Origin of the sequence: Lentzea sp. NPDC058450, from assembly GCF_042721395.1 — a bacterium.
GTDB lineage: Bacteria > Actinomycetota > Actinomycetes > Mycobacteriales > Pseudonocardiaceae > Lentzea.
Window position 1 is genome coordinate 395,281 of the sequence record NZ_JBHXLO010000001.1, and the last position, 55,074, is coordinate 450,354.

Below are 55,074 nucleotides of genomic sequence, written 5' to 3' on the forward strand. Positions count from 1 at the left end.
ATCCCCAAGTTCGAAAGCCGACCAGCACGCTCAGCAGAACCCGAAGCCGTCAACTCCGCAGCACTCTCAAGCACCCCAATAGCACGATCCAAATCACCAGGGTCATGTGAGTACTCGAATCGAGCACGAAGCGCGATCCCCAAGTTCGAAAGCCGACCAGCACGCTCAGCAGAACCCGAAGCCGTCAACTCCGCAGCACTCTCAAGCACCCCAATAGCACGATCCAAATCCGGCTGAAGCCCGGCGTCGAAGTATCGCTCAAGGAGGCTGGATCCCACTCTCGCAGCCTCGTCTGGGTCCATTCTGCCCAAAGACCCAAAGGCATCTATCGAGCTCGACGACGCAAGTGTTCCGTCGAATTCTACCCCGATCAGCGAGAGCCGGCCATTGAATGCACAGCCTTCAAACGACGCGCTGGCGATAAAAGCCGCGGCATCGAATATCGCATCCCGACTGAAGTTGGAACCATCAAAGATAACATCAGAGACGAACCTGACGCGAAGGAAGAACGCGTCCCAACTGAAGTTGACGCCGCGGAGACTTACCTCACTGAAGAAAGCGCCATCGGAGAAGTCTGCATTTTGCGCGAAATTGGCACCGTCGAATACAACGAGGCCTCCGGCGCGCATGTCACTGAAGGATGCGAGGCGAGCGAAGTTTGCATCCAAGAAGGTGCAGGCACCCTCAAAACTGCATGAATCAAAGTACGCGGAGTTTTCGAAACGACAACCTTCGAAAGATGCATTACCTGCGATGGAGATATGTTCAAACCGTGCCGAACCGACAAAAGTGGCCCTCGCGAAGTCAACAGACCGAAATTCGCAGTCCGAAAAATCTATATCAACCAGGAACGCGCCGGTTAGATCCAGATCGATACCAAGCCAGGCCTCACTGCCTGCGATACCAGAAGATTTTCTTAGATGCCTCGCCAAAACCCTCTGCACTGTCAGCCGAACGGATAGCTCATTCCGCTGCGGAGAGTCGACCTCAGGAAGCTGACTTGGAGTTTCGCGCGTGAATGGCATTCGCAGGTACGCACACAGAACGTTAACTATGACCTGTCGCATATCCGGCACTTCCAGCGCAAGCCGTTCTAGTGCGTACACCCCGGCCAGTCGCACCGCAGCTACTTCATTGCCCAGCTGACCAGTAGCACCTGCGTACAGTTCATTGAGTCGACGTTCTCGTGCGTCTATCCGCTCGTGCTCAGCCTGGGCTTCGACGAATCGCTGACGTAGGATAAAGAGCCGCAGACTGTAGATGCCCACGGCAACACCAATGGCGACACTTGCCGCTAGTACGACCTCGGCCCAAAGCCGGATCTGCTCGCTCATCGCGTCGATCGCCTCCCTGCGTCCGCGGACGTCAATATTGAAGTCTCACGGACCTGAAGGCCAAGGCTGTCCTGCCTGTGCATCCTGTTGCATGAACCCATCTGAGTGGCTCGTGACAACCTGCCTGCAACGCTCAGAACGTCCGGTCCTAGCAGGCCTCCAACGAACAGGCACACAACGTCGTCGTGCCCATCGGTTCGATGTCGATTTGGTCCGTCGAAGTGATCTCCAGTGCACTGCGCGCCATCACCTGCCATGGCTCCGTGATCGAGCACGGCTGCTGGCGCGTTACAGAGCGCGAGGGCGTCCAAAGACTGTGCGCTCCCGCCTCATGGCGCGGCTGTCTCGCGGTACCGCCACTCCCCCGGTCTCCCTACGTCGGCCCGAAGGTCTCCAGGACAGCTGATCTACGAGGTGCCCTGGCGTCCCGAAACAAGTCTTCGCAGCTCACAGGCTCAGCGGCACCAGAGCAAGGCCCGTCCCTCACGGCTGTCGCGGGACGGGCCTTGGTGGCCATATCGCTCCGTTGCTTCTACTCAGGACCGGGAAGCGATAGGTGGGTGAATAGTGTGCGACTTCGTCCTCGGACATTCTCTTACCCCACGGGATTCATCAGAATCCCGTGGGGTAATTTATATTTCGGCCACTTCTACGTCAGCGCGCCAACCCAACGCAAGCACTGGCTGAACTGGGCGACGAGCAGGTTCCGAAGTTTTCAACGTTAGTTGTGCGGGGCGAATTTCAAGGCACCGGTCGTCATAGTGAATCTGCAGACGCTGCTCGCGGACGTGATCGGCCAACTCCTCACCCGCGCCTTCTTCCACGGGTCCAGCGGCCCGCTCAAGTAGGTACGGCAGTGCCCTGAGCAGGTGGTCTTCTCGGACGTAGAGGTTCCGCGGTGCGCCGTCGGAACGTCGCTTGGCGCTCGTGAAGCCATGCCTGCACCGATAGCCCGCTCGCCCATGAACCCAGTGCCCGTCCATCCGACGGCCACACAACCCACATACGACGAGCCCCGCCAGCAGGTAACGCCGTACCACGCCGCCCTCGGCAGGCTTCACCACCCGCATCCCCTGCACCGCGACAAACGTCTCGTCATCGACGAGTGGCTCGTGCGCGATCCGCTCGGACACCTCCCACTCGCTAACTGGGTTGTATCGCAGTGCCCCCGAGCCGCGGCCACCAGCACGGCCACCCGGCCCGTGACCGGTTGTGCTGCTTCGGTTCCACACCTGCCGGCCGGTATACCGCGGATTCTCCAGAATCATCGCCACCGTCCGGACGATCCACCGCTCCCCCGACCTGTGCGCGTTCCGCTCGCGATCCGCGCCCGACGGGCACACCACGCCACGCTCGTTGAGCTCGCGCGCCAGCGACGCCACCGTCCGCCCGCGAGCACGCTCGGCAAACATCCACCGCGCCCACGGCGCGGTCACCGGATCCGGCGCCAACACCTGCACCCGCCGACCCCACCGCCCATGCACCGGATTCGGATGTCGACCACCATCAACAAGCCGATAGCCGTACGGCGGCCGACCACCCAGAAAGCGACCCTGCAACCGCGTCTGCGCCCGCATCGCTGCCAGCACTCGCTGACGGGCCCGCGCCACCTCACGCTGCGCCTGCGCACCCAACAACACCATCAACGCCTCATGCACAGGGCTCCCGAGTTCCAGCGGGCCACCCGCTTCCGGCAGCCACACCTCGACACCCAGTGCGTTCAGCCGAACCACGACCTGCCGAAACTGATCACCGTGGAACGCCCGCTCGTACTCCCCCACCACGACCGCGTCGAAGTCACGATCAGGATCTGCAGCGGCGGCCAGCAACGCCGCAGCCGCCGGACGGTCCAGCCACGACCACCGTCGCGACACACCCACATCGAAGAACTCCGCGACGACAGAGCCGATGCCCTCGATCAACTCATCCGACACGGCGCGCTGCCACGCACGTGATGTCTGGACGTCCTGAAACGTGCTCGTCGACATCCGGCCGTAGAACGCGAAGCGCAGGCCAGGCTCCTCAGACGGTGCCGCTGGACGGCGACGTCCCGTCAACTCGGCAACCAGCTCGGCATTCGTCAACGTGGCCACAGTCAGCTCCCTCGGTCAAAACCGAGACCCAGCTGTCAAAGTCGTCGTGACGACGTCCTGTCCATCTCCACCCAAACAGACCAAGAGCAAGCCACACCAGACACCAGGCCAGCTCACCCCTAGCACGGAGTTCTCCCACGCGGGCCACCCAAACCAGGCTCGACGTACTCGCCTGGATCAACCTCCCTCAAGGCCCGCATGACGTATCGATACCGAGGACCATCCGTCCGCGGCTTCCGTGCCACGACGAGGACACGCTTCCCGAGGCCGCAAGAAGCATCCACCCCCACGGCGGCGTGGGTCAGGCAGTCGTGACGTCGTAGGTATGGCCGGCGAGCCGCAGGCGATCGATCAGAGGCCGGCCCATCGCCGTCGCAGGCGTGAGCGAGCCGGACCGCTGCGGAAGGTCGTCGTCGAGGGCCAGGCAGAGGGCGCTCTGCCCGAGCATGACGGCCGTGGCGGCGTAGCCGGGATCGCCTGGTCCGGCGACTGTGGCCCGGTAGCGGCGCCCCGAGCTGGTGGTGGCGTGCAGCACCGAACGGAACCAGCCCTTCGCACGAGCCTGTTCGCTGGGCCCGGTACCGGGCGCGGGCAGCACGCGGTCGAGCAGGCCGCGGACCGGCTTGACCGACATCGCGCCGACCAGCCCGGCAAGCCCTCCGGTGATACCGGCCGCCACGAGCGCTCCGGTGACGCCCTGCCCCGCGCCCATTACCTCCCCGTAGCGCAGCTCCGGCCCGTAGGCCCAATCGAGCAGAGCGTTGCTGCGCCGCACGATGCGGGTGTTGAACGGGGCCATCACGAACGGCGCCTGCCACGTTCCGTCGGCGGCGCGGGAGGGCATCCCCGCGTCGCGGGGCTGGGCGGGCGTCGGTTCTGCTGCGCGGTCGGGGCTGAGCGCATGCGGATCGGCGGCGACGCGGCGCAGGCCGGGGTTGCTCTCGTAGGCCTCGATCTGCGCCCGCAGCGAGTCGATCGTGCCGCCGCTGAAACCGCCGCGGACCGTAGCCACCAGCCGCACGTCGGTGAGCGGACCCGCGCCGTCGGCCACGGCCCTCTCGTGCAGCAACAGCATGCCCAGGTCGGACGGGATCGAGTCGTAGCCGCAGGCATGCACGATCCGGGCTCCGGACTCCAGGGCCAGCTCGTGCACGGCGTCGATCGCGGCGCGGACGAACAACACCTCGCCGGTCAGATCCGCATAGTGCGTGTCGGCCCGTGCGCACGCCTCGACGACCGGGAGCCCGTAACGCGCATACGGGCCGACGGTGGTGGCGAGCACCCGCGTCGACGCGGCCAGCGCCGCCAGCCCGACCGGGTCCCCCGAGTCGACGACGACCAGCGGCCACTCCCGCGCCGCCGCAGGCAGCCCGGCCCTGGTGGCGGCGAGCTTGTCCGCGGACCGCCCGGCCAGCGCGAACCGCACGCCCTCGGGGGCGTGCCGGGCCAGGTATGCGGCAGTTAGCGACCCCACGAACCCGGTGGCGCCGAAGACGACGACGTCGTGCTCACGATTCATGAACGTCAGCATGCCCCCAAGACTCCGGCCACCGCGCCGGTCGGGCGGCTTGGGCGCGGTGCGGGAGGAATGCGGTCGCGCTCCTACACACCGCCCCGCCCATCGCAGGCCGTGTTTCACGCGCCATACGCTCGATCAACGCCACTATGGTCTCGTCGACCCGCGGGCGACCGCTCCGATTCGGGTAGGTCCACTTCTTGGCGACCAGGCGCCGACGCCACCGCAACACCGTGCGCGGCGACACCAACCAGTGCTCCCGGAGCCAGCGAGGTAGCCGCCGCACCAACGCGGCCAGCACAGCGCGGTCAGCCCAGTCCAACCGCAGACGACCACGAGTACGGCGCACCACCGCGACCTCATGCCGCAACACAAGGTCATCGCTCTATCGCACGCATTGGCTCCAGAATGATCGGCTGCGCTCGACGGCCGGTGAGCAGGTTCCAGCTCCATTGGGTGAGCACGGCGGCGCGGTTGCGCCACCCGACCAGGAACGCGATGTGAACGACCGCCCAGGCCGTCTTGCCGATGACTCCTTTGAGCCGAAGCTTCTTGATGTCCGCGACGGCGTCCGCGGGTGAGATGGTGGCCATCGTGCCGAGGTCGAGGTACCGGAACGGCTTCGCGCGTTGTCCTTTGAGGCGGGCCTTGATCACGCGGGCAACGTGATGGCCCTCCTGGAGGGCAGGCTCGGCGATGCCCGGCAGGTCCTTCAGGTTCACCATGTCGCCGATTGCGAAGATGTCGTCGGTGACGGAGCAGTCCACGGGGTTCACCAGGATCCGGCCCTTGCGGTCCAGCTCCGTCGCGGTCGCCTCGGCGAGCTTGCGCGCCAATGGTGAGGCCTGCACACCGGCCGCCCAGATGATCGTCCGCGCCTCGACCCTGTCGCCTTCCTTGGTGGTGAGGCCTTCGGCGTCGATGGACTCGACCATGGCGTTGGTCATCACCTTGACGCCGAGCCGCTCCAGCTTCGCCCGTGCGTGCTCGCGCAGCGGCGGGGAGAACGGCGGCAGGACGTGCGGTACGGCGTCCAGCAGCGTGATCTGGACGTCGCGCGGGTCGATCTCCCGGAACTGCCCCTTCAACGCCCGGCGTGCCAGGTCGGCGATCTGACCCGCGAGCTCGACGCCGGTCGGCCCCGCTCCCACGACGGCGAACGAGAGCCACTGCTTCGGATCGTCTGCCACCACCGCCGTCTCGAACGCCCGCAGCAGCTTCGAACGCAGATCGACGGCCTGTTCGAGGGTCTTCATCGGGGGCGCCGGCTCAGCCCAGTCGTCGTGGCCGAAGTAGCTGTCGCGAGACCCGGCGGCCACGACCAGCGTGTCGTACCCGACGGTGTGCGAACGGCCGTCCGGGAGGTCGGCGTGCACCACCTTGCGGCTCGTGTCGAATCCGGTCACCTCGCCCAGCAGGACGTGCGCGTTGCGTTGCCCGCGCAGGATCGCCCGGAACGAGGGCGCGATGTCTCCCGCGGGCAGCAACGCCGTCGCCACCTGGTAGAGCAACGGCTGGAACAGGTGGTGATTGGTTCGGTCGATCAACGTGACCTCGACGTCCGCGCGCTTGAGACCGCGCACGACGCTCAAACCGCCGAACCCACCTCCGACAACGACCACCCTGTGCTTTCCCATGCAGATGACATACCCGCTGAGAGGTACAGGTATCCGGCGCGACCGGAGTGGTGTCGCTGCGGATGCACGCCACAAGAAGGAAGGGCGACCAGCTCAAGGGCCACCCGAAGGAGGCCGCCGAGAAGGTCAAGGACGCCTTCAAGAAGGACTGAGTCGCACTCGGCGTTCATGCCTCTTTCGATGTCGGCCAGGGAAAGAAGAACGCCACGCGGTTCTGGTAGTCGCGATATCCCGGCCGATCCTGCATTCGCTGCTCGGTGCGCTTCGCCCCGGTCGCGAACATCAGCAGGTAGGTCATCAGAGCCGGTGCCGGCAGCGTCCACCCGCCCGGCGTCGACGCGGCCGCTGTGAGCCAGGCACCGTCCCAGACGAGTGAGTCGCCGAGGTAGTTCGGGTGTCGCGACCAGCCCCACAGGCCGGTGTCGAGCACATCCGGGCGATCGTCGCGATCCTGCTTCGAGTACTCGGTCTTCTGCCGGTCGGCCAACGCCTCGATCAACGCTCCTACCGCCATGACAGCCACGCCGGTGGGAGCGAGCCACCTGCGGGCGGTGCGCGGCAGGGCGCTAGCCCCGGCGATCTGGATCGGCAGGGAGACCAGCAACTGGCAGAGCCCCTGCGTGATGAAGACCTTGCCGACCACCGCGACCGTCCGGTCGCCTTCGAGGAACTCCGTGTAGCGAGGGTCTTCCTCCTCGCTGCGGCGCACCCGGTTCAGCATCTGGTGTTCCAGCCGCGCCGCCCACGCCGTCACAGCGGCCGCCAGCGCCCACCGCCTGCGCGCGTCACCGCCGCCGGCCAGCGCTCCGGTGAGCGCGACAGCGGCCAAGCCCGGTCCCCAGGCAACGTCGGCGTAGTCACGACGTCCTTTGCGCAGCGCGACCACCGCAGTGGTGGCTTGGATCGCTGTCACCGCGGCGGCGGACAGCGCTGCCACGCGCCGCAGGTTGGGGACGTTGACTCCGCGCGGCCACCGCACTAGCGCGTCAGTCCGTTGAGGACCTCGGTCAGCTGTTTCTCGGTGTCGTTGCCCAGCTTCTCGAACACCACCTTGCCCAGCGGGGCCGCGAGCTTGGCGGCGCCCTTGAACTCCAGGTCGTTGGTGTAGGTGACGGTCGAGCCCGCTCCGCTGGGGGTGACCTCGATGGTCTCCGTGGAGGTCGCGGTGTCGTTGCGGCCCACCAGCACGATGCGGTCGCCGGCCAGCTGTTCGAGGGTGTAGGTCAGTTCGGTGGTGATGCCGGCGATCTTGGAGGTGTTGTGCCAGTTCGCGCCGACCTGGACGGGTCCGGCGTCGTTGCGGGTGCAGGCCTCGGTGCCGGGATCCCACTGCACGGCGTTGCCGAAGTCGGCCAGGTACGGCACGACGACCTCGGGTGAGGCCTGGACGGTGAACGTGCGGGACACGGTGGTCATGGAACGAACCTTTCGCCGGGTACGGGATCGGAGTACCCGGCGAACGCGGCCCGACACGTCAGGGGTGCGTGTCCGCGGCGGCACTGCGCCTCTGGCGGTCGCGCTTGAGCTGCTTCTCGAGCCCGTGCCGCTGCCCACCGGCGAGATCGTCCCGTGCGGCGCGTTCGACATCGCGGAACACGTCGTAGTAGATGTCGTCGTACTCTTCGACGATCTGGAACGTCCACCGTCCCGGTAGGACGTTGCGGCCCGTCAGTTCTCGTTGCACGCGGTTCGCGTGTTCGGCGTGGCCTGCCTCGCGCAGTGCCGCTATCGCGTCGTCGAGTTCGAAGTCGGCGGTGCCGGTGAGCTGGTGGAACGAGTAGAGGTGGCCGCGGGCGCGTTCCGTGGTCTCCAGCGCCTTGCGGAGCTTGCCCAGCGCTTCGATCGTCTTGTCGTCCATGCCGACCCGCATACCCACCAGGATTCGCGGGTATTCGCAGGTCGCAACGTCCTGGAAGAGCGGAGACGGTCACTTGGCAGACACGTGCGCCGACACCGTGGGTGTGGAAGAAGAGTTTCTGCTCGTCGATCCGGCCTCCGGGCGCACGGTAATGCGCGCCGAGGCGGTGCTCGCCCGGCTGCAGGACACGGATCTCACCAAGTTCCACGCGGAGTTCGCGGGAACCCAGGTGGAGGCCGCGACCGGACCGTGCACCAGCGTCGCCGTTCTCGCCGATGCACTTGCTCACGCCCGCGCGATGGTGGCCGATGCCGCTCGCGAAGAAGGCTTGGACGTGCTGTCCCGAGGCACGCCGGTCAAACCTGCACCGCACCCGGTCGCCGCAGAAGGCGCCCGGTACCACCGCATCCTCGACACGTATGCCGGCGTGATCGACACTTACGAGGCGTGCGGATGTCACGTGCACGTCGGTGTGCCAGACCGTGAGACGGCGGTGGCGGTGTTGAACCGCGTCCGGCCGTGGTTGCCCACCTTGCTCGCCCTGTCCGCCAACTCCCCTGGCCGCGGCTATGCGAGCTGGCGAGCCGTGCAGCAGTCGAGGTTTCCCGGGTCGGGCATTCCCCCGCGGTTCGCCGGAGCGCACGAGTACGACGCCCACGTCGACAGGATGGTGACCTGCGGGACGCTCGTGGACCGGGCGCAGTCGTTCTGGCTGGTGCGCCTGGCCACGACGCTGCCGACCATCGAGTTCCGGGTCGCCGACGCCGCCGCCGGGGTGGACGACGCGGTTCTGCAGGCTGTTCTGTCCCGGGCTCTCGTACACGCCGCGCACGCGGACATCAGCGCCGGCGTGGAGCCTCCCGCGGTGCGGGACGACGTGCTCGCGGCGGCTCTGTGGACGGCCTCCCGGTACGGCATCGATGGCGCCGGTGTTGACCCGTGGCGGGAGTGCCGCGTGCCCGCGACCGCGTTGGTGGACGACCTGCTCAAGCACGTGCAGTCCGCTTTGGAGGAACGCGGCGAACTGGCGCTGGCGCTTGGGCTGGTCGCGGCGCGGGTATGACTCAGGGGTGAAACTTCCTTCGCCACGCGGCCCGCTGTCCGAGCAGGTCGTCACCGCGCTCAACGGCGCACCGGACGGGCGCGAGATTCCGTTCATCCGCGCGGAGCCGTACGGCGAGGACCTCGCCATCGCCCTGCACACGGTGTACGAACTGCATTACGGCGGCTTCGACGGCGTGGACCCCGCCTGGGAGTGGGATCCGGAGCTGTTGCGCCTGCGCGCCCAGATGGAACACGTCTTCCTCGGACAGCTGCGCTCCGATGTGGACGGAGGCGATGACCTCGACTCCGCGCTGGAGGCGTTGCTGGTCGAGGAGATCCCGGGCAACGGTGTGTCGCACCACCTGCGTGACCACGGGACCTGGGACCACATGCGTGAGTTCTTCGCCCACCGGTCGGTCTACCACCACAAGGAGGCGGACCCGCACGCGTGGGTCATCCCCCGGCTGCGCGGCAGGGCGAAGGCGGCCCTGGTCGCCGTCGAGTTCGACGAGTACGGCGGTGGTCGTGCCGAGCGGATGCACTCGCGGTTGTTCGCGGACCTGCTCGACGGCGCCGGCATGCGCTCGGAGTACCTGCACTACCTCGACGACGTACCGGCGCCGGCCATCGCGATCGTCAACATGATGACGATGTTCGGCCTGCACAGGACGCTGCGCGGCGCGTTGGTCGGTCATTTCGCCGCCGCCGAGATCACGACCGGGCCGAGCGCGTACCGCATGACCCAGGCGCTGGCCGGGCTGAACGCGGACCCGCGCTGCGTCGAGTTCTACATCGAGCACATCGAGGCCGACGCGGTGCACGAGCAGATCATGCGCCGTGACGTCATCGGTTCACTGCTGGAGCAGGAACCGTCGCTCAAGGCCGATGTCGTGTTCGGCGTGCAGGCCACCGAACTGCTCGAGGAGCGGCTCTCCAGTCACCTCTTGTCGTCGTGGGAATCGGGTGAGTCGTCCTTGCGGACCCGCTTGCGGTGGCTGGTGTCGCAGAACGGATAACGCTTGCTGCGCCGGCACGCGCACACCGCGACCACGAACCGATCGCTGGTGTGCGTCGTCCCGTCGTCGGTGACCAGTTCGACCGGTCCTTCCACGAGCATCGGGCCGTTCGGCACCATGGTCACCTTGCGCGAACGTCGCTCTGTCACTGGAGATCACCACTTTCGACGTCGTCCCACTCCACTTCGCGGGTGCCGTGGTGCAACCAGCGCACGAGCTTCTCCAGCACCCACGGCGGCTGGAAGCCGGGCCGTTCGAATCCCAGCAGTCGTCCTCGCCACCGAGGTGCGACGAGCACGCGCACCACGCGCTGGCGTCCGGCCTCGTCGGTTTCGGTCAGCAGGTCGGCCACGCGACCGAGCACGCGGCCGTCGCGGTCACGTATGGTGCGTCCGAGCAGGTCAATGGCCAACATCAGCAGCTCCCGGGATCCGTCCGATCACCTTGTCCCGCAACCACAACTCCAACGCGGGTGTGTCGAGCAGCTCGTGCCGCACGTCGAGCCGGATCGCGCTGCCGACCTCCGCGACGCGGTCGAACGGAATCCGCAACGGCTGCGGGTCGCCGGTGGTGTGCAGCCTCCGCGCCACCGCCGCCATCCACCGGCCGAGCACTCCGCCGATGCGCACGCCGAGCGCGTGGTGGCCCACCAGGATCGCGGCCACCACCAGCCGCCCGTCCTCGGCGACGCTGAGCTCGACGTCGTCCGCTTTGCCCACGAAGTAGCCGTCCAGGTCGAGGATCTGGCGGTCCAGCAGGTGGAAGTCGATCCGCAACGGATCGGGTAGTTCAGCGCTCATCCGCCCATCCCCGTCAGCACCATCAGCGGCACGGCCGCGACCGCCGCGACCAGAATGATCACCAGGTAGGTCACGCCCAGCACGTTCGCGACGCGGCCGTTGACCTGGTCGCCGAGGTAGTCGCGGTCGTTGGCCACGATCAGGATCGGCAGGAACGTCAACGGCAACGCGATCGCGCTGAACACCAGCGAGTACTCGGTGATCTGGATCGGGTCCGCGGTCGTGAGCAGCATCGCGACGCCGAGCAGGATGCTGACGAGCACGACCGTGTGGAACCGCGCCGCCTCCCTGGGGCGCACGAGCTTGCCCCACTGCCAGCCGAAGTACTGCGCCACGGTGTAGCCGGCGGACAGGCCCGTCTCCAGCGCCGCGCCGAACGTGGCCGCGAAGAACCCGAGGATCACCACCGCGAGCCCGACCTTGCCCAGCGCCATCGCCACCGGCAGGGCGGTCTGGCCGAGCGAGTCCACCTGGATCCCGGCCGGCTGGTAGACGATCGCGGCACAGCCCATGATCGCCAGTGACAGCAGGCCACCGAGCGGGAAGCCGACGAAGACGTTCACGCGTTCCAACGCGAGGTCGCGGCGCGTCCACTTCTCCTCCACGGCACCGGACGAGAAGAAGAACACCTCGTAGGGCGTCATCGCGGCGGCGAACAACGCGACCGCGAAGAACCCATACGCGCCCCAGTCCTCGGTGGACGGCGGGCCGAGGCTCGTCACCTGCTCCCCCAGCCCGTGCCACGGCGGGTCGAGCGCGAAGAACGCCACGACGAACACCACGAGCGCGAGCCCGGCAAGTCCGAAGACCCGTTCCATCGGCTCGAACTTCACCCGCCACAGCACCACCCACAGCACGAACGCTGCGATCGGCACCCACAGCAGGTAGTGCACGCTGGTCGCCAGTTCGATCGCCAGTGCGACACCGCCGATCTCCGCGCTCAGCGTCAGCAGCGTGACCAGGAACGACCCGGCCAGGTTCGCCAGCGCCACGCGCGGCCCGAGCCGTTCGCGGATGAGGTCGAACACCGGCCGGCCGCTCACCGCCGCCACCCGTCCGGCCATCTCGGCGTAGACGCAGATGCCGATCACGCCGACCACCACGACCCACGCGAGCCGCATGCCGAAGCGGGCACCGGTCTCCGAGTTGGCGACGAGGTCGCCGATGTCGACGAAACCGCCGATCGCGGTGAGGATGCCGAGCGTGATCGCCAGGAGCCGCTTCACCGCAGTCCCTCCAGCAAAGCGGCGAGCCGCTCCCTCACCGAGCCGAGCGCGTCGACCGATCGCGTCGCTGACGTCCGATCGTCCTCGGCCAGGCTCCGATCGAGGTCGTCGACCAGGCGCACGGACTCCTGCAGCAACGGCAGCACCTCGTCCCGAAGCCTCCCGCTGCCGGCATCCGGTACGGCCAGTTCACTCACATCGGAGAACGCAGTCGTCACACTGCTTCGAGCGTCATCGAGCACTGTGGACTCGTAAGCGCGGAACGTGTTGCCCTCCAACGCCGTCCGTCCGGCCGCTCGTGCGGTGCCGGTCGCCGAAACGGCGTCCTGCACGCTCGACTCCACAGTGGACCGGTAGCCGCCGGCGCTCTGCGGCCAGACGCCCAGCAGCACGAGGGCGAGCAGCACCGCCCCCAGGCCGATCACGAACGACCACCGACGCTTCCGCACCAAGACCGCATACCCGGTCGACGCACGATTACACCTGGCTCACCTGGCCGAGCTCGCCGGGAGCTCCTTGCCCGCCGCGACCCCGTCCACGAGCGCCCTCAACGCCTCGAGGGCGTCGTGACGCGGTTCCCAGCCGAGCTCCGTCCGCGCCCGGGAGGAGTCCAGCAGGGGCGACTTCAGCGCCAGGTCCACCCATCCCGCCGGGGTGGGCTGAAGCCTCAGTCGCCACGTCGCGTCGGCCAGCAAGCGCAACGCCTTCGCCGGCACCGCGACGTGCCGTCCGCCGAGCACCTCCGCGAGTGCCCTGGGCGTGACGACCGGTTCGGCCGCGAGGTTCACCGCGCCGGGCGGCCGTTGCTTGAGGATGCGGACGAGTCCGTCCGCGACGTCGTCCGCGTGCACGAACTGGATGACCAGGTCGCGCGGCACCGGCACGACCGGAATTCGTTGCCGGAAGAGGGACTTCGGCACCAACGAGCCGAGGAAGTAGTCGCGGATCTCCGAACCCGCCTCGGACTGCAGGATCAGACCGGGCCGCGGCCGCGAGATCAGCAGCTGCGACTCGAACTTGTTCAGCATGTGCTCCACAGCGGCCTTGTGCCTGCTGTAGGTGGACGTTGACACGCCGTCCACCGGCCACGACTCGTCGACCCGGCGGTCCTTGCTGCCCGGCGAGTAGGCGCCGACCGACGACATGTGCACCAGATGCGGCACACCTGCTCCCACAGCGGCAGCGAACACCTGCGCCGACCCGGCCACGTTCGTGCGGTACAGCAGACGTTCGTCGCGGGCGGGCTGGATGAGCCACGCCAGGTGCACCACGGCGTCAGCCTGGTCGAACACGCCCTTGAGCACCTCTTCCGCACCCGGCCTGCCGAGTTCGACCGGTGTCCACGGCACGCCGCTGTACGGCGGCACGTTCGCGGGCGCGCGGCGGGAGATGCCGTGCGCCTCGATGTCCGGTTCCTCGGCGAGTCTGCGCAGCAGCGCCGTACCCACGTTCCCCGTCGCGCCGGTGACGACGACCTTCATGACCGCTCCCTGTGGGTTGTCCGCCTTCTGAACGGAGGCGACGAACTCGCTCTTGCGGCAGGTACCCGCGTGATCCGGCCAAGAACCTCATCGGAGCGGCGACCGCACGTTTGCCCGCAATCCTCAAGGGCACCCGCCCGACATCTGCGATTTCCCCTGATGAGGAGCAGCGATGAAGGCGGTCACCTGGCACGGCAAGCGCGACGTGCGCGTGGAGGAGGTGCCCGATCCCCGGATCCTGCAGCCGACGGACGCGGTCGTCCGCGTCACCTCCACCGGTGTCTGCGGCTCGGACCTGCACCTCTACGAGGTCCTCGGCCCGTTCATGACCGAGGGTGACGTGCTCGGGCACGAGCCGATGGGCGTGGTCGAGGAGGTCGGTGCCGAGGTGACCCGGCTCAAACCCGGCGATCGGGTGGTCGTGCCGTTCAACATCTCATGCGGCAGCTGTTTCATGTGCGATCGCGGCCTGCAGTCGCAGTGCGAGACCACCCAGGTGACCGCGCAGGGCAAGGGCGCGGCGTTGCTCGGCTACACCAAGCTCTACGGCCAGGTGCCCGGCGGGCAGGCGGAGTACCTGCGGGTGCCGCGCGCGCAGTACGGGCCGGTCAAGGTCCCGGACGGGCCGCCGGACGACCGGTTCGTCTACCTCTCCGACGTGCTGCCGACCGCGTGGCAGGCCGTCGAGTACGCCGAGATCCCGCCGGGCGGTTCCGTGGCGGTGTTCGGGCTCGGCCCGGTCGGGCAGATGGCCGCGCGCGTCGCCCGGCACGGTGCCACGGCCGTCCGGTTCGCCCACAACCTCGTGTCCGCGCTTCCCCGCCAGGCAGGCGCGTTGCTCACCGAGAAGGCCGGCATCGACCGGCTCAGCGTGCTCTACGCGGCCATCGACTCGGTGCGCCGCGGCGGCACCATCTCGCTGTCCGGTGTTTACGGCGGCATGATCGACCCGATCCCCATGATGGAGCTGTTCGACAAGCAGATCCGGCTCCACATGGGACAGGCGAACGTCCGCCGCTGGGTCGACGACATCCTGCCGCTGCTCAGCGGCACCGACGATCCGCTCGGCGTCGACGACTTCGCCACTCACAGGTTGCCGCTCGACGAAGCGCCCCGTGCTTACGAGATGTTCCAGAAGAAGCTTTACGGCGCACAGAAAGTGTTGCTGTTGCCCACGATCTGAGGAGTGCCTGCATGAGCACGATCACCGAGTCGGTCGACGTCGACGTGGACGTCCGGACCGCCTACAACCAGTGGACGCAGTTCGAGAGCTTCCCGCACTTCATGGAGGGCGTGGACGAGATCAGGCAGATCGACTCCTCCCGCACGCACTGGCGCCTCGACATCGGCGGCGTCAAGCGCGAGTTCGACGCCACGATCGTCGACCAGACGCCGGACCAGCGGGTCTCGTGGCGGTCGGAGTCCGGCCCGAACCACGCCGGAGTCGTGACGTTCCAGCGAATCGACACCGACCGGACCAGGGTCACCGCCGAGATGGACATCGACCCCGAGGGGTTCGTCGAGAACGTCGCCGACAAGCTCGGCATCCTCGACCGCCGGGTGAAGGGCGACATGAAGCGTTTCAAGGAGTTCATCGAGGAGCGCGGCGGCCACGAGACCGGTGCGTGGCGCGGTGACGTCGACCGTCCCGGCACGGTCTGACCCGGATTTCCCTTTCTCAGGAGACGATTCCCATGCGCGCTGTCGTGCTCAACTGCACGCTCAAGAAGTCGCCGGAGCAGTCCAACACGGACCTCCTGGCCCAGGTCGTCATCGACGAACTGGCCAAGAAGGACGTCGAGGTCGCCACGTTCCGGCTCGCTGACCACGACATCCCGCCCGGCGTCGTCACCGATCTCGGCGGCGGCGACGAGTGGCCGCAGATCCACGACGCGTTGCTGGCGGCCGAGATCCTCGTCGTGGCCACCCCGACGTGGGTCGGCCGGCCGTCCTCGATCGCCCAGCGGGCGCTGGAGCGGATGGACGCGATGATCTCCGAGACCGACGACGAGGACCGCCCCGTCGCCTACAACCGGGTCGCCGGCGTCGTGGTGACCGGCAACGAGGACGGTGCCCACCACGTGATCAGCGAGATCTCCGGCGGACTCGGCGACATCGGCTACACCATCCCCGGCCAGGCCTGGACCTACTGGAACCGCGGCCCTGGTCCCGGCAAGGACTACTCCGAGACCGACGAGGGTCACGACTGGTCGGAGAACACCGGCCGGACGATGGCGGCCAACCTGCACGCGGTGGCGTCGGCGCTGGCCGAACGTCCCATCCCGGCCTGACGTGGAGGGCAAGGGCAGCAAGTTCACCGTGCTCGTCGCGCTCGCGGCGAACCTCGGTGTGGCGATCCTCAAGCTGATCGCGGGCGTGCTGTCCGGCTCGGGCGCGTTGCTGTCGGAGGCCGCACACTCGGTGGGCGACACGTCCACGCAGATCCTGCTGCTCACGGCCGTTCGCCGATCGGAACGCCCGGCCGACGCCGAGCATCCGTTCGGCTACGGCAAGGAACGCTACTTCTGGTCGCTGCTCGCCGCGTTCGGGATCCTCGTCTCGGGCGCGGCGTTCTCCGTCTACGAAGGCGTCCGCACTATCGTGGAGCAGCCGGAGCAGAACAGCTACGTGTGGGTGAACTACCTGGTGCTCGGCATCGCGTTCCTGATGGAGGGGACGTCGCTGGTGCAGGCCACCAAGCAGGTGCGGGACGAGGCCGCCGAGCACGACCGGTCCGTGGCGCGGCAGCTGAGCCGGACCGACGACCCCGCGCCGCGTGCGGTGTTCACCGAGGACTTCGCGGCCGTCATCGGCATCGGGCTGGCCGCGGCGGGAGTGGGTCTGCACCAGCTGACCGGCTCCGCGGTCTGGGACGGCGTCGCCTCGATCGCCATCGGGGTGTTGCTGGCCGTGGTCGCGGTGCTGCTGGGCCGGGCGTGCAGGGGCCTGCTGGATCGGACGGCAGGCGGACCCGCGGCTCGTGCGGGCGATCTGGGCGTTCTTGGAACGGCAACCCGAGATCGACGACCTCGTCGATCTGCAGACCATGCTCACCGGCACCGACAAGGTGCTCGTGTGCGCGCGGGTCGATCTCGTCGACACCTACACCGCCGGCGAGATCGAGCACGCGTGCCTGCGCATCGACAACTCGCTGCGCGAGGAGTTCCACGACGTCGACGAGGTCTTCCTGCAACCGGTGCCGCGCACGGATCCCGAACTGCGGCAACGGGTTCTGCGACGGTACGGCCGGATCCTCACCGACTGACCCTCACAACGCGGCCAGAGTGTCGCGGCAGATCTGCAGGTTCTCCCGCGGCTCCACGACGTACACCGGCACCGCGCCGTCCTGGCTGACCAGGCCGTCGGTCTCGCGGTTGCCGGACAGGCCGCCGCTGATGCCCAGCACGCCGAGCCCGGAGCAGACCGCCTCGCGGACCTCGGGCTGGTCCCAGCCGATCTCGCCGGTGAAGACCACCGCGTCCACCCTCTCCAGGGAAGCGGCCATGGCCGCCAGTTCGCGCCGGATCCGGTGGGCGAACACGTCGAGCGCGAACGCCGCCTTCGGGTCGTCGGACGCCACCAGTTCACGGGTGTCGGAGGACAGGCCGCCGGAGAGGCCGAGCAGCCCGGACTCGCGGTACAGCCCGTCCCGGACCTCGTCGAGGCTCAGCCCCTGCTCGATCAGCCACAGGACCAGACCGGGGTCGATGCTGCCAGAGCGTTTGGTCATCGGCACGCCGTCCAACGGCGTGAACCCCATCGAGGTGTCGACGCTGCGGCCGTCTTTGATGGCGCACACCGAACTTCCGCCGCCGAGGTGTGCGGCGAGCACGTTCTGTTCGCCGACGCGGCTCGTGACCCACTTGTACGACAGACCGTGGAACCCGTAGCGGCGCAGGCGAAATCTCGCGCGCCACGACTCGGGCAACGCCCACGTCGCCGCCACCTCCGGTAGATCGCGGTGGAAGGCAGTGTCGGGGCACACGACGTGCGGAACGTCAGGAAGCCTCTCCCGCAAAGCGATGAGCAGCTTCAGGCTCACCGGCACGTGCAGCGGCGCGAGCGAGCAGGCGTCGCGTACGAGTTCGACGACGCTGTCGTCCACCACTGTCGGTGTGAGGAGTTCGGCTCCGCCGTGCACGAGCCGGTGCCCGACGGCGTCGATGTCGTGTTCGAGCAGGCTGTACAGCTCGGACTCGCTCTCCGCACGGTCGAGCACGGGCTCACCGTCCACCAGTTCGGCCTGCAGGCTGCTGGAGCCGGGGTTGATCGCGAGCACCGTGGTCATCAGCTCACCTCCGGCGGGTCCTGGCCGTCGCGGTACGCGCGGGCGAGCAGCTCGTCCCGTTCGGCCATCAGGTCGTCGGCGATGTTCAGCCCGGCGCGGCGGGCGGCGTCGGCGGCGAGGTCGTAGCGGCTCATCTCGTTGCTCGCCAACAGGTCGAACGGCGTCGTCGTGGTGCCTTCCTCGCGGTAGCCGTGCACGTGGAAACGATCCGGGGACGGCCTGCCGTGCAACGTGATGTGCACGGCGGACGGATAGCCGTGGAAGCCGAACACCACCGGGACGTCCTCGCCGCCGAAGCAGCGTTCGAAGTCGTCCTCAGCAAGGCCGTTGCGGCCGAGGCAGAGCAGGTCGACGACGTTGGTGAGGCGCACCTTCAGCTCTGGGGCACGTTCGCGGAGAAGTCGCGCGGCCGCGACGGTCTCGACCGTGGGCACGCCGCCGGCGCACGCCAGCACGACGTCCGGCTGCTCGGTGTCCTGCCAGACGCCCGCGCCGGCCGCGCAGTGGCTCCGGGCAGCGTCGAGGTCCAGCCATTGCGGGCCTTCGTGCTTGCTCGCCACGACCACGTTGATCCGGTCGGTCGAGGCGAGGCATTCCTCCAGCGTCACCAGCAACGTGTTCGCGTCCGGCGGCAGGAAGATCCGGGCCACCGCTGCCTTCTTGGTGAGCATGTTGTTGATGAATCCCGGACCCTGGTGGCTGTAGCCGTTGTGCTCTTGCCGCCAGCCCTCGCTGGTCAGCAGATAGTTCAAGCTCGCGACCGGTTCGCGCCACTCCACGTCGCGCGCCATCGTGAGGAACTTGGCGTACTGGTTCACCATTCCATCCACAATGGACACGAACGCCTCGTAGCACGGGAACAGCCCGTGCCGCCCGGTCAGCAGATAGCCTTCCAACACGCCCTGGCAGAAGTGCTCGGACAGCATCTCGAAGACCCGGCCGTCCGGCGCGAGGTTCTCGCTGTAGCCCTTGAAGTCACGGGTGAACGCCCTGCCCGTCACGGTCAGGACCTCGTCGAGCTTGTTCGACGCCAGCTCGTCCGGGCACACGATCCGGAAGTCGCGCCGGTCCTCGGTCGCCTTCATCAACGCCGTCAGCCACCGCCCCGCGGTCTTCGTGGGACTGGCCGGCTCGTCGGTCCCCACGGCGAACTCGGCGAGGTCCGGCAACGGCAGATCCCGCCGGACCGCGCCGCCGTTGGCCTGCGGCACCCGGCCCAGCCGCAGCTCTTCGGCCGGCAGCTGGTCGAGCAGGTCGTCGTGCGGAACGCCGTCGGTGAACAGCTCCTCCGGCCGGTAGGAGCGCAGCCAGCGTTCGATCACGTCGATCTGGTCGTGCTCGACCGGGACCTGGTGGGCGTTGAACGTGCCTTCGAGCGGCAGTCCGTCGCCGTCCTCGGCCGGGAGTCCCCAGCCTTTCGGGCTGCGCAGCAGGATCATCGGCCACCGGTCCCCCGCCGCCTGCGCGAACGCCAGCGCCGAGTCGAGCGCGGCGTCCGGGTTCGGCACCGACTCGACGTTCACGAGCTGTGGCGACCAGCCGAGCGCGCGGAAGTGGGCGATCAGGTCCTCGTCGGCCATCGACGCGTACACCGTCGGCGAGGAGATCTTGTAGCCGTTGAGGTGCAGGATCGGCAGCACCTGGCCGTGCGCGGGATCGTCGAAGAACGTCCTGCCGTGCCACGAGGTCGCGGTCGGCCCGGTCGCCGCCTCGCCGTCGCCGATGATGCACGCGACGAGAAGTTCAGGGTCGTCGGCCGCAGCGCCGAACGCGGTCGAGAGCGCGTAGCCGAGCTCGCCGCCCTCGTTGATCACGCCCGGCACCTGCGGTGACAGGTGGCTCGGGAACCCGCCCGGCCACGAGAACCGCCGGACCAGCTCCGTCAGGCCCGCGCGGTCCCGGCCCAGTTCCGGGTCGTACAGCTCGTGCGTGCCTTCCAGCCACAGGTTGGCGTGCACCGCCGGGGCGCCGTGCCCCGGTCCGGTCACCAGCAACGTGCGGCGGCCGGTGTCGCGGACGAGCTTGTTGAGGCCGCGGTAGACGAACGTGATGCCGGGGCAGGTCCCCCAGTGGCCGAGCAGCCTGGGCTTGAGGTGCTCGGGCCGCAGCGGTTCCTCGAGCAGGACGTTGTCCTTGAGGTAGATCATCGCGGCCGCGAGGTAGTCGCAGGCGCGGCGGTACCGCTGGGCGGTCACGCGACTTCGAGAACGGTCTTGAGCCAGCCGTCCTCGCGCAGGTCGAACGACTTGTACGCCTCGATCGCCGCGGTCGGCTGCTCGTGCTGGGTGATCAGCGGAATCGGGTCGACCACCCCGGTGAGCACCAGGTCCAGCAACCGAGGCAGGTACCGCCGGTGGTTGCAGTTGCCCATGCGCAGAGTGAGGTTCTTGTTCATCGCCGCGCCGATGGGGAACCGGTCGAACCCCGGTGGGAAGACGCCGATGATGCCGATGGACCCGGCCTTCGCCACCATCTCGACCGCCCACCGCAACGTGAGGCTTGGCGCCGACCCCGGCTTCCACAGCTCTCCGCTCGGTGAGGCGGCCTGCTCGCCTTCCTTCGCCGCCGGTCCCGACGACGGGTGCTCCGCGTCGATCCCCACCGCCTCGATGACGCGGTCCGGGCCGATACCGCCGGTCAGGTCTTTCACAACCGCGACCGGGTCCTCGGAGTTGAAGTCGACGGTCTCGGCGTTCTGCGCCCGCGCTGTGTCCAAACGGGACCTGTTGCCGTCGACCACGATCACCCGTCCGGCGCCCTGACGTTTCGCCGACGTGATCGCGAGCTGGCCCACGATGCCCGCGCCCAGCACCACCACGGTGTCTCCGGTGCCGACCTCGGCGAGCCGGGCGCCGAACCACGACGTCGGGAAGATGTCGGACAGCAGGATCGCCTGGTCGTCGCTGACCTCGTCCGGGATCCGCACCAGAGTCGTTGCCGCGTAAGGAATTCGGGCGAACTCCGCTTGCAGCCCGTCCACCGGCCCGGTCGCCTGCGGGCCACCGAAGAAGCACGTGCCCGAAGCCGGCCCATTCGGGTTGGCGGTGTCGCACTGCGCGTAATAGCCGGCACGGCAGTAGGAGCACGTCCCGCATCCGACCGTCGAGGGCACGACCACGCGGTCACCGACGGAGAAGCCGCGCACCGCGTCACCGACCTCCAGCACGACGCCGACAGCTTCGTGTCCGAGGACGGTGCCCTCGACCATGCCCGGCATCGTGCCCCGCACCATGTGCAGGTCGGTACCGCAGATCGCGCTGCGGGTGATGCGGATGATCGCGTCGGTCGGCTCCTGGATCTTCGGATCCGGCACGTCGTCCAGCCGGATGTCGCCCGTGCCGTGCCACACAACAGCCTTCACGTCGTTGCTCCTCTCGGGTCGGCTGCCCTCTGAGAGGCGTTCCCTTGAGACACCTGCCGAAACACGGCACGTCGGCACGCGCGAGTTTCCGTTTCGGCCGCGTGACCTCGGGTAGACCACCCGAATGAGCGACATCCAGGAGTCCGAGTCGCGGCGGTTGGCCCGCAACGTCAACGAGCTCCTCCAGGAGCTGCGGGTGGCCCAGGCAGGCGTGCAGATCCTGTTCGGATTCCTGCTCTCCATCGCGTTCACCGAGAAGTACGCCACGGCCTCAACGTTCGTCCGTGTCACTCACATGGTGACGGTGTTGTGTGCGGCCGCAGCCGTGGCACTGCTCACCGCGCCCGCCGCCTGGCACCGCATGCTGTTCCGGCAAGGGCGCCGCGAGGACGTCGTCGCGGCCGGCAACACGTTCTTGCTGGCCGGGCTGGGTTTCCTCGCCGTCGCGATGACCGGCACCGTCCTGCTGCTCAGCGAGGTGGTCCTCGGTGGCTGGCTCGCCGGGTTGATCGGTGTCCTCGCGCTGCTGGTCTACGGCACGCTCTGGTTCGTCATGCCGGTGCTGACTCGTGACACCAGCTCCAAGCTCGGCGACGACATCACCGACGTCTGAGGATGTCGGGCAGACGGTCAGGGACCTACGGAAGGACACGGGGACGCGATGACCAAGCGCGGGGCATCCGACGACGAGCTGTCAGCCCAGGTGGGTGACGCGGGGCTGGTGCGGCACGTGTTCGACCAGATGCCCTCGATCCTGGCCGCCGTGGAAGGCCCCGAGCTGAGAATCGTCGCCGCCACCGGGCTCTACCGGTCGTGGACGGGCCGCCCGGACGTGGTCGGCACGCTGGTGCGCGACGCGTTCGCCGAGGTGATCGGTCAGCAGCTCTTCCAGGTGTTCGAGCGGGTGTACGCGACCGGGGAGTCCGAGTCGCAGCGCGACTTCCGGTTGCAGTTCGACCTGCCGGAGACCGGCGAGCAGGCGGAGTTCTTCGTCGACTTCAGCGTCACGCCGCTGGCGGGCACGGGCGAGGAACGGACGGGCGTGATCGTGTCCGTCGCCGACGTGACCGAGCGGGTGCGCGAACGGCAGGCGGCACAACAGCGGGCCAGTGCGGCCGAGCAGCGCTACGCCCAGGCCCGGGACATGATCGACTCGCTGCAACGCGAACTGCTGCCGCCAGGAGTCCCCGTGCTGCCACGGGTGCAGGTCGCCGCCAGCTACCTGCTCGCCAACGCCGAGGACTCGGCCGGCGGCGACTGGTTCGACTCCCTCGTCCTGCCCGACGGACGTGTGGCGCTGGTGGTCGGTGACGTCGTCGGGCACGGCGTCACCGCCTCGGCCACGATGGGGCAGCTGCGCGTCCTGCTGCACGAGCGGCTGGCGACCGAGCCGGACATCGCGGCCGCGCTGAACGGCCTGAACGCTGCCGCACACCGCCTTCGTGGCGCCCAGGCCACCACGGTCTGCGTCGTGACGCTCGATCCACGCACGGGCGCGCTGGAGTACTGCACGGCCGGTCATCCCCCGCCGCTGGTGCTGTCTCCGTCCACTGGAAACGGTCGATACCTGGTGCCGTCCGGTGCCGGGCCCATCGGCGTCGGCGGGGAGTTCACGGTCGCGACGGTCATGAACGACCACATCGTCGAAGGCGAGGTGGTCCTGCTCTACACCGACGGGATTCTGGAGAGGCCGGGCCGGGAGCTGGCGCAGAGCACGGTCGAGCTCGTGCAGGCCTCGGCGGACGTCGCCGCCGACCGTGCCCTGCGCGACGACGCGGCTTCCACCGCCGAGCGGGTGTGCACGCAGACGTTGGAGCTGCTGGTGCGGATCACGGGACACCGCGACGACATCACGCTGCTGGCCGGTCAGCTCGTTCCACCCGCGCCGGAGCAGGTGTGGACGATCGAGGCCGTTCCCGAGTCGTTGCCTCCGTTCCACCAGCAGCTGAACGAGTGGCTGACCTCGGCCCGCATCACCGGCGACGACGGCGACGCCCTCCGGCAGGCCGCCATCGAGCTGCTCACCAACTCGATCGAACACGCCTACGTCGACTCGGCGGACGCCAACGAGGTCACCGTGACCGCGGTCGTCACCGACGCCGGCCACGCCCGAGTGCAGGTGACCGACCAAGGTCGCTGGCGGCCGCCGTCACCGTCAGACGATCGGGGGCTGGGCCTCCAGCTCACCGAGCATCTCGTCGACAGCCTGCACGTCGACCACGGCGAGCGCGGGACCACCGCCACCGCGACCCTCCTGCTCCACCAGCCCGCCCGCCTGCTCAGCACGGGCGATCTGCCGTGGCTGACGCCCCAGCGTCCCGCTGTCCGCACCGGTCCTCTGCTGGTACGAGACGACCCGTCCGCGCCAGGGCCTCGCTTGCGGGTCGAAGGGGCCGTCGACGCGGCGACGGTGTCCGAGGTGTCCCGCGGGGTGCGGACCCTTGGCTCCACCGGGATGCGATCGCTCACCGTGGATCTGTCCGGCGTCACCCACCTGGCCAGCGCCGGCGTCGCGGCCCTGCACCGCCTCACCGCGCTGCACCACGGCAACGGCAGCGAGCTGAGGCTCTACGCGCCGACTGGCACCAACGCCGACATGATCCTGACCCTCGTCAACGTGCCCCACCACACCATCGACCCGGACCTGGCCGCTGATCAGCCTCGTCTCGGGTGAGGCAGGCACCGGACGGCGGCCAGCGCGCCGACCACGTCCGGGTGCAGCGCCAAGAGCGCGTCCACACCGGTCACCGACAGCGGCATCCGCACCGCCCGCGTGGACGCCACCACCGCGAACGGGATGTTCCTGTGCCGCGCGCCTTCTTCCATGGCGATCAGGACGTGGACGCCTGCGGAGCCGAAGAAGGTCACCGCGTCCATGTCGACGACGAGCCCTTCGAGGTCCTCCCGCATCACGTCGAGCAGCTCGGTGAACGGCGAGTCCTCCGCCATGCTGTCGATCTCACCGGACACGGTGACGACGGCGATCCCATCAGGTTCCGCGGTCCGGGTGGTCAGCACGCCCTGCGCGCTGTTGGTCTGCTGGCTCATGCGGCCGCGCTCCCATCGGCAAACCGTGAGAAGCGCCGACACGTGAGTCGCTGCCCAACCCGCAGAACCTGTAGATGTACCTCGCAAGAAAGTCGAAGTTTCGGGATCCGACTCCCAAGCTATGCCCGTTTCCGAGGTCGCACAACCGCGTGCACCGGCTCGGACTCAGGCCGGGGTCGTGACCGCGTCACTCGTCGGCGGGTGAACGCCGCTCCAGCTCGCGGTGGCGGCTGACGATCGTCGTGGCGACCTCGACCAGCTTGACGTTGAGGTCCTGAGAAGTCCTGCGCAGCAAGGCGAAAGCCTCGTCGGCGTCGATGCCCTGGCGGTTCATCAGGATGCCCTTGGCCTGACCGATCACGTCACGCGAGTCGATCGCCTGGCGCAGCTGGGTGGTGTGCACGAAGGCGATCTCGGTGCTGTTCAAGTGGGCGAGGGCCAGCGACGCGTGGGTGCCCAGCAGCAGGGCGGCATGGCGGTCGGTGTCACTGATGTTCGCTGGGCCGCGGGTGAAGATGTTCAGCGCCCCGCCGACGGCGTGGTCTCCGGCGGCCAGGAGCTCGGTGGCCAGCACGCCCGCGAGTCCGTGCGAGACGCAGGTGGCGGCGAACTCGGGCCATCGCTGGTCGGTGCGGAGGTCCCCGCCGATCACGTAACCGGGGCCGTCCGGCAGCGCGGCGTCAACGCACGGTCCGCGGCCCGTGCGGTACTGAACCTCGTCCAGCGCGGTGGCGATTGGGTCGGTCTGGACGGGGGTGGTGAACCTGCCGCCCGGTTCGCGCAGGGTTACGCTCACCACCTCGGCCGCGGGCACGACGTGTTTGGTGGCGGTCACGACCTGATGCAACGCGTCCGCCACTGTGGTGGCCGAGAGCAGCATCCGGGTCAGCTCCTCGAACTGCGGGATGAGCGAGTCGACACCCTGTTCGGGAGCGTCCTCGTTGCCCAGCAACGCGGATTCGAGGTCGGCGAACCTCGGGACGGTGGAGCCCGCGATGTCCAGCACGCGAGCCACCGCGCCGCCTTCCGCCACGAGGAGCACGCAACGAACGCCGCGTTCGGCCCGTGCGCGCGCGAACACGTCGAGGTTGCGGACCTCGGCGGCTGGCAGGTGCTCGACCCGGCGCAGATCCAGCACGACCAGTGCGGGTGGTGGCGCGCCGGCGGTCGCGTCGTCGAGAGCGGGCATCGCGGCGTTGTCCAGGGCGAGTGGCCGGAGGACCAATGCCTGCTCGGTCAGGGCCGAGGCCACCGTGCGGGGGTCGAGGTCCACTGCGTCACCGATCCAGGTCCGAGGTGTGGTGGCCGAGGCCGACCAGAGTCATGATCATGTCGGCCGGGGTGCCGACGGGTGCGAAGAGCGTGAGCTCGCTGCCGTTGTCGCGGTGCCGGGCGGTCAGGGCGTGCAGCAGGGCGACTCCGGCGCTGGCCAGGTGCGTGACGCCGGTGAGGTCGATGGTGAGCGACCGGGTACCGGTGAAACCCGCGGAGTGCACCGCCCGTTTGAACTGATCCGCTGTGGTGGCGTCCATCGGGCCGGCCACGCTGAGGCACGGGTTCGGCGAACCTGGGCGGCTTTCCAGTTCCATGGCTCGCACAGGAACTCTCGTGGCCAACGGGAATCCGAACCGCAGGTCCTCCGCGGTGTGCAGGCGCGTCGGCCTGCTCGCCCGGTGACGCAGCACGGATCGAGTGCCGCCGCCGTCGTGCTCGACGCGAAGTCCGTCGACCATCTCCGCCGTGATCTGCAACCCAAGACCGCGGTCCGTGGACGCATTCGGTGTGCGCCAACGACCTTCGTCGCTCACCTCGATCCGGACGTGAGCGTCGGCGAGCAGTTCGCCGTGCACGACGAAGAGGTCGTTGCCGGGTGAGTCGAGGTAGGCGTGCTCGGCCGCGTTGGTGGCGAGCTCCACGACGCCGTGCAGCAGCGCGTCCGCGCCCAGCGGGTCCAGGTGCAGTCCGGTCAACCAGTCCGCAACCTCCTCCCGCACCAGCGACACCGACTCCACCACCGCCGGAAAGGCTCGGTGGAACTCGGGCGGGTGCGGCACCAGCTGGGCGGCGAGCAACGTGATGTCGTCGCGGTGACCGGTGAACCTGGTGAGCGTCTCGATGGTCAGGTCGCACACCCGGTCGGCGGCCGGCAGGTGAGCGCCGCGATCCGCCATGGCGTCGGTGGCGGCCGCCGAGAACTCCACGGTGCTCTCCGGCATCGACCGCCCCGGCCGTTCCAGGATGCCGTCGGTGTAGAGCAGCAGCAGGTCACCTCCGGCGAGAATCTCGTTTCCCACCAACGGTTCCAGCACGAAGTCGCCGACACCGAGGGGCCGGCCTCCGCGGCCGACGAGAAAACGAGGCTCGCCGGCCGCGGGTATCACCAGCGGTGGTGGATGGCCGGCCACGGCGTACTCGACAACGCCGGTACCGGGATCGAGCACCGCGACGCACACCGTCGCGGCACGTGCGGCAGAGCTTCGGCGCGCCACCACGTCGGCGGCCCGGACGGCGATGCGGACGTCCCCGGTGGCGGCCAGCCGTTCGGAGAGCACGACGCTCAGCTGCCCGGTCGGGCCGGCGGCCGCGACGTCACCCACGACCAACCCGAGCCTCCCGCCCAGCAACGGGAAGGCGTCGAACCAGTCGCCGCCGGTACCGCTGTCGGCCAGAGCGGGCAGATAGCTCGCGGCGACGTGCACACCAGGCAGCAGCGGCACGCTCGACGGCAACATCTGCCGGTGCAGCAGGTCGATGACGTCCAACGCCTCGGCGTACTGCCGTTCCGCCGTGGCCGCGCGCCGGTGCTCGGTCCGGCGCTCGTGCACGCGGTCGGTCACGTCGACGGCGTCGATGAACACGCCGTCGATCTCACCTCCCGGGCCACGGGTCGGACTGAGATTCCAGTCGACGAAGAACTCCCGCTCCTCCTCCACGTCCGGCCGGTCGAACCCGGTGTGCAAGCCCCGCAACGACTCGGCCTGTCCGGTGGCGTAGACCCGGTCGGCCATCTCCCAGGTGAGCCGGCCCTCGGCGAAGGCCTCGCGCAGGGTCATGCCGATGAGCGTCTGACGACCCGTCCACGCCCGGTAGGCGCCGGTGGCCGCGACGATCCGATGTTCCGGACCGGCGAGCACGACCACCATGAGCGGCATCAGGTCGAACATCCGCCGCACGACCTCCGCCGCACCGACCTGCCGGTCCAGCTCGCCGCCGTCGGCCATCAGCCAGTCGGGGCAGGTTGGAGTTCCAGCACTCGCGAGTACAGCCGTGCCACGGTCTGGCCCACGCCGGGCCACTTGTGCCGCGCGTTGATCCGGTCCGCCGCCGCGAACCCGCACGCCAGCCGGAAGGTGGCGTCGTCCAGCACCACCCGGAGCCGCCGGATCAGCTGCTTGAGCTCGCCGGGTGGGACGAGCGCCCCGGTCACGCCGTCGACCACGAGGTCGGACAGTCCGCCGACCTCGGTCGCGAGCACCGGCACACCGCAGGCCATCGCCTCCAGCGGCCCGTCGTCCGAACAGGCCCGCCGCGGCACGAACGCCGCCAGATCAGCGGAGCGCAGCAACGCGGGCAGGTCCTGCCTGGGCACCGGGCCCAGCACGCGGGTGCGGTCCTCGACCTCGAGCTTGCGCGCCCACGCCTTCAACCGGTCCGCCTGACCTGGCGCCGACGCCCCGATGACCACCAACTCCACGGCCTTCAGCCACGGCAGCGCCGCGACGAGATCGGCGACGCCGTCGTCGGGCGACGGCCCCGCCACCGTCACGATCCGGAGCCGGTCCGAACGACGCGAGACCTCGCCGGTGCTCGTGAACAGGCTGGTGTCGACACCACGAGGAGCCGTCACGATCCGCGGCCTCGGGACTCCAGCGGCCGCGAGTTCGAGAACCTCGTGCTCGCAGGACGCCACCACCAACGCCACTTCACGTCCGACCAGCCGGGCGAGACCGGCGGGATCGCGGTCGAAGCCGCCGAACGACTGCACGACGGGAAGCCCGAGGGGTTGCGCGGCAAGCACGGCCACGAGCCCCGAACGCCAGGAATGCGCGTGCACGAGGTCCGGCTGTTCACGGTCCCACTGAGCCCGCAACGCCTCTGCTGCTTCACCAGTCGACGAGGTCGCGCACCGCACGGTCCCCACCTCGTGCCCCAGGGCCCTCAACGCCGATGACAGCCCCGTGACCTGGCGGTCTTCTCCCTCAGGTGCTTTGTTCGTGGACATCATCGCGATCTTCATGGGCCTTCTTCCGCCTCGCGCGACCTCCACGAGTCCGTCTCGGCTGGTCAATCTCACTCGAGTGCCCGCCACCGCGCCGCCCAAACGCGATCGGCTTCGCTTTGCGGGCAGCGGTGCCGTTCCGCGGGCTGGAGGGCTACCGTCGACAGTCCACCTCGGGTCGAGTAGCGGCCCGCGACGTTCTTCCCGACCGAGTCGGCGGGCAGGGGGCGATGCGGGTGTCCACGCCGAACCGTTCGACTTTCAGCACGACCGATCCAGACGAGGCCCACGCGTTCATCGGTCAGATGTACACGGCCCGCTCCGGCAAGGCCGCCGCGGTGGACAAGACCTCGCCGCTCTCGCTGTCGCAGATCAGCGCCGGTGGCATCAGCTTCGTCGACTTCACCATGCCGCCGGATCTGACGTTGTCGCTGGACGGCACCGACGACCTGTCCATCACCACGCTCGTCTCCGGCACGACCCAGGCCGAGCTCGGCAAGAACACCGAGCGCTACCGGGAAGGCGACGTCTGCCTGGGCAGCTTCCCTCGCGGCGACTACCTCGTCGCGTGCCGTGACCTGCGCGTGCACATCATGACCGTGCCTGCCGCGATGCTGACCGAGGTGGCCAGCACCATGCCCGGCGAGGTTCCAGCGCCGCTGCGGTTCGACTCGCTGGAACCGCTCTCCGCAACCGCTGTCCGGCAGTGGAAGCGCGCGGCCGCGTTCGTCCACAGTGTCCTGAACGACGACGAGGCCGCGTCCAGCCCGTTGATCATCGGTAGCGCCGGCCGCCTGCTGGCGGCCACCGCGTTGTCGGTGTTCCCCACCAGATCTCTTGACTCCGCGACGCTGGAAACCGGGGCCACGCCGAGGACGCTGCGCAAGGCGGAGGAGTTCATCCACGCTCACGCGCACACCGACATCGGGCTGGCCGACATCGCCCACGCGTGCCACGTCACGCCACGGGCGTTGCAGTACGCCTTCGCCCGCCACCACGAGAGAACACCGCTGCAGTACCTGCGGCACGTCCGGCTCGCCCGTGCACATGAGGACCTCCTGCGCGCCGATCCGGCGCGCGGCGACACGGTGACCTCGATCGCGATCCGCTGGGGCTTCGCCCACGCGGGCCGGTTCGCGATCACCTACCGCGAGGCCTACGGGTACTCGCCGAGCCAATCCCTGCGCCGCTGAGGTTGTCCGTCCTTCTCGACGATGCGGACCTTCGGGTCATCGGCCACACCACACACGTCGAGCACCAGCCTCACGGTGGACGACACCCTGTCCAGCGTGACGACCTCGCCGCTGTGCTGGATCGCCTGCAACGCGTTCTGGAGCGCCCGAGCGGCAGCGGCTCCGAAGAACGTCAGCTCGCCCACGTCGATCGTGCGGACTCCCCGAACCAGTGCCTCGGACACGGCCTGGGCGAACGGCCCGCAGTTGGCGATGTCGATGTCCCCGCACACCGCCAGCACCCCCGGCCGACGCGTGGGACCGGGTCTGGACGTCATGTGGCCGAAGAAAGTCTCCGGGGCGGTGCTGCCGATGGTCACGTTGCCCCTTCCGTTGCCGCAGGCGGCTCGATGGCAGGGCCGTGGACTTCCATCTGTACGCCGCTCACGCGGCCCGCACAGCTCACCCCGCGAACAACACCTGACGGCCTGTCCAGAAAACGAAACCTGGGCTCCCGCAGGTCGGTTCCGGCACAGCGAAAGGCGGGGCCGGCTGGTGCCGGCCCCGCCTTCTGATCACCTGATGGTCACGCCTTCACGGAGTGCTTCTTGCCGTGGGTCCAGGACGCGGCGTCGCCGCCGTCGCCTGCCGGACCGGAGTGGCCACCGACCGTGTTGCTGTGGTTGGAGGCATCGCCGGTCGAGCCCGTGGCGCCGGTGTCACCGGAGTTGCCCGAGGTGACCTCGGTCCAGGACTTGGTGCCGTGGTTCTTCCAGCTGTCGTGCTTCCAGCCGTTGTGGTGCTTCCAGCCGTTGTGGTGCTTCCAGCCGTGGCGGTTGTCGCCGCGCTGGTCGTTCCACTTCTTGTTCTCGGTCTTCACCACGGCCGAGTTGCCGCCGGTGTCGCCGGAGTTCCCGGAGTTGCCCGAGTTGCCGGTCGTGGCGAAGTTCGAGCTGGTGGCGTTGCCGCCGTTGCCCGAGTTGCCGCCGTTACCCGCGGTCGCCTCGGTGGAGCCGTTGTTCTTGCTCCACTTGTCGTGGTGGTTCCAGGACTTCTTGCCCTGCTCGGTCACTGCCCAGGCGTCGCCGCCGTCCCCGGCCGGGCCGGAGTTGCCGCCGCGCGTCCAGCTGTCGTTCCACGCGTCACCGGTCGAACCGGTGGCACCCGTGTCGCCGGAGTCGCCCGAAGTCACGGTCGTCCAGGACTTGTCGCTGTCCCAGCGGTCCTGGTTCCAGCCGTGGCCCTGCTCCGAACCGATCGAACGCACGATCGCCTTGTTGCCGCCGGTGTCGCCCGAGTTCCCGGAGTTGCCCGAGTTGCCGGTCGTGGCGGAGTTCGAGCTGGTGGCGTTGCCGCCGTTGCCCGAGTTGCCGCCGTTGCCCGCGGTCGCCTCGGTGGAGCCGGACTTGCTGTGGTGGCCCCACTTCTGGTCCTTGGTCAGGACCGCCGCGTCGCCGCCGTCGCCGGTGGAACCGGAGTTCCCACCCACGGTGTTGCTGTGGTTGGAGGCGTCACCCGTCGAGCCGGTCGCACCGGTGTCACCGGAGTCGCCCGAGCTGACGTTGGTGTGGCACTCGGCCAGCACGCACAGGTTCGTGGCGCTGTTGCGGCCGGTGTCACCCGAGTTGCCCGAGTTACCGGAGTTGCCGGACTGCGCGGTGTTCGAGCTCGTGGCGTTGCCGCCGTTGCCCGAGTTGCCGCCGTTGCCGGCGTTCGCCTCCGAGTTGCCCGAACGACCTGCTGCGGTGGCGTCGCCACCGTTGCCCGCCGCGCCGGACTTCCCGCCCACGGTGTTGCTGTGGTTGGAGGCGTCACCGGTGGAGCCGGTCGCACCCGTGTTCCCGGAGTCGCCCGAGCTCACGTTCGTGTGGCATTCCGCCAGCACACAAAGCCCGTAGGCGCTGTTGCCGCCGGTGGAACCGGAGTTCCCGGAGTTGCCCGAGTTTCCGGACTGGGCGTTGTTCGAGCTGGAGGCGTTGCCGCCGTTGCCCGAGTTGCCGCCGTTGCCACCGTTCACGACCGAGTGCACGGCGTTGCCCACGTCGCCCAGGAGACCGTTGCCACCCGTGTCAGCGCTTGCCATCGCCGTTCCGAACAGGAGGAAACCTCCCGAGAACGCTGCGGCCATCAGACCGCGTCGCACATAGCTGTGCATTGTTGAACCATCCCGTCAATTCAAGCTTGGTGATCTGGCCGGCTTGGTTGTCGGGACTGCTCAACTGGGATGACTTCGGCCGTAGTAGTCGCACCACGACCCGTGGACCTGGTGGTCGGTGACCACCACGAGCGATTCGCCGCCCGGCCGGACTCCCTGTGTTGCCGGGAGATCCGCGAGCGCGAGACCCGTCGATCCAGTCGACGACGCCGATCCCGTCGTGCCGGGCAAAGCGAGCGGCACGTCAGGGGATGGCGGGGACGGCGCCTCGATCGGAGGCACCGCGTCAGGTGCGGAGATCTGTTGCTGCTGCGGCCTTTCAGCCACCACGCGGACGTCCTGCGGCATCACGGTCTGAACCGCGTCCGACGTCTGCGACGCCTGTGGCACCGGTGGCGTCTCCGGGACCACGACCACCGGCGGCACCTCCACCGGAGCGGAAGGCTGAGCCACCAACGGTTGTGCCGCCCGAGGCAGCACCGGCACGTCCTGAACCGTGTTCACCACCGGGGTGAGCAGCGGCGAGGTCACCGGCTGGAGAGGCTCCAACACGGGACTCAACACCTGCGTCGTGGTGTCCACGACCGGAGCCAGCGGTGCCAGCACCGGTTCGGCCACCGGCGCGGCAGCCTCGAGCACCGGCTTCACCACCGGATCGGCCACCGCCGTGACGTCCCGCGTCACCGGCGCGACCACGTCGGTCACCGGCGCGACGAGATCAGCGACCCCACCCAGCAACCCGGGCTGGTCACCATCGTCAGCGCTCGCGACTCCCGCGGAGAGCAGGCCGAACCCGATCAGGAATCCAGCCACCCCGAGAGACCGCCGCAGCGCCGTAGGGCATGTCAACTTCATGCAATCACCCCCTCTCACCGAATCAGCACCCGTACATCCAGACATTCGGATTCCCACGATCGGGTGGATTGCACAAAAACATGGAAACTTTTGTTCACGCAGCTCAACGCCACAAATAAATTTAAAACATCTATTTCCAACTACTTTGCGACACAAGATCGAACCCAAACCCTGCACACACGGTGATCAGCAAGCAGCGAACGTTGCTCGCCAACGCGGTCCGCCCGAGTCCAAGCCGGTGGGCGCCTCGCACTCGGTCACCGACAGGTCGGACTGACTCCCGGCTGACCACTACCCCGTCAATGCCCGAATACACCTGTGTACCCGGAAAAGCGCTGGGTAGCCGTGGGCCACGAGCAATCGCATTGGAGAGTGACATGCCCGAGGTCACGGCGCACCACGGTCTGTTCAAGAACACCGATCTGCACGTGGACGACACGGGCGGCCCTGGCCGTCCGATCGTGCTCATTCACGGATGGCCGTTGTCCGGCGAGTCGTGGAAGTACCAGGTGCCAGTGCTCGCTGCCGCTGGGCACCGAGTGGTGACCTACGACCGCCGTGGTTTCGGACGCAGCGACAAGCCGCTCAGCGGTTACTCCTACGACACCCTCGCTGAGGACCTGTCCGTCCTGCTGTCCGAAATGGACCTTCGGGACGTCACGCTGGTCGGCTTCTCGATGGGCGGCGGCGAGGTGGCCCGGTACGTCGCGAACTACGGACCTGAGCGCGTGCGGAGCATCGTCTTCGCCTCCGCCGTGCCGCCGTACCTGCTGCACTCCGACGACAACCCGGAGGGTCCGCTCACCCAGTCGCAGGCCGCCGAGATGGCCGCCTCGCTGACCAAGGACCAGGACGGTTTCTACGACCAGTTCGTCACCGACTTCTTCTCCGCCGACGGCGAACTGCGCGTCACCCAGCAGCAGTGGCAGGAAGCACGGGCGTTGTGCGACCAGGCCGACAAGAAGGCCGCGCTGGCGTGCATGGCGAGCTTCGGCTCGACCGACTTCCGCGACGACCTGACCAAGATCACCGTGCCCTCGCTGGTGCTGCACGGCGACAGCGACGCCACCGTGCCGTTCGAGGGCTCTGGAGCCCGCACGCACGCCGCGGTGGCAGGCAGCCAGGTGCACGTCGTCGCCGGCGGACCGCACGGCGTCAACGTCAGCCACGCCGACGAGTGGAACCGCGTCCTGCTGGATTTCCTGAGCTGACCGACGAACGAGAGGCAAGAACATGAAGGCAGTTGTGTACCGCGGTCCGGAAGACGTCGCCGTGCAGGACGTGGCGGACGCCCGGATCGAGGAACCCACCGACGCGGTCATCCGCATCACCACCACGAACATCTGCGGCTCGGACCTGCACATGTACGAGGGCCGCACCGACGTCGAGGCCGGCACCGTGCTGGGTCACGAGAACATGGGCGTCGTCGAGGAGGTCGGCTCCGGCGTCTCCCGCGTCAACGTCGGCGACCGCGTCTCGGTGCCGTTCAACATCGCGTGCGGCACGTGCCGCAACTGCACGCAGGGCTGGACGTCGTTCTGCCTGCGCACCAACCCCACCGAAGGCGTCGACGGCGCCGCGTACGGCTACGCGAACATGGGACCGTACTCCGGCGGACAGGCCGAGTACCTGCGCGTGCCGTACGCCGACTTCAACCTGCTGAAGCTGCCGGGCGGCACGGAGTTCGAAAACGACTTCACCATGCTCTCGGACGTCTTCCCCACCGGCTGGCACGGCACCGTCCTCGCCGGGCAGGAACCCGGTGACGACGTCGTGGTGTTCGGAGGCGGCCCGGTCGGCCTCATGGCCGCCCACAGCGCCCTGCTGCGCGGCGCCGCCCGCGTCTTCGTCGTCGACCAGCAGCCCGACCGGCTGCGGCTGGCCGAACGGTTCGGCGCCATCCCCGTCGACTTCGCGAAGGGCAGTCCCGTCGACCAGGTCCTGGAAGCGACCAAGGGACGTGGGGCGGACTGCGGTGTCGAGGCGGTCGGATATCAGGCCCATGATCACCAGGGCGATGAACAGCCAGAACTGGTGCTGGACAACCTCGTGCAGTGCGTGCGTACCGCAGGCGGTATCGGCGTGGTCGGCGTCTACGTGCCGCAGGACCCCGGCGCCGCCACCGAGGGGGCAAAGGAGGGCCGCATCGGGTGGGACTACGGCTCGTTCTTCATGAAGGGCCAGCGGATGGGTACCGGGCAGGCTCCGGTGAAGCGCTACAACCGGCAGCTGCGCGACCTGATCGTCGCCGAGCGCGCCACGCCGTCGTTCATCGTGTCGCACGAGCTGCCGCTGGATCAGGCGGCCGAGGGCTACGCGCACTTCGACAACCGCGACGACGGCTGGACCAAGGTGCTCCTGCACCCAGCCGGCTGAACGCCGTGAGCAGGCTCGGCTTACTGCTCTCCGTCGCGTTCTGCAGTCCGTGCCGCAACGATCTGGTGCAGAACGCCCCGATCTCGTGGTGTTCGAAGTCCGGCCCGAACCACGCCGGAGTCGTGACGTTCCAGCGGATCGACACCGATCGCACCAGGGTCGCGGTGGCCAGGAGACGGTGCCTGGCGTGGCGACATCGACCAGCCCCGTGACCCCTTGATGTCCTGACCTCGATTGGAGTCGTCATGTCCCGGACCGAGACAACGCTGCGCACACCTATCCAGAAGACCGCGCTCGTGGTGAGCGCGGTGTTCGCTCTGGTCGGCATCGCCGGGTTCGTTCCCGGCCTCACCACCGACTACGACGCACTGGAGCTCGCCGGCCACGAGTCCCACGCCATGCTGCTGGGCCTCTTCACCGTGTCGGTTCTGCACAACATCGTGCATCTGGCGTTTGGCTTCGTGGGGTTCGTCATGTCCCGCACGGTCAACGGCGCGTACTGGTACCTCGTCGGCGGAGGCGTGGTCTACCTGTTGTTGTTCCTCTACGGTCTGGTCATCGACCACGGCAGCGAGGCCAACTTCGTGCCGCTCAACGTCGCGGACAACTGGCTGCACCTGTTCCTGGGTGTGGCCATGATCGGTCTCGGCCTGGTGGTCAATCGCCGCCACACCGCAAGGGGCAGGCGATGAGCCACCGCGCCCCTGAACCTGATGCCGTCACAGCCGAAGCCGAACTGAACGATGCCGACTTCGGCGAGGAGCACACCCGCCCGACGGTGGCCGACGAGAACCCCGGCGGCCCGCACAGGGGGCCTGACGAGTCGGAACCCACGGGCAAGGGCGGCGACGGCGGAATGGACCCGCTCTGGTGAACCCCTTGTAGGCGTTGGCCCGCGAACACGCCGGAACCGCCGCGCTCGGGCTCAGCCTGATCGCGACCCCGGTGTGGCGCGGTTCAGGTCCGGCGGAGGTCAAGGTGCAGGGCGTCCTGCTCGTGCCGGGTTTCGGTGCCTCGGACATCACCCTGAGCGTCCTGAGGACGTCGCTGGGCGCCCGCAGGTGCCGGCACCGCCCGCGATCCTGACGTCCGTCCTCCTGACCGCGCTCCTCCGCGAGGAGAGCGGCACCTACGTACCTCTGATCGCCGTGGCGCTGACGGCCGTGCTGGTCGGTACCGTGCCTGGCTGCACCGCCGCTCCTGTCGGGACGACGAACTGGCTGCCGGCGTCGTTCGCCCCACGCCCGCTCCTGGTCGTCTGGCGGTCCCTGCCACGACAGGACCTTCTGCTCTGTGCTCGACTGCTCCGTGCGACGGAATGTGTGGGTTCACACGGCCCCAAAGGAGGCGCGCGGTGCACCACACCCGCGACAGACTCACACCCGTCTCGATCACCCAGTACTTCGACAGCGTCGTCGATGCCCTCGCCCGCGAAGGCATCGACGTCGCCCAGGTCGCTCTGGAGCTCACCCCGACACGACCGATGAGCGGCCAGCTCGTGACCGGACGCGGTCCGGTGCTGCGCTGGCGCGAGGACCTCGGGTGGAGCAACGGCGCCAGGAGCACGAGCGCGGCCGCTCACCCCGGCGAGGTCGCCGCGCTGCTCGAACAGCCGAGTGACCGGCAGTGAACCGGTCCACGCCGTCATCTCACATCAGACAGGCACCGCTCCCCGGCCACCGCGGCCGGTGAACACGCGCGACAGCACTTCTCACGTGCGGAAGGCCGGGTCGCGGCACCCCGGCCCAGTGCCCGAAACACCACCGGCGGTCATTCACCGCCGCCGCGTCCCGCCCAGAGGTTCAGGCCGATGGTAACGGCCAGCGCGGCACACCAGAGCGAGATGTACCAAGGTACCCAGCCCAGCACCACGCCGATCAGGCCGATCACGAGCGGCACGCTCAACCCCACGGCGGTGAGCGTGGAGACGGCACTGGCGGGTCTGCGCACGATCGAGTCCTCTCCCGCGCCTCAACCGGTTCCCTGCCGGATCAACGCTGCCGCGAACCGGCCCTGCGCGCACCTTCAAGCGTCTTGCCGTCCAGCTGAGGTCGCAGTTCCGGCCACAACTCCTGCGCCGCAGCAGTTCCTTCAGCTCGCCAACGCCCTGAGCGTGTGCGCGCAGCCTCCGCAGGTCGCCGCCGTAGTCGTCGAGCAGCCACCAGGCGCCCTCTCCGAGCGCGGTCACGGTGCTCTCGTCATACCGCACGTAGTGGGCCCGGTCCAGAGCGTCGACCCGTTGCTGCCACATCGATTCGACCGTGCGGCGCGCCGTGCGCAGGCCCGCGCTCGCGAGCTCACGAGCCACCGCCACCGCGATGTCCGACCTGATCCGAGCCGAGAGCAACACACTCAGCACGAGCAGCCGGTACAGCGGCGAGGGTTTGTCGGCAAGCCGAATGCCCGCCTCCTCGGCGCATGTGCGGCCCGACTCCTCGATCAGGCGGCGCGCGATGTCCCGGTGCTCGGCCACGACCAGGGATACCCACGCCCAGCCGCGAATTCACCCGGAGCGCCACCGACCAAGCCCCGCGAGAATACGTTTCCGCAGTTCATCGCCGGGTACACGGCTGACATGGAACCCACGACGGAGGATGCGGAACGGGAGTTGCGGCAACTGCTGGACGAGCTGACCTATCCAGCCGACAAGGTGAGCGTCGTGACCTGCATCGAGATCCGCGGCCTCAGCACCGACATCCGAAGGCGCCTCCACCACCTGCCCCACCGCCGATACTCCTCCTCGTCCGAGGTCGCGGCGGCGCTGCCCACCAGCCTGACCAAGGGGTGAAGCGGTGGCAGCCGACGAGATCCAGGGAATGCAGACGATGCAGGCCGATGCCGACATCGTGCTGAACACCGCAGCCGACCCCACCCAGGCCGCGGCCTGGCTCCCGCACCCACTGCGGGCTTACGACTGCGTGCTGAACGCCGAGTCGCACACCGTGACGTGGCGCGAGAACGGTGAGGTGCGAGGCCTGCTGACGGCGAGCCCACGCGGCGCCGGCACCAGCGCGGTCGAGCTGGTCACGCGTCAGAACGTCGCCGACGTCAACAGCCTGCACACCGCGCTGTCCGCATTGGAGACCGCCGTCGCAGAGAAACTCACCGCCGGCTGATCCCGGTGTACCACCGCACTCACCGGGTAGCCGAAGGCCATGACCGACCCCATCAACCCCGAAGCACCGCACGCTCCAGGCACGCCCAGCCTGGACGACCTCGACACCCCGGAGCCTGAACTGGACGACGAAACTCCCGAGGAAACCTCGCCGGACCAGGAGCCGCCGGACTGAGAAAACGTCCGCATACCCGGTCGACGAGTTCGGGCAGGCTCTCGCGCAGCCAGGTCAGGAAGACGTCCTTCGCGCCGCTTGCCAGGTAAAGCGGGTGTAGAGGACGCTCGTCGCGCCGGCCGACGCGACCGCCTGAACCGCCTCCCACAGCTAAGCGGGCGAGTCCGTCAGCAGCGGCAGGATCGGCACCACGAAGACGATGCAGTCCAGACCGGCCTCGTGGATCGCCGTCACGGTGGCCAGGCCGACGGCGGTGCCTGGTTCGACCGACTGCCGCACGATGGCGGGCGGGTCGACACAGCATCCGTGAGGGCCGCGACGACGTCGTGGCATTCACCAGCGCCCTGACCGAGGCGGACCTCAACATCATCGGGGAACCGCACGCGGAGATCGTGCTCAGCGTGGACAACCCGACGCGGCCCGGTTCCTGAGGCTGTGCGAGGCCGACGACGCGGACGTCTCCCGCAACATCGTGGAGGCCATGCTGCGGCTCGCCCCGACCGTCCCGTCGCTGATCACTCGTCGGCAGGTCCGGCTTCCTTGCCGATACGGCCGCGTTGACTTCGAACCCGGCCGATCAATACCGGCGATCGTTGCGCAACCGGCTCGGCAGGCACCTGCGACACACCGACGCACTCACCCAAGTGACCCGCTCCCCCGCACTCGTCGATCTCGCGACCGCCGCGGCCCGCGACGGCCGACGCGCGTTCGACGACCTCGTCGAACTCGGCCTCGGCGCGGGTCGCATCAGCCCCGCACTCACAATGGCGATTCTCCGAGTCGGTGCCGGAAATCTGTTGCGAGGTCAGCACATCAGCGACCTGCCTTGATGTCCGCCTCATGACGTTTCCGCAGCCTTGGGCACCCTTCGGCGGGTCGGGAGGTGAGCTGCGACGGCCGCAGCGGAAGCGGGCGATCGGCGAGGGAGATGATCTCCTGGCGCCCTGATTTGTCACTGGGCAGTATGGGAAACATGCCTGCCATTCCCGAGAACTCCGCCGTCATCGCCGATGTGGCCGTGGAGAACGACTACGACGGCTTCGCCGAGGCGTACACGGCCGAGAACGAAGGCAGCCTCCTCAACGCCTACTACGTCCGGCCCGCGATCGTGGACCTGGCCGGCGACGTGGCCGGTCGGCGGATTCTCGACGCCGGCTGCGGTGCTGGTCCTGTGTCCGTGGCGCTACGTGATCGGGGAGCCGTCGTGAGCGGCTTCGACCGCAGCGCCAAGATGGTGGAGCTGGCCCGGCAGCGGCTCGGCGACGACGTCGACCTGCGGGTCGCCGACATAACGGGCCCGCTGCCGTACCCCGACGGCGCGTTCGACGACGCCGTCGCCGCTTTGGTGCTGCACTACCTGGAGGACTGGACCGCGCCTCTGGCTGAGCTGCGGCGGGTGCTGAAGCCCGGTGGCCGGCTGATCGTGGTCGTCAACCACCCCATCCTCTTCAAGATGGTGCATCGCGAGACTGACTACTTCGCGACCACCAAGTGGTCCGACGAGTACGACTTCAACGGCCAGAAGGCCGTGCTCACCTACTGGCACCGGCCGCTGCACGCGATGACCGATGCCTTCACCGCAGCAGGCTTCCGCACCGCCGTCATCAGCGAGCCGCCGGCGGCGCCGGAAGCCCGCGAACTCTTTCCCGACGAGATGGCGAGGTTCCCCTCCGGGGCGTTCCTGAGCTTCATGTTCTTCGTCCTGGAGGCCGCCTGACCACGGTGTGGCACACGGGTGGCCGCAAGGTCGCGGCACGCTTGCCCTGACCTTGCGGCTCCGTACGGGCGCTACAGGCCGTTGGCAAGGAACCGACGCGGTTGTAATGGCTGCTCATCGCCGCCAGACACGAGACCACCACCAACGTCATCGACAACGACGGCCACACCCTGCCCGCCGACGCAGTCGTGCTCATCAACCTCGGCACACACCGAGGCCCGCGACCTCCCAGAGCCGCTGCCGTCTCGGCCCCCGAACGGGTTGCACCTGGACCTCACCCACGGCTACCGTGCGCCAATCAAACTCTCTTCAAAGGAGTTAGGCGTGATCGAGCCTCGACGACCCCGGCGCGCTCTGCTCGCGGTGATCGCAGCCAGCGTGCTGTCGTCGCTGGACCTGTTCGTGGTGAACCTCGCGTTCGGCTCGATCCACCAGGCCTTCGCGACCGCCACCGACCAGGGCATGTCCTGGGTGATCAACGGTTACGGCATCGCGTTCGCCGCCCTGCTCGTGCCGTCAGGCAGGCTGGCCGACCACTTCGGCGCGCGGCGGGCGTTTCGCTCAGGCCTGCTGCTGTTCGCCGTGTCCAGCGCGTTGTGCGCGGCCGCGCCGGCGCTCGAGGTGCTCATCGCCGCTCGAACCCTGCAGGGAATCGGCGCGGCTTTGCTCGTGCCGACGAGTCTCGGATTGCTGCTGAGTTCGACGCCGCCGGACCGGCACCGGCGGATGGTCGGTCTCTGGACGGCGACTGGTTCCGCGGCGGCGGCGCTCGGTCCCGCGTTGGGCGGACTGCTCGTGCAGGTCGACTGGCGGTGGATCTTTCTCATCAACGTGCCGGTCGCGCTGCTCGCGCTGGTGTTCAGCCGCGACCTCGTTGACTCCCCCGGCAGTGACGCCCGGTTGCCGGACCTCTGGGGCAGTGTGATTCTCGCGATCGGGGTCGGGGCGTTGGTCACCGGAATTTCTTACGAGGGTTGGGCTTCCCGGGGTGCGACCGTCGCGGGCGTGCTGCTGCTCGTCGTCTTCGTGTGGCGCTGCACAAGGGTTCCCGCCCCTGCGCTTGATCTCCAGCTGTTTCGCGTGACCTCGTTCTCGGTGTCGACGATCGGCATGCTGTGCTTCTACGCCGGTTTCGGCGCGATGCTGCTCAGCGGCCCGCTGTACCTGACCCAGGTGTGGCACTGGGACACCGTGCGCGCCGGAGTGGGGATGTGCGCGGGGCCGGCGGCCGCCGTGCTCAGTTCGAGCCTCTTCGGACGGTTGCGGGTCGAAGCGCGGTTCTCCGCTGTGCTGGGCGGCGCGCTGTTCGCCGCCGCGGCGTGCTGGTGGCTGGTGATGCTGGACGGCGGCGCGAACTTCTTCATCGGCTTCATGCCGGGGTCGATCATGACCGGCACGGCGGCGGGGATCGTGCAGACCGCGTTCCTGGCCGGCGGTACCGCGAACCTGTCCAGCTCGGTGTATTCCACCGCCGCCGGAGTGCTCAACACCGCACGCCAGGTCGGTGCCGCTCTGGGAGTGGCCGTCTTGGTCGCCCTGGGCGGCGCGGGGCAACGTCCTGAGGAGTTCCGTCCTGTGTGGATCTTCATCGCGGTGGTGGCCGGAATCGCCGCTGTCACTGGGTTCTTCCTCCGTGACCGCGCTCCTGTCGAATCGGCTAACGAGCCCCCGTCAGGTCGACCCGCAGCCCTTCCCACGAGCCAGGCCTGATCCAGGTGACGTTCTCGGCGCTCAGTTCGACGCCGCACTGATCGCACGAGTCCGAAAGGGACGTTCGCGCACCGCATCCCCGGCAGAGGACTCCCAGTCGCAGCCTTGGCGCGTCGGAGGGCGTGTGCTGCTCGGCCCAGCGGGCAAGGGCGTGCAGGATCGGCAACGTGTCCGCGCCGCTCCGGGTCAGCAGGTACCTGTGTCGCGGCCTGGCGCCCTCGGTGTAGGGCTCTTTGCGCAGCAGGCCGGCCTCGGTCATGGCGCGCAACCGCGAGCTGACGATGTTGTCCGCGGCCTCCAGCCGCACCTTGAACTCGTCGTAACGCTCCGCGCCGGCCACTGCCTCACGCAGGATCAACAACACCCACGGGTCGCCGAGAACGTCCAGCCCCCGCGCGATCGGACAGCCGTCACCCGACCAGTCGGACCGCAACGGCATGAACGCCTCCCTGATCTATGACATGAACGCCGCCCACCGTACTCTCTTCACGCAAGTACAGCTGTCCGCGCTGCCTCACTCCGCTGGCTTGAGCTCCTTGCGAAAGGTTCGCCGGTAGCTCTGGGGCGTCACCCCTAGATCGGCGTTCATGTGCTGGCGCAAGGAAGTCGCGGTGGCGAACCCGACGTCCAGGGCGATCTCGTCGACCGACAGCGTGCTGGATTCGAGCAGGTGCCTGGCACGCTGCAGACGCTGCTGCGTGATCCACCGGTGCGGCGGGAGGCCGGTCTCGTCGCGGAACCGGCGGGCGAACGTCCGCGGGCTCATGTGCACCAGCTCGGCCAACTGCGGCACGCTCAGCGTGGCGGCCATGTTCTCCAGCGCCCACTGCCGTGCCGCGGCCGTGGACGAGGCGGCGTCCTCGGGCACCGGACGTTCGACGTACTGCGCCTGGCCGCCGTCGCGGAACGGTGGCGCGACGCACCGGCGCGCGGCGCGGTTCGCGATCTCGGTGCCGAGATCGAGGCGGATGAGGTGCAGGCACAAGTCCACCCCGGCGGACGCGCCGGCCGAGGTGAGCACGTCGCCGTCGTCGACGAACAGCACGTCCTCGTCGAGCTTGATGTGCGGGAACCACGCGCGGAACTGCGCGGCCGCTTCCCAGTGCGTGGTGGCCGGACGGCGGTCGAGCAGCCCGGCGGCCGCGAGCACGAACGCGCCGGTGCAGATCGACGCGATCCGCGTACCTGGCCGCACGCGCTCCAGCGCGGCGGCGACCGGGTCGGCCAGCCGCGGCCCGAGGCGCTGCGGGTGGCTTGGGGCGATGACGACCGTGTCAGCCGACTCCAGGACCTCGGGGCCGTGACCGGGCATCACCGCGAAGCCGGCGTTGGTCTCGACGGGCCCGCCGTCCACCGAGCACACCAGCACCTCGTAGGCGTCTCCGGCCGCGCCGAAGACCCTGGCCGGGATGCCGAGCTCGAACGGGAAGACCCCGTCCAGCGCGAGAACGGCGACGCGATGCAGAGACATGGCAGAATTCTATCGGAAGATGGCATTTCTGCCATTGCCGCCGATCGTTGCAGGTCAGAGCATGGATGGATGAGCGACACCATGACCGTCATCAGCCAGGACCAGCTCGGCGGACCCGAGGTCCTCCACTCCACCCAGGCGCCCGTCCCCGCACCGGGCATGAGCCAGATCCTCATCAAGGTGCACGCGGCCGGGGTGAACCCGATCGACGCGACCAACCGCCAGACGGGTATGTTCCTCGGCCGGCCACCGTTCGTGCTGGGCTGGGACGTCTCCGGCACCGTCGCCGCCGTCGGCCTTGGCGTCACCACCCACCGCGTCGGCGACGAGGTCTTCGGCATGCTGCCCTTCCCCCAGGGCCACGGCGCCTACGCGGAGTACGCCGTCGCTCCCGCCAGGCTGTTCGTACCCAAGCCCGACCGCCTCACCCACGTCGAAGCCGCCGCACTGCCCCTGGCGGGCCTCACCGCGTGGCAGGCCCTCGCCGAGACCGCCCAGGTGGGCGCCGGAACCCGCGTCCTGATCAACGGCGCCGCAGGCGGAGTAGGCCACCTCGCCGTCCAGATCGCCAAGCACCTCGGCGCCCACGTCACCGCCGTCGTGTCCGGCCCCAACGCCGACTTCGCCCGGTCACTGGGAGCCGACGAGGTCATCGACCGCACGAAGTCCGACTACACCGCCGACGTGCGTGACCTGGACGTGGTTCTGGACACGACCGGCAGCGACCCGCTTCCCGCGTTCGCCACCCTCAGGTCAGGTGGTGTGTTCGTGACCCTCGCGCCGCGAACGCTGGCTGGCACCGGCGAGGAGGCCGAGCGCCGCGGCATCCGCACCGCCGGTCCGCTCGTGGAGGCGGACCGGCTCGGCATGACCACCATCGCCGACCTCGCCGACACCAAGCAGCTCGCGGTCACCGTCGAAGCCACCTACCCACTGGCTGAGGCGGGCAAGGCTCAGAGCACCAAGCCGGGCCGCGGCAAGGCCGTACTCGTCGCCGCCTGACCGCACGGGAGCCGTTTCCTCGAGCACGCAACAGGACGGCTCGGCACTCTCGAGAGCGTGCACGTGGTGATCATCGCGGCCTCTGGGACGTCTCGAGCAACAGTGCGGTGAGCTCGGCGGGCATGGTGATCATGCAGTCGTGGCCGGTCGGCAGTTCGTGTACCCGCTCGCCTGCCGGGACGGGCCGCCGGGTGATGCCCGCCGGTCGCTCTCCGACGCAGTGGATGTGCGTGCGCGGGATGGCGCGGGCGGTCGGGTCGTCCAGCCGGACCGGCTCCTGAAGGCATCGCGCCGGGTGGTCCGACAGCATCGAACGCAACCAGGCGACGTCCTCGGGATCGGTGACGCCGAACAAACCGAGCGGCGGCGGCTGCTCCGGCATGGGCGGAACCCGCCAGCCGTCCACGGCGACGTCGATGAGCCGCTTGGTGACCGGAAGGACGTCGACCGCGGACTCGCCGTCCTCGGGGACCATCGCGTCGAGGAACACCAGGTGTGCGATCCGCTTCGGGACTCTCTGGGCGACCCCCGAGATGACCATCCCGGCGTAGCTGTGCCCGACGAGCACGACGTCGTCGAGGCGCTCGTCGTCAATCAGGCCGACGATGTCGTCGATGTGGGTGCCGAGCCCGATCTCCGGGCTCAGCAGGTGTGCCTTGTCGCCGTACCCGGTCAGCGACGGCGCTAGCGCCCGGTGTCCGGCCGACTCCAGCAGCGGAACCACGCGGTCCCAGGTCCGCCCGTTGTGCCAGGCGCCGTGTACCAGCAGAAATGTGACCATGTGCGAGCGGTTCCTCCCAGTGCCTCGGTACCCTTTGGTAACCGAGAACATCGTGATCCACCCGACGCACACCCGGCAATCAGGCACTTTTCGATGCCCCGGTTCTCTGGAGGTAACCGTGCAGGACCCGTGCCAGGCCCGCGAAGTCCTCGGGATCGTCGGGGACAAGTGGGCGCTGCTGATCGTGCGCATGCTCAAGGACGGGCCGCGCCGCTTCACCGAGCTGAAGCGGTCCATCGACGGCATCAGCCAGCGCATGCTCACCGTGACGCTGCGCGACCTCGAACGCGACGGAATCCTGACGCGCACCGTCCTCAACGTCATGCCGCCGCACGTCAGCTACGAACTGACCACCATGGGCCGGACCCTGCGCGAGGCCACCGCGCCCCTGCTCGAGTGGAGCATCACGCACCTGCCGGACATAGCCGCGGCTCGCGCCGACTACGACAACCGGTGAACGGGCAGGAAGCCGCGCGCGGGGGTCTCAGCATCTGGTCGGCCTTGCCTGATCACCGTGACAGGACAAGGCTTTCCCGCACGACGCCCCCGTCTGTCCACATGGGAGTTCCATGAGCAGGTACGTGATCATCGGAGGTGGTGCGGTCGGCGCCACTCTCGCCGCCGAGCTGCACGCCGTCGGCCGCAGGGTGCTCCTGGTCGCCCAGGGTGCGCACCTCGAGGCGTTGCGCGACAGCGGTTTGCGCTACGTCACACCGCACGGGACCGATGTGGTGCGGCTGCCGGTGGCGGGTGGCCCGGACGAGGTCGAACTGCACCGCGACGACATCCTGGTGCTCGCCACCAAGTCGCAGAACACCGAGGAGGTCGTCCGGGCCTGGGCGTGGCGTTCGGTTGACACGGGCACGGCCGCGTCCGAACTGCCGATCGTCGTGCTGCAGAACGGGTTGGAGAACGAACGGGTCGCGCTGCGGCGGTTCGCCACCGTGTTCGGCGCGGTGGTCTGGGTGCCGGCGAGCCACCTGTCCCCCGGCGAGGTCGTGTCCCCGGCGGACCCGGTCGTGGGCGCGTTCTGGATCGGCGCCTACCCGAGCGGGGACCACCCGAGGCTGGCGGGGATCGCCGAGGACCTGACTGCGGCGCGGTTCCACGTCGAGGTGGTCGAGGACGTCCGGCCGTGGAAGGCCGCGAAGCTCATCTCCAACACCGTCAACGCGCTGGGCGCGCTCTACCCGCCGAGCGCGTTGCGCGACGCGGCCGCGCGGATCACCCGGCAGGAGGCCGAGCTGGTGCTCGGCGTCCGCGGTCTCACGCCGGACGGGGTCACCGAGGCTGTGGTGGTCCACCCGATTCCGGGCCACGACCGGCAGGGCGGGTCGACGTGGCAGAGCCTGCACCGCGGTGGCGCGCCCGAGACCGACTACCTCAACGGCGAGATCGTGTTGCAGGCCAGGCTGTCCGGGCGGTCCGCCCCGTACAACGCCGCTCTCACGCAACGCGTGCAGCGCGCGGTCGCGGACGGGGTCGGCCCGAGTGGTCTCGACGACGCTGACCTGCTCACGACGGTGCCGGACCTGCGCCGCCGCGCTGTGCTCGTCACGCCGGCCGAACTGCACGAACTGCTGGACGGGAGCAGGCCGCCGCTGGTGCTCGACGTCCGCTGGGCGCTGGGCGACGCCGCGGGGCACGACCACTACCGGGCCGGGCACGTTCCCGGCGCGGTCTACGTCGACCTGGACACCGAGCTCGCCTCGCCACCCGGCGGCACCGCGGGGCGGCATCCCCTGCCCGACGTCGCGGACCTCCAGGCCGCCGCACGCCGCTGGGGCGTCACCGCGGACCGTCCGGTGGTCGTGTACGACGACAACGGCGGCACGTCCGCCGCACGGGCGTGGTGGTTGCTGCGCTGGGCGGGCCTGCCCGACGTGCGGATCCTGGACGGCGCGCTGAAGTCCTGGCGTGACAACGACTTCGAACTGTCCACCGGGGACGAAGCGCAGGAGCCGGGTGACGTGGTGCTGTCCGGTGGTCACCTGCCGACGCTCACCGCCGACGAGGCCGCCGCGCTGGCGGACAAGGGCGTGCTGCTCGACGCGCGCGCGGCGGAGCGGTACCGCGGCGAGGTGGAGCCGGTCGACGCCCGTGCCGGGCACATCCCCGGTGCCCGGTCCGCGCCCACCGCGGGCAACCTGGTCGACGGCGCGTTCCTGCCGACCGAGCAGTTGCGGGCGAGGTTCGCGGATCTGCCGGGCGAGAACGTCGGGGTGTACTGCGGTTCCGGGGTGACGGCCGCCCATGAGATCGCCGCGCTCGCCGTGGTGGGCATCGACGCCGCGCTGTACCCGGGTTCGTGGTCGGCGTGGTCGGCGGATCCGGACCGGCCGGTCGAGACCGGGGAGTGACCGCCGGGGTGGTGGCGCCCGGCGGTCACCACCCTCAGCCCGACGGTTCCCAGCCCCACGCGGGTGCCACCGCCGCCAGGTCGGTGAGCAGGCGGACGTTGTCCGTGAGCCCGAACGCGGGTGGCAGGAACAGCACGACCTCGTCCGCCGCCGCCAGCCCGGGATCGGCGAGCACGGCCCGCGCGACGTCGTCCGGGTCACCGTGCAGGACGGGGCTGATCCGCAGTCCGGCCGGCAGGTCCGCGGTGATCACCGGCGTGAGTGCGCCCCGCGGCCGGGACGCGGCCATGCCCTCGGTGCGCCGCTGCAGGTCGTAAGCCGCGTACTTCTCCCGCAACTCGGCGGTCGGCCCGGGCAGGATCGACGCGGCGACCGCGACGCGCGGCGGTCGCGTGCCGTGCTTGTCCCGCCACGTCGAGCGGTAGGCCTCGATGATGCGGGCCTGGTACTCGCCGAACGTCTCCCCCTCGGCGAGGTCGTGCAGCACGGTGCCGGTGATCAGCCCGATGCCGAGTTCCGCCGCCCGCACCGCGGACCCGAAGCTGGCCGCGCCCTGCCGGACCCGTGCGAGCAGTCCAGGGCTGTGCGGGGTGACCTTCAGCTCTGTGCCGGGTGGCGCGCCCTGCCCCGGTCCGTCCACGACGTGCAGGGTCTCGCCGCCGACCGCCGCGAGGAAGCGTTCCTGGCGGCGCTGGGCCTCTGTGCGCGCATCGGTGCCGACCGTGCCGAAGACGGCGTCGAACGCCGCGTTGGCGCCCGTGGCCACGGCGAGTTCGAGGCGGCCGTCCACGAGCAGGTCGACGGTCCCGGCGGCCTCGGCCAGCAGGACCGGTTCCTGATAGCGCATCGGCAGCACGGCGGTGCCGAGCCGGATGCGGTGGGTGTGCTGGCCGACGGCGGCGAGGAACGGCAGCGGAGACGACAGGTAGTGGTCGAAGTGCCGCTGGTAGACCCAGCCCGACTGGTAGCCCAGCGTCTCGGCCGCGCGGAACAACGCGATGCCGTCGCGCAGCCCCCGGCCCGGACCGTGCTGCTCGTCGAACGAGACACGGGTGTTGAACCCGAGCCGGGCCGATGTCATCGGAGTTCCTTCACACCAGCGGGAACGGAATCGACGAGCGCGCGCGTGTACTCCTCGCGCGGGGAGTCGAAGACGGACTTCACGGGGCCGCTCTCCACGATCCGGCCGCGGTGCATCACCGAGACCGAGTGCGCGAGCTGCCGGACCAGTGCCAGGTCGTGCGAGACGAACACGTAGGTCAGCCCCAGTTCGGCCTGCAACGACAGCAGCACCTCGACGATCCCCGCCTGCACGGTGACGTCCAGCGCGGAGGTCGGTTCGTCCAGCACGATCACGTCGGGGCGCAGCACCAGCGACCGGGCGATCGCGACCCGTTGCCGTTGCCCGCCCGACAACGCCGACGGCCGGCGCGACGCCAGGTCCGCGGTCAGCCCGACGGCGTCGAGCGCCTCGCGCACCCGGTCGGCGCGTTCCTCCCGGGTCCCGATCCGGTAGCGGTGCAACGACTCGCCCACCAGCCGGCCGACCGTCCACGTGGGATCGAGCGAGGTGAACGGGTTCTGGTAGACCAGCTGCAGGTGGCGGCGCACCGACCGCAGTTCCTGGTGCGACCGACCGGTGACCTCCTCGCCGGCCACGGCGATGCTGCCGCGGTCCGGTGTCTCGAGGCCGAGCAGCAACCGGATCGTGGTGGTCTTGCCCGACCCGGACTCGCCCACCAGCGCGTGGGTCTCCCCCGCGCCGACGGCGAACGACACGTCGTCGACCGCGACCAGGCGTGCGCCCTCGACGGTGAACGACTTCGTGACGCCGCTGACCTGGATCTTGGGCAGACCGGCGTCCGGGATGGTGCGCAGGTGCTCGTAGCGGTCGGGGTTCAGGGCCGGAACGTCCGCGCGCAGCCGGCGGGCATACGCCGACGAGGGCGCGGCGAACACCGTCGCGGTGTCCCCGGTCTCCTGGGCCACGCCGTCCTTGAGCACCACGAGCGAGTCCGCCCGTTCGGCCGCCACGGCGAGGTCGTGGGTGATCAGGAGCAGGCTGATGTCCAGGTCCTGCCGCAACGACGACAGCAGGTCGAGGATGCGCTTCTGGATGGTGACGTCGAGCGCGGACGTCGGTTCGTCGGCCACGATCAACGCCGGACGTGGCAGCACGGTGAGCCCGATCAGCACCCGCTGGAGCATGCCGCCGGACAGCTGGTGCGGGTACGAGTCGTGGACCCGGCGCGGGTCGTCCAGCCCGACCTGGGCGAACGTGTCGAGCACCAGCGCCGTCCGCTCGGCCTTCGACGCCGGTCCGAGCAGCGCGGCCGCCTCCTGGGCCTGCGAACCGATGGTGCGCACCGGGTTCAAGGCGTGGCCGGGGTCCTGCGGCACGAACCCGATCGAGCGCCCGCGCAGCGACCGGAACTGCCGCTCCGGCAGCGACAGCACGTCGCGGCCGTCGAACTCGACGACACCGCTTGCCCGGCCGTTGCGGGGCAGCAACCGCAGAACAGACCGCGCGATCGTCGACTTGCCGGACCCGGATTCCCCGATGAGCGCGAGGCTTTCCCCGCGCCGCACCTCGAAGTTCACGTGCGACACGACCTCGTTGTGTCCATATGCGACGGTGAGGTCGTCCACGCGCAGTATCAGTCGGTCCTGCGTAGCCATCGGCTGATCCTGTTCACGGAGAGGACGGTCGTGATCATGACGAGGGCCGGTGCGTAGACCAGCCACGGGGACAGCGGGTAGTCCTTGCCGACCGAGATCAGCAGGCCCCAGTCGGAGGCGGGAGGCGGGTCGCCGTAGCCGAGGAACGCGAGACTGGCGATGATCAGGATCGAGTAGCCGAACTGCAGCACCGCGAGCGAGAGCAACGACCGCGAGGCGTTCGGGAGCACGTGGCGCACGAGCACGTGCCACTGCGCGCCGCCCTGGAGGTAGGCGGCCTCGACGAACACCGCGCGCCGCGTCTTGATCACCTCCGACCGCATGACCCTGGCGAAGACGCCGACCGCGGAGACACCCGTGGCGATCGCGGCGTTGGTCGTCTCGAACCCGAGCGCGCTCACCACGATCACCGCCAGCAGGAACTCCGGAATCGCGAGCAGCACGTCGACCAGGCGGGCGAGCACCGTGTCGGTCCAGCCCCCGGTGAACCCGGCGACGAGACCGATCAGGCCACCGACGACGACTGCGATGCCGACGGCGATCACCGCGCTGCTCACCGACGACGCGGTGCCGTACACGACGCGGGCGAACAGGTCGCGGCCGAGGTGGTCGGTGCCGAACCAGTGGTCGAAGCCCGGTGCCCGGAACTTGTCCGCCGGCACGCCCGCGGCGGGGTTCTGGCTGGTGAACAGACCCGGCACCACCGACCACAGCAGCACGATCCCGACCACGCCGAACGACAGCGCGGCGGTCAACGGGACCCTGGTCCTGGGCCTGGTGAGGGTGGCCGTCATGACGTCACCGCCTCCTTGTCCCGCGTGCGGACGCGGGGGTCGAGCAGCGGGTAGACGAGGTCCGCCACGAGGTTCACGACGACGAACACCACCGCGGCGAGCGCCACGACCGCCTGCAACACCGGGAGGTCCTGCGTGGTCACCGACCGCTCGACCAGGCTGCCGATGCCGTTGCGGCCGAAGACCCGTTCGGTGATCACCGCGCCGCCCAGCAGTTCGCCGACGGTCAGCGCGATCACCGTGACGACCGGCAGCGACGACGGTTTGAGCAGGTGCCGGAAGAACAGCCGGGTCTGGCCGAGGCCGCGGGACCGGGCGACCGCCGCGTACTCCTGCCCTGCCTCGTGGTCGAGGTTCGCGATCAGCACCTCCGCGACCCGCGCGGACACCGGGATGCCCAGCGCGATCGCCGCGAAGAACGTCGGCAGCGCGGCCTCGGCGTCGATCACCCGGAACAGCCCGAACTGGAACGCGAAGACGTTGATCAGCAGCAGGCCGATCACGTAGTTGGGCACGGACAGGAACAGCGACGGGAACGCCCGCAGCAGGCCCTGGCCGTAGCGAGCGGGCAGGTACCGGGTGCCGAACGCGACCGCGAACGCCAGCAGCACCGCGACGGCGAGCGCCGACAGGGCCAGCACGATCGTCGACGGCAGCACCTCGCCGACCAGCCGCGACACCGGCAGCCCCGACCGCAGCGAGATGCCGAGGTCGCCGGTCACGAAGCGGGACAACGACTCCCACAGCTGCACGTACACCGGCCGGTCGAGGCCGTAGTAGGAGACGATCCGGGTGATCTCCTCCTCGGTGAACCCGTTCTGCGGGTTGCGCAGCGTGTTGGTCACCGGGTCGCCGGGCAGCACGCTGATCACGACGAACGTGAACACGTACGCCAGCAAGATCACGACAGCGGCTTGGACGACGCGGCGGAGGGCGTAGATGCCGTAGCCGCGGGTCATGACGTGAGCGAAGCGGTGTAGTAGTTGGCGTACGCGATGCCGTTGTACGTGACGCCGGTCAGCTTGGGCGACTGCAGGTAGATGCGCTGCACGATCTGGGTCAGCGGCACGTAGTAGCCCTGCTGCAACACATATCCCTGCAGTTCGTCGAGGACCTTGGCACGTGACTCGACGCTCTCGGCCCGCGCCACCCCGGTCGCCAGTTCGACGAGCTTCTGGTCGCTCTGGCCGAGGCCGAACCAGTTCTCGCCCTTGTTGGCGTCGGTCAGCACGCCCGCGACCGTGCCCGCGTCGATGAAGCTGCGGGTGATCTCGTAGGCCGGCACGGTGGGGCTGTTGAGCTTGATGCGCTCGCCGTAGGTCACGACGTCGAACGACTGGATGCCGACCTTGAAGCCGAGCTTGCCGAGTTGCTGCGCGACCAGTTCGTCGATCGACTTGGACGCGGCCAGGTACGGGTTGGAGTACAGCGTCAGCGCGAGTTGCTTGCCGTCCTTGGCCCGCACACCGTCGGCACCCTTCGCCCAGCCCGCCTCGTCGAGGAGCTTGTTCGACTTGGCCGCGTCGAACGCGAAGTCGGCGCTGCGGTCCGTCGCGCCCGGGACGTTGCTCTGGAACAACGACTTCGCGGGCAGCCAGTCCTCGGTGTAGACGGTGGAGATGATCTCGGCGCGGTCGATGCCGTGCTGGAACGCCTGCCGCACCAGGATGTCGTCGAACGGCGCGACCTTGGTGTTGATCGCGTAGCCGTTGACGAACCCGAGGTAGCGCGGGGTGGCGGTGGTGAAACCCTGGTCCTTGAAGGACTTCAGCTCCTGCGGCGACGGGTTGTAGGCGACGTCGGCCTGCCCGGACTGGACGGCCGAGGTACGCACCGACGGTTCCGCCACGAGCTTGTAGGTGATCGTGTCGAGCGTCGCCGGTCCCTGCTTGCCGAGCGCCGGCGGCGCCCAGTTGTAGTCGTCGCGCTTCTTCAGCACGACGGTGTCGCCTTCCTTCCAGGACTGCACGACGAACGGGCCGCTGCCGATGTCGTTGGACAGGTCGGCCTGCTGCGCGGCGGGCAGCGCGATGGTCTTGGGCGAGATCAGGATCGACCCGTGGTAGCCCAGGGTCGGGATGAACCCGAGCGTCGGCGCCTTGAAGAACACCTTCACCGTCTGCGGGTCCACGGCCTCGGACCGCTCGTAGGTCTTGGGGAACAGGCCGATCGGGTTGATGCCGCGGACCGGGTCGCCCTTGGACCAGATGTCGAGGTTGGCGACGACCGCGGCGGCGTCGAGCGGGGTCTTGTCGGAGAACGTCACGCCTGTCTTGAGGTGCAACGTGAATTCGGTCGCGGTGGGGTTCTGCTCCCACTTCTCCGCGATCCACGGGCTGACCGCGCCGTTCTCGTCGACGTAGACGAGCTTGTCGGTGACGTGGCCCCAGATGTGGCCCTGGAAGCTGGAAATGGCGCTGTTGTTGGGAATCCAGGTGTCGCCGAGCGAGTCGATCAGGAACGTGATGCCGCCACCCTGTTTCGCCGCACCACCTCCCGCCGTGGCACCGGCCCCGCACGCGGTGAGGGCCAGCACGGAGACGAGGCCGACGATGGTCCGGAACGCGCGGGTGGGTTTCATGCGGAAACGGTAAAAGCGCGCACGTCAACGGGTCCAAGACGAAAAGGGGATCGTTTCCCATCACGGAGTCTTATCTCTGACACCGCGAGAGTGCGATTACCGTCGTCGGTGTGGAGACCAGCGCGCACTGGGGAACGTATCGCGTCGAGGTGGCCGGCGGCGAGGTCGTCGCCGTGACACCACCCGACGCCGACGCGGCCCCGGCCATCGGCAACGTGGTGAGCGGGAACCGGCACGGCTCGCGGGTGGCGCGGCCGAGCGTGCGGCGGGGCTGGCTGGAGCACGGGCCCAGTCCCGGCCCGCGCGACGGCGAGTTCGTCGAGGTCGGCTGGGACCACGCGCTCGACCTGGTCGCCGGCGAGCTCGGCCGGGTGCGGTCGCGGTTCGGCAACCAGGCGATCTTCGGCGGCTCGTACGGCTGGGGCAGCGCCGGGCGGCTCCACCACGCGCAGAGCCAGCTGCACCGGTTCCTCAACGCGATCGGCGGCTACACGCGGTCGATCAACGACTACAGCCGGGGCGCGAGCATGGTCCTGCTCCCCCACCTCGTCGGCGCGCAGGCAGCCCTGGACCTGCGGTACCGGCCCGCGTCGTGGGCCGACGTCACCGCGCACACCGATCTGCTGGTCACCTTCGGCGGCGTGCGGCGGTCCAACACCTGGGTCGTGCCGGGCGGCCACGCTCGGCACACCGGTTCCGCGCACCTCAGAGCCGTCGGCCGCACCACCGAGGTCGTCTCGCTGTCCGCGCAACGCGACGACGCGTTCGACGGCGCGCAGTGGCTGCCGGTGATGCCCGCGACGGACACCGCGGTCCTGCTCGCGCTGATTCACGTGCTGGTGGTCGACGGGCTCGCGGACGACGAGTTCCTGGCCCGCTGCACGGTGGGTGCCGACCGGGTGAGCCGCTACGTCCTCGGCGAGCTCGACGGCGTGCCCAAGACGCCCGAGTGGGCCGAGACGATCAGCAGGACACCCGCGGCGTCCCTGCGCGCGCTCGCCCACCGGATGGCCGCCGGACGGACCCTGATCAACGTCGTCTACGCGTTGCAGCGCGGGGAGAACGGCGAGCAACCGGTGTTCGCGGCGCTGACGCTGGCGGCGTTCCTCGGGCAGATCGGCCTGCCGGGCGGTGGTTTCGCGCACGGGTTCGGGTCGATGGGCGACTACGGCGTCGGGGTCGCCGGGCCGCGCCTGCCGACGTTCCCGCA

At 69.1% G+C, this 55,074-nt stretch carries 59 protein-coding genes and 1 pseudogene (1 of these 60 only partly in view); 26 read left to right on the forward strand and 34 right to left on the reverse strand.

Annotated features, from left to right (window positions below; translation table 11 throughout):
* The 7 genes from ACFWNN_RS01980 to ACFWNN_RS02010 form a co-directional block, all read right to left on the reverse strand.
* A partial coding sequence (locus ACFWNN_RS01980) for a pentapeptide repeat-containing protein (protein WP_382437943.1) occupies positions 1 to 1,334 on the reverse strand: 1,334 nt, incomplete at its 3' end.
* Between the two features lie 632 nt (positions 1,335 to 1,966).
* A complete protein-coding gene (locus tag ACFWNN_RS01985) occupies positions 1,967 to 3,427 on the reverse strand; it encodes a recombinase family protein (RefSeq protein ID WP_382437944.1) in 1,461 nt (486 codons plus the stop codon).
* Between the two features lie 301 nt (positions 3,428 to 3,728).
* Entirely contained in the window at positions 3,729 to 4,946 is a 1,218-nt protein-coding gene (locus ACFWNN_RS01990; protein WP_382437945.1) for a saccharopine dehydrogenase family protein, read from the reverse strand.
* 374 nt (positions 4,947 to 5,320) lie between these two features.
* On the reverse strand, positions 5,321 to 6,580 hold the full coding sequence (locus tag ACFWNN_RS01995) for an NAD(P)/FAD-dependent oxidoreductase (protein ID WP_382437946.1): 1,260 nt from the start codon (positions 6,578 to 6,580) through the stop codon (positions 5,321 to 5,323).
* A 166-nt stretch (positions 6,581 to 6,746) separates the two neighbouring features.
* Complete coding sequence (locus ACFWNN_RS02000; protein ID WP_382437947.1) at positions 6,747 to 7,517, reverse strand: DUF1295 domain-containing protein; 771 nt, start codon at positions 7,515 to 7,517, stop codon at positions 6,747 to 6,749.
* 41 nt (positions 7,518 to 7,558) lie between these two features.
* Positions 7,559 to 7,996, reverse strand: coding sequence for an SRPBCC family protein (locus ACFWNN_RS02005; protein ID WP_382437948.1), 438 nt, complete (start codon positions 7,994 to 7,996; stop codon positions 7,559 to 7,561).
* 58 nt (positions 7,997 to 8,054) lie between these two features.
* Positions 8,055 to 8,450: a hypothetical protein gene (locus ACFWNN_RS02010; protein WP_382437949.1), complete on the reverse strand. Its 396-nt coding sequence runs from the start codon at positions 8,448 to 8,450 to the stop codon at positions 8,055 to 8,057.
* Between the two features lie 61 nt (positions 8,451 to 8,511).
* Between ACFWNN_RS02010 and ACFWNN_RS02015 the strand changes: the two genes are divergently transcribed.
* A complete protein-coding gene (locus tag ACFWNN_RS02015; protein WP_382437950.1) occupies positions 8,512 to 9,501 on the forward strand; it encodes a YbdK family carboxylate-amine ligase in 990 nt (329 codons plus the stop codon).
* A 7-nt stretch (positions 9,502 to 9,508) separates the two neighbouring features.
* Positions 9,509 to 10,498: an iron-containing redox enzyme family protein gene (locus ACFWNN_RS02020; protein ID WP_382437951.1), complete on the forward strand. Its 990-nt coding sequence runs from the start codon at positions 9,509 to 9,511 to the stop codon at positions 10,496 to 10,498.
* Here ACFWNN_RS02020 and ACFWNN_RS02025 read toward each other — a convergent pair.
* The 6 genes from ACFWNN_RS02025 to ACFWNN_RS02050 are packed head-to-tail and all read right to left on the reverse strand — an operon-like array spanning position 10,420 to position 14,005.
* Positions 10,420 to 10,617, reverse strand: coding sequence for a CDGSH iron-sulfur domain-containing protein (locus ACFWNN_RS02025; RefSeq protein ID WP_382438395.1), 198 nt, complete (start codon positions 10,615 to 10,617; stop codon positions 10,420 to 10,422). The two genes, ACFWNN_RS02020 and ACFWNN_RS02025, sit on opposite strands and share 79 nt — an antisense overlap.
* A 26-nt stretch (positions 10,618 to 10,643) precedes the next feature.
* On the reverse strand, positions 10,644 to 10,913 hold the full coding sequence (locus tag ACFWNN_RS02030) for a PRC-barrel domain containing protein (RefSeq protein WP_382437952.1): 270 nt from the start codon (positions 10,911 to 10,913) through the stop codon (positions 10,644 to 10,646).
* Positions 10,900 to 11,298 carry a hypothetical protein gene (locus ACFWNN_RS02035; protein WP_382437953.1) on the reverse strand — a complete coding sequence of 133 codons (399 nt, stop codon included), beginning with the start codon at positions 11,296 to 11,298 and terminating at the stop codon, positions 10,900 to 10,902. Before ACFWNN_RS02035 ends, ACFWNN_RS02030 begins: the two co-directional genes overlap by 14 nt.
* Positions 11,295 to 12,524: an NRAMP family divalent metal transporter gene (locus ACFWNN_RS02040; protein ID WP_382437954.1), complete on the reverse strand. Its 1,230-nt coding sequence runs from the start codon at positions 12,522 to 12,524 to the stop codon at positions 11,295 to 11,297. Before ACFWNN_RS02040 ends, ACFWNN_RS02035 begins: the two co-directional genes overlap by 4 nt.
* Positions 12,521 to 12,973: a hypothetical protein gene (locus ACFWNN_RS02045; RefSeq protein ID WP_382437955.1), complete on the reverse strand. Its 453-nt coding sequence runs from the start codon at positions 12,971 to 12,973 to the stop codon at positions 12,521 to 12,523. Before ACFWNN_RS02045 ends, ACFWNN_RS02040 begins: the two co-directional genes overlap by 4 nt.
* 39 nt (positions 12,974 to 13,012) lie before the next feature.
* Positions 13,013 to 14,005, reverse strand: a complete 993-nt coding sequence (locus tag ACFWNN_RS02050; RefSeq protein ID WP_382437956.1) for an NAD-dependent epimerase/dehydratase family protein — start codon at positions 14,003 to 14,005, stop codon at positions 13,013 to 13,015.
* 172 nt (positions 14,006 to 14,177) lie between these two features.
* Between ACFWNN_RS02050 and ACFWNN_RS02055 the strand changes: the two genes are divergently transcribed.
* The 5 genes and pseudogenes from ACFWNN_RS02055 (at position 14,178) to ACFWNN_RS02075 (ending at position 17,270) form a co-directional block, all read left to right on the forward strand.
* Entirely contained in the window at positions 14,178 to 15,188 is a 1,011-nt protein-coding gene (locus ACFWNN_RS02055; RefSeq protein WP_382437957.1) for an alcohol dehydrogenase catalytic domain-containing protein, read from the forward strand.
* Positions 15,189 to 15,199: 11 nt separating this feature from the next.
* Positions 15,200 to 15,667, forward strand: a complete 468-nt coding sequence (locus ACFWNN_RS02060) for an SRPBCC family protein (RefSeq protein WP_382437958.1) — start codon at positions 15,200 to 15,202, stop codon at positions 15,665 to 15,667.
* A 32-nt stretch (positions 15,668 to 15,699) separates the two neighbouring features.
* Entirely contained in the window at positions 15,700 to 16,296 is a 597-nt protein-coding gene (locus tag ACFWNN_RS02065) for a flavodoxin family protein (protein WP_382437959.1), read from the forward strand.
* An 85-nt stretch (positions 16,297 to 16,381) separates the two neighbouring features.
* Positions 16,382 to 16,909: pseudogene (locus tag ACFWNN_RS02070) on the forward strand (cation diffusion facilitator family transporter); the annotation flags it as partial.
* A gap of 76 nt (positions 16,910 to 16,985) precedes the next feature.
* A complete protein-coding gene (locus ACFWNN_RS02075; RefSeq protein ID WP_382438405.1) occupies positions 16,986 to 17,270 on the forward strand; it encodes a hypothetical protein in 285 nt (94 codons plus the stop codon).
* 3 nt (positions 17,271 to 17,273) lie between these two features.
* Here ACFWNN_RS02075 and ACFWNN_RS02080 read toward each other — a convergent pair whose 3' ends face one another.
* Genes ACFWNN_RS02080 through ACFWNN_RS02090 form a run of 3 tightly spaced genes read right to left on the reverse strand, consistent with a single transcriptional unit; the run spans position 17,274 to position 21,654 of the window.
* On the reverse strand, positions 17,274 to 18,293 hold the full coding sequence (locus ACFWNN_RS02080) for an acetate/propionate family kinase (RefSeq protein ID WP_382437960.1): 1,020 nt from the start codon (positions 18,291 to 18,293) through the stop codon (positions 17,274 to 17,276).
* Positions 18,293 to 20,488 (reverse strand): phosphoketolase family protein, encoded by a 2,196-nt coding sequence (locus tag ACFWNN_RS02085; protein WP_382437961.1) that lies wholly within the window; start codon positions 20,486 to 20,488, stop codon positions 18,293 to 18,295. Before ACFWNN_RS02085 ends, ACFWNN_RS02080 begins: the two co-directional genes overlap by 1 nt.
* Entirely contained in the window at positions 20,485 to 21,654 is a 1,170-nt protein-coding gene (locus ACFWNN_RS02090) for a zinc-dependent alcohol dehydrogenase (RefSeq protein WP_382437962.1), read from the reverse strand. Before ACFWNN_RS02090 ends, ACFWNN_RS02085 begins: the two co-directional genes overlap by 4 nt.
* Before the next feature lie 124 nt (positions 21,655 to 21,778).
* Here ACFWNN_RS02090 and ACFWNN_RS02095 point away from each other — a divergent pair, with 124 nt between their 5' ends.
* A complete protein-coding gene (locus ACFWNN_RS02095; protein WP_382437963.1) occupies positions 21,779 to 22,267 on the forward strand; it encodes a DUF6328 family protein in 489 nt (162 codons plus the stop codon).
* A gap of 48 nt (positions 22,268 to 22,315) precedes the next feature.
* Positions 22,316 to 24,328 carry a SpoIIE family protein phosphatase gene (locus tag ACFWNN_RS02100; RefSeq protein WP_382437964.1) on the forward strand — a complete coding sequence of 671 codons (2,013 nt, stop codon included), beginning with the start codon at positions 22,316 to 22,318 and terminating at the stop codon, positions 24,326 to 24,328.
* Here ACFWNN_RS02100 and ACFWNN_RS02105 read toward each other — a convergent pair.
* From ACFWNN_RS02105 to ACFWNN_RS02120, 4 genes are all read right to left on the reverse strand, one after another.
* Positions 24,310 to 24,702 (reverse strand): STAS domain-containing protein, encoded by a 393-nt coding sequence (locus ACFWNN_RS02105; protein ID WP_382437965.1) that lies wholly within the window; start codon positions 24,700 to 24,702, stop codon positions 24,310 to 24,312. The genes ACFWNN_RS02100 and ACFWNN_RS02105 overlap by 19 nt on opposite strands.
* A 187-nt stretch (positions 24,703 to 24,889) precedes the next feature.
* Entirely contained in the window at positions 24,890 to 25,975 is a 1,086-nt protein-coding gene (locus ACFWNN_RS02110; protein WP_382437966.1) for an ANTAR domain-containing protein, read from the reverse strand.
* A 4-nt stretch (positions 25,976 to 25,979) separates the two neighbouring features.
* A complete protein-coding gene (locus ACFWNN_RS02115) occupies positions 25,980 to 27,923 on the reverse strand; it encodes a SpoIIE family protein phosphatase (protein WP_382437967.1) in 1,944 nt (647 codons plus the stop codon).
* Positions 27,923 to 28,939: a glycosyltransferase family 4 protein gene (locus ACFWNN_RS02120; protein WP_382437968.1), complete on the reverse strand. Its 1,017-nt coding sequence runs from the start codon at positions 28,937 to 28,939 to the stop codon at positions 27,923 to 27,925. The genes ACFWNN_RS02115 and ACFWNN_RS02120 overlap by 1 nt, the downstream gene beginning before the upstream one ends.
* A gap of 212 nt (positions 28,940 to 29,151) precedes the next feature.
* Between ACFWNN_RS02120 and ACFWNN_RS02125 the strand changes: the two genes are divergently transcribed.
* On the forward strand, positions 29,152 to 30,114 hold the full coding sequence (locus ACFWNN_RS02125; RefSeq protein WP_382437969.1) for a helix-turn-helix transcriptional regulator: 963 nt from the start codon (positions 29,152 to 29,154) through the stop codon (positions 30,112 to 30,114).
* Here the strand turns inward: ACFWNN_RS02125 and ACFWNN_RS02130 are convergent.
* The 3 genes from ACFWNN_RS02130 to ACFWNN_RS02140 form a co-directional block, all read right to left on the reverse strand.
* Positions 30,078 to 30,473 carry an STAS domain-containing protein gene (locus ACFWNN_RS02130; protein WP_382437970.1) on the reverse strand — a complete coding sequence of 132 codons (396 nt, stop codon included), beginning with the start codon at positions 30,471 to 30,473 and terminating at the stop codon, positions 30,078 to 30,080. The genes ACFWNN_RS02125 and ACFWNN_RS02130 overlap by 37 nt on opposite strands.
* Positions 30,474 to 30,679: 206 nt before the next feature.
* The gene (locus ACFWNN_RS02135; RefSeq protein WP_382437971.1) at positions 30,680 to 32,176 is read right to left on the reverse strand and encodes a hypothetical protein; all 1,497 of its coding nucleotides are present in this window, start codon (positions 32,174 to 32,176) and stop codon (positions 30,680 to 30,682) included.
* Between the two features lie 132 nt (positions 32,177 to 32,308).
* On the reverse strand, positions 32,309 to 33,103 hold the full coding sequence (locus ACFWNN_RS02140) for a hypothetical protein (RefSeq protein WP_382437972.1): 795 nt from the start codon (positions 33,101 to 33,103) through the stop codon (positions 32,309 to 32,311).
* A gap of 377 nt (positions 33,104 to 33,480) precedes the next feature.
* On the opposite strand from ACFWNN_RS02140, the gene ACFWNN_RS02145 reads away from it, so the two are divergent.
* The 7 genes from ACFWNN_RS02145 (at position 33,481) to ACFWNN_RS02175 (ending at position 37,109) form a co-directional block, all read left to right on the forward strand.
* On the forward strand, positions 33,481 to 34,314 hold the full coding sequence (locus tag ACFWNN_RS02145) for an alpha/beta fold hydrolase (protein WP_382437973.1): 834 nt from the start codon (positions 33,481 to 33,483) through the stop codon (positions 34,312 to 34,314).
* 22 nt (positions 34,315 to 34,336) lie between these two features.
* Positions 34,337 to 35,479, forward strand: coding sequence for a glutathione-independent formaldehyde dehydrogenase (locus ACFWNN_RS02150; RefSeq protein WP_382437974.1), 1,143 nt, complete (start codon positions 34,337 to 34,339; stop codon positions 35,477 to 35,479).
* A 5-nt stretch (positions 35,480 to 35,484) separates the two neighbouring features.
* Positions 35,485 to 35,691 (forward strand): hypothetical protein, encoded by a 207-nt coding sequence (locus ACFWNN_RS02155; protein ID WP_382437975.1) that lies wholly within the window; start codon positions 35,485 to 35,487, stop codon positions 35,689 to 35,691.
* A 33-nt stretch (positions 35,692 to 35,724) separates the two neighbouring features.
* On the forward strand, positions 35,725 to 36,171 hold the full coding sequence (locus tag ACFWNN_RS02160) for a DUF4383 domain-containing protein (protein WP_382437976.1): 447 nt from the start codon (positions 35,725 to 35,727) through the stop codon (positions 36,169 to 36,171).
* Positions 36,168 to 36,353 (forward strand): hypothetical protein, encoded by a 186-nt coding sequence (locus tag ACFWNN_RS02165; protein ID WP_382437977.1) that lies wholly within the window; start codon positions 36,168 to 36,170, stop codon positions 36,351 to 36,353. Before ACFWNN_RS02160 ends, ACFWNN_RS02165 begins: the two co-directional genes overlap by 4 nt.
* Before the next feature lie 14 nt (positions 36,354 to 36,367).
* Positions 36,368 to 36,565: a hypothetical protein gene (locus ACFWNN_RS02170; protein ID WP_382437978.1), complete on the forward strand. Its 198-nt coding sequence runs from the start codon at positions 36,368 to 36,370 to the stop codon at positions 36,563 to 36,565.
* Positions 36,566 to 36,833: 268 nt separating this feature from the next.
* Entirely contained in the window at positions 36,834 to 37,109 is a 276-nt protein-coding gene (locus ACFWNN_RS02175; RefSeq protein WP_382437979.1) for a hypothetical protein, read from the forward strand.
* A 140-nt stretch (positions 37,110 to 37,249) separates the two neighbouring features.
* Here ACFWNN_RS02175 and ACFWNN_RS02180 read toward each other — a convergent pair whose 3' ends face one another.
* Entirely contained in the window at positions 37,250 to 37,429 is a 180-nt protein-coding gene (locus ACFWNN_RS02180) for a hypothetical protein (protein ID WP_382437980.1), read from the reverse strand.
* Positions 37,430 to 38,054: 625 nt separating this feature from the next.
* On the opposite strand from ACFWNN_RS02180, the gene ACFWNN_RS02185 reads away from it, so the two are divergent.
* From ACFWNN_RS02185 to ACFWNN_RS02195, 3 genes are read left to right on the forward strand one after another with little or no spacing between them, the layout of a single operon-like run.
* A complete protein-coding gene (locus ACFWNN_RS02185) occupies positions 38,055 to 38,267 on the forward strand; it encodes a hypothetical protein (protein WP_382437981.1) in 213 nt (70 codons plus the stop codon).
* A 4-nt stretch (positions 38,268 to 38,271) separates the two neighbouring features.
* Positions 38,272 to 38,595 (forward strand): hypothetical protein, encoded by a 324-nt coding sequence (locus ACFWNN_RS02190; RefSeq protein WP_382437982.1) that lies wholly within the window; start codon positions 38,272 to 38,274, stop codon positions 38,593 to 38,595.
* A gap of 39 nt (positions 38,596 to 38,634) precedes the next feature.
* The gene (locus tag ACFWNN_RS02195) at positions 38,635 to 38,769 is read left to right on the forward strand and encodes a hypothetical protein (protein WP_382437983.1); all 135 of its coding nucleotides are present in this window, start codon (positions 38,635 to 38,637) and stop codon (positions 38,767 to 38,769) included.
* A gap of 150 nt (positions 38,770 to 38,919) precedes the next feature.
* On the opposite strand, the gene ACFWNN_RS02200 is transcribed toward ACFWNN_RS02195, so the two are convergent.
* Together ACFWNN_RS02200 and ACFWNN_RS02205 are read right to left on the reverse strand one after the other, a co-directional pair.
* The gene (locus ACFWNN_RS02200) at positions 38,920 to 39,102 is read right to left on the reverse strand and encodes a hypothetical protein (RefSeq protein WP_382437984.1); all 183 of its coding nucleotides are present in this window, start codon (positions 39,100 to 39,102) and stop codon (positions 38,920 to 38,922) included.
* Between the two features lie 182 nt (positions 39,103 to 39,284).
* Positions 39,285 to 39,581 carry a hypothetical protein gene (locus tag ACFWNN_RS02205; protein WP_382437985.1) on the reverse strand — a complete coding sequence of 99 codons (297 nt, stop codon included), beginning with the start codon at positions 39,579 to 39,581 and terminating at the stop codon, positions 39,285 to 39,287.
* A 161-nt stretch (positions 39,582 to 39,742) separates the two neighbouring features.
* Between ACFWNN_RS02205 and ACFWNN_RS02210 the strand changes: the two genes are divergently transcribed.
* Together ACFWNN_RS02210 and ACFWNN_RS02215 are read left to right on the forward strand one after the other, a co-directional pair.
* Entirely contained in the window at positions 39,743 to 40,486 is a 744-nt protein-coding gene (locus ACFWNN_RS02210; RefSeq protein WP_382437986.1) for a class I SAM-dependent methyltransferase, read from the forward strand.
* A 324-nt stretch (positions 40,487 to 40,810) separates the two neighbouring features.
* A complete protein-coding gene (locus ACFWNN_RS02215) occupies positions 40,811 to 42,196 on the forward strand; it encodes an MFS transporter (RefSeq protein WP_382437987.1) in 1,386 nt (461 codons plus the stop codon).
* Here the strand turns inward: ACFWNN_RS02215 and ACFWNN_RS02220 are convergent.
* Together ACFWNN_RS02220 and ACFWNN_RS02225 are read right to left on the reverse strand one after the other, a co-directional pair.
* On the reverse strand, positions 42,144 to 42,635 hold the full coding sequence (locus ACFWNN_RS02220) for a winged helix-turn-helix transcriptional regulator (protein WP_382437988.1): 492 nt from the start codon (positions 42,633 to 42,635) through the stop codon (positions 42,144 to 42,146). The genes ACFWNN_RS02215 and ACFWNN_RS02220 overlap by 53 nt on opposite strands.
* 75 nt (positions 42,636 to 42,710) lie before the next feature.
* A complete protein-coding gene (locus ACFWNN_RS02225; RefSeq protein WP_382437989.1) occupies positions 42,711 to 43,667 on the reverse strand; it encodes a GlxA family transcriptional regulator in 957 nt (318 codons plus the stop codon).
* 69 nt (positions 43,668 to 43,736) lie between these two features.
* On the opposite strand from ACFWNN_RS02225, the gene ACFWNN_RS02230 reads away from it, so the two are divergent.
* A complete protein-coding gene (locus tag ACFWNN_RS02230) occupies positions 43,737 to 44,669 on the forward strand; it encodes an NADP-dependent oxidoreductase (protein WP_382437990.1) in 933 nt (310 codons plus the stop codon).
* Between the two features lie 70 nt (positions 44,670 to 44,739).
* On the opposite strand, the gene ACFWNN_RS02235 is transcribed toward ACFWNN_RS02230, so the two are convergent.
* Positions 44,740 to 45,450 (reverse strand): alpha/beta fold hydrolase, encoded by a 711-nt coding sequence (locus ACFWNN_RS02235; protein WP_382437991.1) that lies wholly within the window; start codon positions 45,448 to 45,450, stop codon positions 44,740 to 44,742.
* 118 nt (positions 45,451 to 45,568) lie between these two features.
* On the opposite strand from ACFWNN_RS02235, the gene ACFWNN_RS02240 reads away from it, so the two are divergent.
* On the forward strand, positions 45,569 to 45,907 hold the full coding sequence (locus ACFWNN_RS02240; protein WP_382437992.1) for a winged helix-turn-helix transcriptional regulator: 339 nt from the start codon (positions 45,569 to 45,571) through the stop codon (positions 45,905 to 45,907).
* A gap of 112 nt (positions 45,908 to 46,019) precedes the next feature.
* Positions 46,020 to 47,810: a rhodanese-like domain-containing protein gene (locus tag ACFWNN_RS02245; RefSeq protein ID WP_382437993.1), complete on the forward strand. Its 1,791-nt coding sequence runs from the start codon at positions 46,020 to 46,022 to the stop codon at positions 47,808 to 47,810.
* Between the two features lie 34 nt (positions 47,811 to 47,844).
* On the opposite strand, the gene ACFWNN_RS02250 is transcribed toward ACFWNN_RS02245, so the two are convergent.
* The 5 genes from ACFWNN_RS02250 to ACFWNN_RS02270 are packed head-to-tail and all read right to left on the reverse strand — an operon-like array spanning position 47,845 to position 53,864.
* Positions 47,845 to 48,891, reverse strand: coding sequence for an LLM class flavin-dependent oxidoreductase (locus ACFWNN_RS02250; protein WP_382437994.1), 1,047 nt, complete (start codon positions 48,889 to 48,891; stop codon positions 47,845 to 47,847).
* Positions 48,888 to 50,489: a dipeptide ABC transporter ATP-binding protein gene (locus ACFWNN_RS02255; protein ID WP_382437995.1), complete on the reverse strand. Its 1,602-nt coding sequence runs from the start codon at positions 50,487 to 50,489 to the stop codon at positions 48,888 to 48,890. Before ACFWNN_RS02255 ends, ACFWNN_RS02250 begins: the two co-directional genes overlap by 4 nt.
* Positions 50,468 to 51,283: an ABC transporter permease gene (locus tag ACFWNN_RS02260; protein ID WP_382437996.1), complete on the reverse strand. Its 816-nt coding sequence runs from the start codon at positions 51,281 to 51,283 to the stop codon at positions 50,468 to 50,470. Before ACFWNN_RS02260 ends, ACFWNN_RS02255 begins: the two co-directional genes overlap by 22 nt.
* The gene (locus tag ACFWNN_RS02265; RefSeq protein WP_382437997.1) at positions 51,280 to 52,242 is read right to left on the reverse strand and encodes an ABC transporter permease; all 963 of its coding nucleotides are present in this window, start codon (positions 52,240 to 52,242) and stop codon (positions 51,280 to 51,282) included. Before ACFWNN_RS02265 ends, ACFWNN_RS02260 begins: the two co-directional genes overlap by 4 nt.
* Positions 52,239 to 53,864, reverse strand: a complete 1,626-nt coding sequence (locus ACFWNN_RS02270; RefSeq protein WP_382437998.1) for an ABC transporter substrate-binding protein — start codon at positions 53,862 to 53,864, stop codon at positions 52,239 to 52,241. Before ACFWNN_RS02270 ends, ACFWNN_RS02265 begins: the two co-directional genes overlap by 4 nt.
* Before the next feature lie 110 nt (positions 53,865 to 53,974).
* Here ACFWNN_RS02270 and ACFWNN_RS02275 point away from each other — a divergent pair, with 110 nt between their 5' ends.
* Positions 53,975 to 55,074, forward strand: the beginning of a protein-coding gene (locus ACFWNN_RS02275) for a molybdopterin-dependent oxidoreductase (RefSeq protein WP_382437999.1). 1,129 nt of this gene lie beyond the right edge of the window; 1,100 of the gene's 2,229 nt are visible here — the first part of the coding sequence; its start codon is at positions 53,975 to 53,977; its stop codon lies beyond the right edge, outside the window.

Coding starts and splice junctions, on each gene's coding strand:
- ACFWNN_RS01990 (WP_382437945.1), bottom strand. CDS start 4,946: ATGAATCGTGAGCACGACGTCGTCGTCTTCGGCGCCACCGGGTTCGTG.
- ACFWNN_RS01995 (WP_382437946.1), bottom strand. CDS start 6,580: ATGGGAAAGCACAGGGTGGTCGTTGTCGGAGGTGGGTTCGGCGGTTTG.
- ACFWNN_RS02005 (WP_382437948.1), bottom strand. CDS start 7,996: ATGACCACCGTGTCCCGCACGTTCACCGTCCAGGCCTCACCCGAGGTC.
- ACFWNN_RS02010 (WP_382437949.1), bottom strand. CDS start 8,450: ATGCGGGTCGGCATGGACGACAAGACGATCGAAGCGCTGGGCAAGCTC.
- ACFWNN_RS02025 (WP_382438395.1), bottom strand. CDS start 10,617: ATGGTGCCGAACGGCCCGATGCTCGTGGAAGGACCGGTCGAACTGGTC.
- ACFWNN_RS02030 (WP_382437952.1), bottom strand. CDS start 10,913: ATGTTGGCCATTGACCTGCTCGGACGCACCATACGTGACCGCGACGGC.
- ACFWNN_RS02035 (WP_382437953.1), bottom strand. CDS start 11,298: ATGAGCGCTGAACTACCCGATCCGTTGCGGATCGACTTCCACCTGCTG.
- ACFWNN_RS02050 (WP_382437956.1), bottom strand. CDS start 14,005: ATGAAGGTCGTCGTCACCGGCGCGACGGGGAACGTGGGTACGGCGCTG.
- ACFWNN_RS02055 (WP_382437957.1), top strand. CDS start 14,178: ATGAAGGCGGTCACCTGGCACGGCAAGCGCGACGTGCGCGTGGAGGAG.
- ACFWNN_RS02060 (WP_382437958.1), top strand. CDS start 15,200: ATGAGCACGATCACCGAGTCGGTCGACGTCGACGTGGACGTCCGGACC.
- ACFWNN_RS02065 (WP_382437959.1), top strand. CDS start 15,700: ATGCGCGCTGTCGTGCTCAACTGCACGCTCAAGAAGTCGCCGGAGCAG.
- ACFWNN_RS02080 (WP_382437960.1), bottom strand. CDS start 18,293: ATGACCACGGTGCTCGCGATCAACCCCGGCTCCAGCAGCCTGCAGGCC.
- ACFWNN_RS02095 (WP_382437963.1), top strand. CDS start 21,779: ATGAGCGACATCCAGGAGTCCGAGTCGCGGCGGTTGGCCCGCAACGTC.
- ACFWNN_RS02100 (WP_382437964.1), top strand. CDS start 22,316: ATGACCAAGCGCGGGGCATCCGACGACGAGCTGTCAGCCCAGGTGGGT.
- ACFWNN_RS02105 (WP_382437965.1), bottom strand. CDS start 24,702: ATGAGCCAGCAGACCAACAGCGCGCAGGGCGTGCTGACCACCCGGACC.
- ACFWNN_RS02115 (WP_382437967.1), bottom strand. CDS start 27,923: ATGGCCGACGGCGGCGAGCTGGACCGGCAGGTCGGTGCGGCGGAGGTC.
- ACFWNN_RS02120 (WP_382437968.1), bottom strand. CDS start 28,939: ATGAAGATCGCGATGATGTCCACGAACAAAGCACCTGAGGGAGAAGAC.
- ACFWNN_RS02125 (WP_382437969.1), top strand. CDS start 29,152: ATGCGGGTGTCCACGCCGAACCGTTCGACTTTCAGCACGACCGATCCA.
- ACFWNN_RS02135 (WP_382437971.1), bottom strand. CDS start 32,176: ATGGCAAGCGCTGACACGGGTGGCAACGGTCTCCTGGGCGACGTGGGC.
- ACFWNN_RS02140 (WP_382437972.1), bottom strand. CDS start 33,103: ATGAAGTTGACATGCCCTACGGCGCTGCGGCGGTCTCTCGGGGTGGCT.
- ACFWNN_RS02145 (WP_382437973.1), top strand. CDS start 33,481: ATGCCCGAGGTCACGGCGCACCACGGTCTGTTCAAGAACACCGATCTG.
- ACFWNN_RS02150 (WP_382437974.1), top strand. CDS start 34,337: ATGAAGGCAGTTGTGTACCGCGGTCCGGAAGACGTCGCCGTGCAGGAC.
- ACFWNN_RS02160 (WP_382437976.1), top strand. CDS start 35,725: ATGTCCCGGACCGAGACAACGCTGCGCACACCTATCCAGAAGACCGCG.
- ACFWNN_RS02165 (WP_382437977.1), top strand. CDS start 36,168: ATGAGCCACCGCGCCCCTGAACCTGATGCCGTCACAGCCGAAGCCGAA.
- ACFWNN_RS02185 (WP_382437981.1), top strand. CDS start 38,055: ATGGAACCCACGACGGAGGATGCGGAACGGGAGTTGCGGCAACTGCTG.
- ACFWNN_RS02195 (WP_382437983.1), top strand. CDS start 38,635: ATGACCGACCCCATCAACCCCGAAGCACCGCACGCTCCAGGCACGCCC.
- ACFWNN_RS02200 (WP_382437984.1), bottom strand. CDS start 39,102: ATGCCACGACGTCGTCGCGGCCCTCACGGATGCTGTGTCGACCCGCCC.
- ACFWNN_RS02210 (WP_382437986.1), top strand. CDS start 39,743: ATGCCTGCCATTCCCGAGAACTCCGCCGTCATCGCCGATGTGGCCGTG.
- ACFWNN_RS02220 (WP_382437988.1), bottom strand. CDS start 42,635: ATGCCGTTGCGGTCCGACTGGTCGGGTGACGGCTGTCCGATCGCGCGG.
- ACFWNN_RS02225 (WP_382437989.1), bottom strand. CDS start 43,667: ATGTCTCTGCATCGCGTCGCCGTTCTCGCGCTGGACGGGGTCTTCCCG.
- ACFWNN_RS02230 (WP_382437990.1), top strand. CDS start 43,737: ATGAGCGACACCATGACCGTCATCAGCCAGGACCAGCTCGGCGGACCC.
- ACFWNN_RS02235 (WP_382437991.1), bottom strand. CDS start 45,450: ATGGTCACATTTCTGCTGGTACACGGCGCCTGGCACAACGGGCGGACC.
- ACFWNN_RS02245 (WP_382437993.1), top strand. CDS start 46,020: ATGAGCAGGTACGTGATCATCGGAGGTGGTGCGGTCGGCGCCACTCTC.
- ACFWNN_RS02250 (WP_382437994.1), bottom strand. CDS start 48,891: ATGACATCGGCCCGGCTCGGGTTCAACACCCGTGTCTCGTTCGACGAG.
- ACFWNN_RS02255 (WP_382437995.1), bottom strand. CDS start 50,489: ATGGCTACGCAGGACCGACTGATACTGCGCGTGGACGACCTCACCGTC.
- ACFWNN_RS02260 (WP_382437996.1), bottom strand. CDS start 51,283: ATGACGGCCACCCTCACCAGGCCCAGGACCAGGGTCCCGTTGACCGCC.
- ACFWNN_RS02265 (WP_382437997.1), bottom strand. CDS start 52,242: ATGACCCGCGGCTACGGCATCTACGCCCTCCGCCGCGTCGTCCAAGCC.
- ACFWNN_RS02270 (WP_382437998.1), bottom strand. CDS start 53,864: ATGAAACCCACCCGCGCGTTCCGGACCATCGTCGGCCTCGTCTCCGTG.